The 57186-nt window shown below is 59.0% G+C and carries 51 protein-coding genes, 1 tRNA gene and 1 pseudogene (1 of these 53 only partly in view); 22 read left to right on the forward strand and 31 right to left on the reverse strand.

The features are described from left to right. Nucleotide 1: 1 nt before the first annotated feature. Complete coding sequence (locus ACN0WW_RS01875; RefSeq protein WP_417608796.1) at nucleotides 2-382, reverse strand: hypothetical protein; 381 nt, start codon at nucleotides 380-382, stop codon at nucleotides 2-4. A gap of 213 nt (nucleotides 383-595) precedes the next feature. On the opposite strand from ACN0WW_RS01875, the gene ACN0WW_RS01880 reads away from it, so the two are divergent. Further along, complete coding sequence (locus ACN0WW_RS01880) at nucleotides 596-2260, forward strand: alpha/beta fold hydrolase (RefSeq protein ID WP_417608798.1); 1665 nt, start codon at nucleotides 596-598, stop codon at nucleotides 2258-2260. A 156-nt stretch (nucleotides 2261-2416) separates the two neighbouring features. Next, nucleotides 2417-3247 (forward strand): hypothetical protein, encoded by an 831-nt coding sequence (locus tag ACN0WW_RS01885; RefSeq protein WP_417608800.1) that lies wholly within the window; start codon nucleotides 2417-2419, stop codon nucleotides 3245-3247. 400 nt (nucleotides 3248-3647) lie between these two features. Here the strand turns inward: ACN0WW_RS01885 and ACN0WW_RS01890 are convergent. From ACN0WW_RS01890 to ACN0WW_RS01900, 3 genes and pseudogenes are all read right to left on the reverse strand, one after another. After that, nucleotides 3648-3785 (reverse strand): annotated as a pseudogene (locus ACN0WW_RS01890) (nucleoside-diphosphate kinase); the annotation flags it as partial. A 3-nt stretch (nucleotides 3786-3788) separates the two neighbouring features. Continuing rightward, entirely contained in the window at nucleotides 3789-3995 is a 207-nt protein-coding gene (locus ACN0WW_RS01895) for a hypothetical protein (RefSeq protein ID WP_417608802.1), read from the reverse strand. 55 nt (nucleotides 3996-4050) lie between these two features. Beyond that, complete coding sequence (locus tag ACN0WW_RS01900) at nucleotides 4051-4722, reverse strand: HAD family hydrolase (protein ID WP_417608804.1); 672 nt, start codon at nucleotides 4720-4722, stop codon at nucleotides 4051-4053. Nucleotides 4723-4838: 116 nt separating this feature from the next. Here ACN0WW_RS01900 and ACN0WW_RS01905 point away from each other — a divergent pair, with 116 nt between their 5' ends. The 4 genes from ACN0WW_RS01905 (at nucleotide 4839) to ACN0WW_RS01920 (ending at nucleotide 8389) form a co-directional block, all read left to right on the forward strand. Then, on the forward strand, nucleotides 4839-5951 hold the full coding sequence (locus ACN0WW_RS01905) for an MlaE family lipid ABC transporter permease subunit (RefSeq protein WP_417608806.1): 1113 nt from the start codon (nucleotides 4839-4841) through the stop codon (nucleotides 5949-5951). Beyond that, entirely contained in the window at nucleotides 5951-6766 is an 816-nt protein-coding gene (locus ACN0WW_RS01910; protein WP_417608808.1) for an ABC transporter ATP-binding protein, read from the forward strand. The genes ACN0WW_RS01905 and ACN0WW_RS01910 overlap by 1 nt, the downstream gene beginning before the upstream one ends. Before the next feature lie 65 nt (nucleotides 6767-6831). Next, nucleotides 6832-7779: an MlaD family protein gene (locus ACN0WW_RS01915; protein ID WP_417608810.1), complete on the forward strand. Its 948-nt coding sequence runs from the start codon at nucleotides 6832-6834 to the stop codon at nucleotides 7777-7779. A 10-nt stretch (nucleotides 7780-7789) separates the two neighbouring features. After that, nucleotides 7790-8389 carry an ABC-type transport auxiliary lipoprotein family protein gene (locus ACN0WW_RS01920; RefSeq protein ID WP_417608812.1) on the forward strand — a complete coding sequence of 200 codons (600 nt, stop codon included), beginning with the start codon at nucleotides 7790-7792 and terminating at the stop codon, nucleotides 8387-8389. A gap of 15 nt (nucleotides 8390-8404) precedes the next feature. Here ACN0WW_RS01920 and ACN0WW_RS01925 read toward each other — a convergent pair whose 3' ends face one another. Continuing rightward, nucleotides 8405-9484 carry a class I SAM-dependent methyltransferase gene (locus ACN0WW_RS01925; RefSeq protein ID WP_417608814.1) on the reverse strand — a complete coding sequence of 360 codons (1080 nt, stop codon included), beginning with the start codon at nucleotides 9482-9484 and terminating at the stop codon, nucleotides 8405-8407. Then, on the reverse strand, nucleotides 9477-10343 hold the full coding sequence (gene lgt / locus ACN0WW_RS01930; RefSeq protein WP_417608816.1) for a prolipoprotein diacylglyceryl transferase: 867 nt from the start codon (nucleotides 10341-10343) through the stop codon (nucleotides 9477-9479). The genes ACN0WW_RS01925 and lgt overlap by 8 nt, the downstream gene beginning before the upstream one ends. A gap of 100 nt (nucleotides 10344-10443) precedes the next feature. On the opposite strand from lgt, the gene ACN0WW_RS01935 reads away from it, so the two are divergent. Both ACN0WW_RS01935 and ACN0WW_RS01940 read left to right on the forward strand, forming a co-directional pair. Beyond that, entirely contained in the window at nucleotides 10444-12132 is a 1689-nt protein-coding gene (locus tag ACN0WW_RS01935) for a class I adenylate-forming enzyme family protein (protein ID WP_417608818.1), read from the forward strand. Then, nucleotides 12129-14909, forward strand: coding sequence for a [protein-PII] uridylyltransferase (locus ACN0WW_RS01940; protein ID WP_417608820.1), 2781 nt, complete (start codon nucleotides 12129-12131; stop codon nucleotides 14907-14909). The genes ACN0WW_RS01935 and ACN0WW_RS01940 overlap by 4 nt, the downstream gene beginning before the upstream one ends. Here ACN0WW_RS01940 and ACN0WW_RS01945 read toward each other — a convergent pair. Both ACN0WW_RS01945 and ACN0WW_RS01950 read right to left on the reverse strand, forming a co-directional pair. Beyond that, the gene (locus ACN0WW_RS01945; RefSeq protein ID WP_417608822.1) at nucleotides 14906-15427 is read right to left on the reverse strand and encodes a YceD family protein; all 522 of its coding nucleotides are present in this window, start codon (nucleotides 15425-15427) and stop codon (nucleotides 14906-14908) included. The two genes, ACN0WW_RS01940 and ACN0WW_RS01945, sit on opposite strands and share 4 nt — an antisense overlap. After that, the gene (locus tag ACN0WW_RS01950) at nucleotides 15427-15960 is read right to left on the reverse strand and encodes a ubiquinol-cytochrome C chaperone family protein (RefSeq protein ID WP_417608824.1); all 534 of its coding nucleotides are present in this window, start codon (nucleotides 15958-15960) and stop codon (nucleotides 15427-15429) included. The genes ACN0WW_RS01945 and ACN0WW_RS01950 overlap by 1 nt, the downstream gene beginning before the upstream one ends. Nucleotides 15961-16115: 155 nt before the next feature. Between ACN0WW_RS01950 and ACN0WW_RS01955 the strand changes: the two genes are divergently transcribed. Beyond that, the gene (locus ACN0WW_RS01955) at nucleotides 16116-16598 is read left to right on the forward strand and encodes an outer membrane protein assembly factor BamE (RefSeq protein WP_417608979.1); all 483 of its coding nucleotides are present in this window, start codon (nucleotides 16116-16118) and stop codon (nucleotides 16596-16598) included. Nucleotides 16599-16607: 9 nt separating this feature from the next. Here ACN0WW_RS01955 and ACN0WW_RS01960 read toward each other — a convergent pair whose 3' ends face one another. After that, nucleotides 16608-18878, reverse strand: a complete 2271-nt coding sequence (locus ACN0WW_RS01960) for an NADP-dependent malic enzyme (RefSeq protein WP_417608826.1) — start codon at nucleotides 18876-18878, stop codon at nucleotides 16608-16610. Nucleotides 18879-19118: 240 nt separating this feature from the next. Here ACN0WW_RS01960 and mutS point away from each other — a divergent pair, with 240 nt between their 5' ends. From mutS to ACN0WW_RS01990, 6 genes are all read left to right on the forward strand, one after another. Next, complete coding sequence (gene mutS / locus ACN0WW_RS01965; RefSeq protein ID WP_417608981.1) at nucleotides 19119-21698, forward strand: DNA mismatch repair protein MutS; 2580 nt, start codon at nucleotides 19119-19121, stop codon at nucleotides 21696-21698. A gap of 121 nt (nucleotides 21699-21819) precedes the next feature. Beyond that, nucleotides 21820-22737, forward strand: a complete 918-nt coding sequence (argB, locus tag ACN0WW_RS01970) for an acetylglutamate kinase (protein WP_417608828.1) — start codon at nucleotides 21820-21822, stop codon at nucleotides 22735-22737. Nucleotides 22738-22834: 97 nt separating this feature from the next. Beyond that, the gene (locus ACN0WW_RS01975) at nucleotides 22835-23131 is read left to right on the forward strand and encodes a YggT family protein (RefSeq protein WP_417608830.1); all 297 of its coding nucleotides are present in this window, start codon (nucleotides 22835-22837) and stop codon (nucleotides 23129-23131) included. After that, complete coding sequence (gene folD / locus ACN0WW_RS01980; RefSeq protein WP_417608832.1) at nucleotides 23128-24024, forward strand: bifunctional methylenetetrahydrofolate dehydrogenase/methenyltetrahydrofolate cyclohydrolase FolD; 897 nt, start codon at nucleotides 23128-23130, stop codon at nucleotides 24022-24024. Before ACN0WW_RS01975 ends, folD begins: the two co-directional genes overlap by 4 nt. Beyond that, nucleotides 24024-24743, forward strand: a complete 720-nt coding sequence (locus ACN0WW_RS01985) for a hypothetical protein (RefSeq protein ID WP_417608834.1) — start codon at nucleotides 24024-24026, stop codon at nucleotides 24741-24743. The genes folD and ACN0WW_RS01985 overlap by 1 nt, the downstream gene beginning before the upstream one ends. Continuing rightward, a complete protein-coding gene (locus ACN0WW_RS01990; protein ID WP_417608836.1) occupies nucleotides 24740-25357 on the forward strand; it encodes a MarC family protein in 618 nt (205 codons plus the stop codon). The genes ACN0WW_RS01985 and ACN0WW_RS01990 overlap by 4 nt, the downstream gene beginning before the upstream one ends. A gap of 41 nt (nucleotides 25358-25398) precedes the next feature. On the opposite strand, the gene ACN0WW_RS01995 is transcribed toward ACN0WW_RS01990, so the two are convergent. The 8 genes from ACN0WW_RS01995 to ACN0WW_RS02030 form a co-directional block, all read right to left on the reverse strand. Next, nucleotides 25399-27096 (reverse strand): tetratricopeptide repeat protein, encoded by a 1698-nt coding sequence (locus ACN0WW_RS01995; protein ID WP_417608838.1) that lies wholly within the window; start codon nucleotides 27094-27096, stop codon nucleotides 25399-25401. Between the two features lie 70 nt (nucleotides 27097-27166). Further along, the gene (locus tag ACN0WW_RS02000) at nucleotides 27167-27682 is read right to left on the reverse strand and encodes a JAB domain-containing protein (RefSeq protein ID WP_417608840.1); all 516 of its coding nucleotides are present in this window, start codon (nucleotides 27680-27682) and stop codon (nucleotides 27167-27169) included. A 26-nt stretch (nucleotides 27683-27708) separates the two neighbouring features. Next, the gene (locus ACN0WW_RS02005) at nucleotides 27709-28167 is read right to left on the reverse strand and encodes a hypothetical protein (RefSeq protein WP_417608842.1); all 459 of its coding nucleotides are present in this window, start codon (nucleotides 28165-28167) and stop codon (nucleotides 27709-27711) included. Nucleotides 28168-28217: 50 nt separating this feature from the next. Next, nucleotides 28218-28586: a hypothetical protein gene (locus ACN0WW_RS02010; RefSeq protein ID WP_417608844.1), complete on the reverse strand. Its 369-nt coding sequence runs from the start codon at nucleotides 28584-28586 to the stop codon at nucleotides 28218-28220. A 57-nt stretch (nucleotides 28587-28643) separates the two neighbouring features. Then, the gene (locus ACN0WW_RS02015) at nucleotides 28644-29168 is read right to left on the reverse strand and encodes a helix-turn-helix transcriptional regulator (protein ID WP_417608846.1); all 525 of its coding nucleotides are present in this window, start codon (nucleotides 29166-29168) and stop codon (nucleotides 28644-28646) included. Nucleotides 29169-29917: 749 nt separating this feature from the next. Continuing rightward, complete coding sequence (locus ACN0WW_RS02020) at nucleotides 29918-30115, reverse strand: Trm112 family protein (protein ID WP_417608848.1); 198 nt, start codon at nucleotides 30113-30115, stop codon at nucleotides 29918-29920. Continuing rightward, the gene (locus tag ACN0WW_RS02025) at nucleotides 30112-30732 is read right to left on the reverse strand and encodes an LON peptidase substrate-binding domain-containing protein (RefSeq protein ID WP_417608850.1); all 621 of its coding nucleotides are present in this window, start codon (nucleotides 30730-30732) and stop codon (nucleotides 30112-30114) included. Before ACN0WW_RS02025 ends, ACN0WW_RS02020 begins: the two co-directional genes overlap by 4 nt. Beyond that, nucleotides 30729-31637, reverse strand: coding sequence for a tetratricopeptide repeat protein (locus tag ACN0WW_RS02030; RefSeq protein ID WP_417608852.1), 909 nt, complete (start codon nucleotides 31635-31637; stop codon nucleotides 30729-30731). The genes ACN0WW_RS02025 and ACN0WW_RS02030 overlap by 4 nt, the downstream gene beginning before the upstream one ends. Nucleotides 31638-31848: 211 nt before the next feature. On the opposite strand from ACN0WW_RS02030, the gene ACN0WW_RS02035 reads away from it, so the two are divergent. Both ACN0WW_RS02035 and ACN0WW_RS02040 read left to right on the forward strand, forming a co-directional pair. Next, nucleotides 31849-31923 (forward strand) — tRNA-Gly (locus ACN0WW_RS02035). 233 nt (nucleotides 31924-32156) lie between these two features. Continuing rightward, on the forward strand, nucleotides 32157-33065 hold the full coding sequence (locus tag ACN0WW_RS02040; protein ID WP_417608854.1) for a LysR family transcriptional regulator: 909 nt from the start codon (nucleotides 32157-32159) through the stop codon (nucleotides 33063-33065). Here ACN0WW_RS02040 and ACN0WW_RS02045 read toward each other — a convergent pair. The 12 genes from ACN0WW_RS02045 to ACN0WW_RS02100 form a co-directional block, all read right to left on the reverse strand. Beyond that, nucleotides 33041-33280: a DUF2274 domain-containing protein gene (locus ACN0WW_RS02045; RefSeq protein WP_417608856.1), complete on the reverse strand. Its 240-nt coding sequence runs from the start codon at nucleotides 33278-33280 to the stop codon at nucleotides 33041-33043. The two genes, ACN0WW_RS02040 and ACN0WW_RS02045, sit on opposite strands and share 25 nt — an antisense overlap. After that, nucleotides 33277-34449 carry a TrbI/VirB10 family protein gene (locus ACN0WW_RS02050; RefSeq protein ID WP_417608858.1) on the reverse strand — a complete coding sequence of 391 codons (1173 nt, stop codon included), beginning with the start codon at nucleotides 34447-34449 and terminating at the stop codon, nucleotides 33277-33279. The genes ACN0WW_RS02045 and ACN0WW_RS02050 overlap by 4 nt, the downstream gene beginning before the upstream one ends. Beyond that, nucleotides 34449-35441, reverse strand: a complete 993-nt coding sequence (gene trbG / locus ACN0WW_RS02055; protein WP_417608860.1) for a P-type conjugative transfer protein TrbG — start codon at nucleotides 35439-35441, stop codon at nucleotides 34449-34451. Before trbG ends, ACN0WW_RS02050 begins: the two co-directional genes overlap by 1 nt. Continuing rightward, nucleotides 35441-36121, reverse strand: a complete 681-nt coding sequence (gene trbF, locus ACN0WW_RS02060; protein ID WP_417608862.1) for a conjugal transfer protein TrbF — start codon at nucleotides 36119-36121, stop codon at nucleotides 35441-35443. Before trbF ends, trbG begins: the two co-directional genes overlap by 1 nt. A gap of 6 nt (nucleotides 36122-36127) precedes the next feature. Next, nucleotides 36128-37441 carry a P-type conjugative transfer protein TrbL gene (trbL, locus tag ACN0WW_RS02065; RefSeq protein WP_417608864.1) on the reverse strand — a complete coding sequence of 438 codons (1314 nt, stop codon included), beginning with the start codon at nucleotides 37439-37441 and terminating at the stop codon, nucleotides 36128-36130. Nucleotide 37442: 1 nt separating this feature from the next. Further along, on the reverse strand, nucleotides 37443-37790 hold the full coding sequence (gene trbK-alt, locus ACN0WW_RS02070; protein ID WP_417608866.1) for a putative entry exclusion protein TrbK-alt: 348 nt from the start codon (nucleotides 37788-37790) through the stop codon (nucleotides 37443-37445). A 6-nt stretch (nucleotides 37791-37796) separates the two neighbouring features. After that, nucleotides 37797-38543, reverse strand: coding sequence for a P-type conjugative transfer protein TrbJ (gene trbJ, locus ACN0WW_RS02075; protein ID WP_417608868.1), 747 nt, complete (start codon nucleotides 38541-38543; stop codon nucleotides 37797-37799). Continuing rightward, on the reverse strand, nucleotides 38540-41002 hold the full coding sequence (gene trbE, locus ACN0WW_RS02080; protein WP_417608870.1) for a conjugal transfer protein TrbE: 2463 nt from the start codon (nucleotides 41000-41002) through the stop codon (nucleotides 38540-38542). The genes trbJ and trbE overlap by 4 nt, the downstream gene beginning before the upstream one ends. 3 nt (nucleotides 41003-41005) lie before the next feature. After that, nucleotides 41006-41281 (reverse strand): VirB3 family type IV secretion system protein, encoded by a 276-nt coding sequence (locus tag ACN0WW_RS02085; RefSeq protein WP_417608872.1) that lies wholly within the window; start codon nucleotides 41279-41281, stop codon nucleotides 41006-41008. Continuing rightward, complete coding sequence (locus tag ACN0WW_RS02090; protein ID WP_417608874.1) at nucleotides 41281-41613, reverse strand: TrbC/VirB2 family protein; 333 nt, start codon at nucleotides 41611-41613, stop codon at nucleotides 41281-41283. Before ACN0WW_RS02090 ends, ACN0WW_RS02085 begins: the two co-directional genes overlap by 1 nt. Beyond that, nucleotides 41610-42590 carry a P-type conjugative transfer ATPase TrbB gene (gene trbB, locus ACN0WW_RS02095; RefSeq protein WP_417608876.1) on the reverse strand — a complete coding sequence of 327 codons (981 nt, stop codon included), beginning with the start codon at nucleotides 42588-42590 and terminating at the stop codon, nucleotides 41610-41612. The genes ACN0WW_RS02090 and trbB overlap by 4 nt, the downstream gene beginning before the upstream one ends. 303 nt (nucleotides 42591-42893) lie before the next feature. After that, complete coding sequence (locus tag ACN0WW_RS02100; RefSeq protein WP_417608878.1) at nucleotides 42894-43889, reverse strand: hypothetical protein; 996 nt, start codon at nucleotides 43887-43889, stop codon at nucleotides 42894-42896. Nucleotides 43890-44067: 178 nt separating this feature from the next. Here ACN0WW_RS02100 and ACN0WW_RS02105 point away from each other — a divergent pair, with 178 nt between their 5' ends. The 5 genes from ACN0WW_RS02105 (at nucleotide 44068) to ACN0WW_RS02125 (ending at nucleotide 54625) form a co-directional block, all read left to right on the forward strand. Beyond that, nucleotides 44068-45093, forward strand: coding sequence for a DUF4238 domain-containing protein (locus tag ACN0WW_RS02105; protein ID WP_417608880.1), 1026 nt, complete (start codon nucleotides 44068-44070; stop codon nucleotides 45091-45093). Nucleotides 45094-45313: 220 nt separating this feature from the next. Next, on the forward strand, nucleotides 45314-49474 hold the full coding sequence (locus ACN0WW_RS02110; protein WP_417608882.1) for a hypothetical protein: 4161 nt from the start codon (nucleotides 45314-45316) through the stop codon (nucleotides 49472-49474). A gap of 452 nt (nucleotides 49475-49926) precedes the next feature. After that, a complete protein-coding gene (locus ACN0WW_RS02115) occupies nucleotides 49927-51612 on the forward strand; it encodes an SIR2 family protein (protein WP_417608884.1) in 1686 nt (561 codons plus the stop codon). After that, nucleotides 51609-52190, forward strand: a complete 582-nt coding sequence (locus tag ACN0WW_RS02120; protein ID WP_417608886.1) for a hypothetical protein — start codon at nucleotides 51609-51611, stop codon at nucleotides 52188-52190. Before ACN0WW_RS02115 ends, ACN0WW_RS02120 begins: the two co-directional genes overlap by 4 nt. Continuing rightward, complete coding sequence (locus tag ACN0WW_RS02125) at nucleotides 52187-54625, forward strand: AAA family ATPase (protein ID WP_417608888.1); 2439 nt, start codon at nucleotides 52187-52189, stop codon at nucleotides 54623-54625. The genes ACN0WW_RS02120 and ACN0WW_RS02125 overlap by 4 nt, the downstream gene beginning before the upstream one ends. A 175-nt stretch (nucleotides 54626-54800) precedes the next feature. Here the strand turns inward: ACN0WW_RS02125 and ACN0WW_RS02130 are convergent, their stop codons facing one another. Next, a complete protein-coding gene (locus tag ACN0WW_RS02130) occupies nucleotides 54801-55214 on the reverse strand; it encodes a CopG family transcriptional regulator (protein ID WP_417608890.1) in 414 nt (137 codons plus the stop codon). After that, a protein-coding gene (locus tag ACN0WW_RS02135; RefSeq protein ID WP_417608892.1) for a conjugal transfer protein TraG crosses the window boundary here: on the reverse strand, nucleotides 55211-57186 show its 3' portion. It continues 10 nt past the right edge of the window; 1976 of the gene's 1986 nt are visible here — the last part of the coding sequence; the start codon falls outside the window, past its right edge; the stop codon is at nucleotides 55211-55213. Before ACN0WW_RS02135 ends, ACN0WW_RS02130 begins: the two co-directional genes overlap by 4 nt.

Consider the following 57186-nt stretch of genomic DNA (forward strand, 5'->3'; position numbering starts at 1 on the left):
CTTATTGCTCGTGCGTCTGAGCCAGCAGGTCGGCCCTCATCAGCGGTAGACAGGCCGCCATTCGTTTGTCGACATACGCTTTTGGATCGGCAAGGTCGCGAACCGCTTCCTGTTCCGCCATCACCGCGTCCCAGATCGCCGTACGGACCGTTTCGGTCGACTGCTTCGTTTCCTTGGCAATGCGATCCATGACAAGAGTGGTCCAGCGGGCGGCTGTTTGCCGGACGTCAGGATAGTCGGTCGCTCCCGGCGCATTGCGTCGTTGTTCTTCTGCGATGATCGACAGGACAGCTGCACAGCCAATGTCTTGCGACTGCTGTGCGGTAAAGGCTTGGGGCGTTTGTCCAGCCGCCAGGATCGCAAGGGCGAAAGAAAGGATCATCCCATCACTTTATGACCGGAGTGGCTGATCGTAAATAGCGAAGTGTGCCGGCTTTGGCGGTGCATTGCCGGCAGGAATCAACACGGATCGTCACCACATAAGCTTGGGCGCCAAAAGCGCCTAGCGGGCTCGTGTCGTACAACCAATTGAGAGACGGATAAAAATATCGCGAGTTACTTTCCGCGCACTGGATCCTTATATAGTCATCACTCCATGAAGTCTGATTCTCTAGATCCCATGATCCGCGATGCCTATGCGATTGCAGCGCAACCGGAACGGGTAATGAAATTGCTGACGCTGCTGCAGAATCCGGCTGCGGAAGACGAGGGCGCTCTTCAGCCGCATTTCGCCAACGCTACCGAGTTGCTCGCCGAAATAGATCCCAGTGTCGGCGATGATTTTTCGACCTATGCCCGCGACCTCAAAGGGAAGAGTGACCGCTTGGGCCCGCCAGACCTTTTGCTCAGCATTTCAATGACGGTGCTGAGCGTCGACCAGCAGCTGTTCAAAAGCACGGAAGTGAAAGTCGGCGAACCGATACCCGACTGGTTATTTGGCATGGATGGTGAAGCCTATGGCCAGGTGGAAAAGCTTGTCCAGGGGCAGGGCAAGGCCAACCCCGCGATCGTTCGCCTCTATATGGATCCGCAGGACGACAGGGGTGTGCTGTTCGCCGCGCAGGTCGCCGGCACCGGCGGTCGGGAACTGGCATTTCGCGTGATGCGGCTGCGCTGGAATGCAGTCATCGGCAGCGCGTTTGCGCGGTCACTCGAGCTCACCGCAACGGAACAGCAGCTCGCGAAACATCTGATCAACGGACAGTCGGTCCTTGAATTTGCCGAGCAACGAAAGCGCGCGTTGGGGACCGCACGAAATCAGCTCAAGGCGCTGCTTCGCAAGCTCGGTATCGGTTCGCAAACCGAGCTCATCGCGCTGTATGCCGGGTTCAGCAATGCCTTTGCGACGGCGGAGTTGAAGGACAAACAACTCGTTCCCGCAGGATCCAGTGAGAAACTGAGGTTGCAGGATGGCAGCGATCTGCCGTTTGAAGTCTATGGTGATCCGGCAGCGAAGCCGGTGCTGTATCTTCATGCAACGATAGATGGCGCTTACCTGACCGCGCGGCAACAGGACGCGGCGGCAAAGCAAAACTTGCGCGTCATTGCGCCGTGGCTGCCGTTTTACGCGGGCAGCAAGATGGCCAGCAGCGGTCTGGCGGTGGTCGATGAATTTGTCGAGCGGCTGGTCTGTTTGCTCGATCATCTGGGCATCGAGAATTGTGCCATCGTTTCGGCCAGAGTCGCCGCTCCCTATGGCATGGCGGCGGTTCGGTCGCATCCCGATCGGTTTCGCGGGCTGGTGATGGCCGGTACGGTTTTGCCCGCGGATGATGCCAATGATTTCTCGCATCTGGCGCTCGGCTATCGCGCGCCGCTGCGGCTGGCGCGCATTGCACCGTCCTTCGTGCGGCTGTATTTTGCGGCGGTATCGACCATGGTCCGGCGCGGCAAAAGCATGGCCTATTTCCAGAGCATTTATGGCGACAGCGCAGCAGATATGAAAACGCTGAACCGGCCCGACGTTGCGGAACTGATGCAGCGATCGATGAAACGGACCTTTCAGGATGGTTATGAATCCACCGCGCAGCAGGCGATCCTGACCGCCAGCGACTGGTCGAAATGGTGCCGTGATCTGCAAGTGCCCGTGACGCTGATCGGTGGCGCGGAAGACCGGCTGGCCCCTCCGCACCTGGTTGAGCAATTTTGTGACCGATATGATTTCAATTTGATTGGGCCGTTACCGGATGTCGGAAGCCTGGCGATTCAGCAGGTGCCGGAACAGATATTCAAAGAGGCCGCCAATATCGGGACAGCTTGAGTCAGTCGCCAGCCCGCGCCGTTTGTAACCCAACTTGATTTGCCGCCTCGGCTAGCGCATATTTTTTCCATATAATCCGCCAAATTGTACCATATGGTATATTCTAAACCCGTCGCCGCTCCATTAGTCGCCCGCTGACTGAAATGGAGATCAACGATGAAATTTTCGAAACCGGCTGTTGCGGCCCTATTTGCTGTTTCGCTGATCAGCAGCGGTGCCGCACAGGCCCAGTTTGGCGGCTTGGGCAACGCGCTCAAGAAAGAGGCAAAGAAAACCAAGCGCAAGGCCGAGAAACGGGCTGTGGAAGAAGCGGAGCAGGCGATTGACAACGCGCTCCGCGGGCAAAAAGGCAAGAGAATAAAGATCGGCAGCAACAGTGGCGGCAGCAGCGGCTCTGCGACGCTCGGGACGCCGTCGGCAAACCTCACATCGCAAACGCAATGCACCGGCCTCGCCCTCTCCAACGTTACCGTTGGCAATTTGGGAGAATATACATTCCAGCAGGGCTTCAGCAAAGAGAAGCGCACCGGCTTCATCAACCGGCGGTCGGGCAAGGTGACCGGATCCTGTATCGCACCATCATTGCAGCCACAGGAAATTCTCTATTTCGAAGTCGATGAGAAAAAATACAAGGCTCTCGACAGGGGCGGTGACTGGACGTGGCAATGCGTCCAGTCGGATAATCCCGGTGCCGGTACGACCGACTACTGGACGTGGAATAGCGATCAATATCTGAGCGATTCCCATATGAAACTGCATTGCGGCAACGATCAGGGAGTCAGCGATTGCGCCACCGGCAGCAATGGTGCCCGCGCGTCAGCCTATTCGGCGGATCGCAAAAAGCGCGGCAAATATGGCATCAGTTTTCTGGCACGCCTCAACGAGCGCAGCGATGCAAGGACGGAAAAGCTGTACTGCCAATATTATAACAAGAGATCGGGCAAAAGTCTGGTCGCATTCGAATATCTGAGCGCACCCGCCCGATAGGCACGGGCCCGGTTCTATTTTTCCAATTTTTGAGAAGGAGACGCACTATGCGTACCGCCATTGCTTTATCATCTCTTATCCTCTCCAGCCTTGCCGTCCCGGCGGCATTTGCCCAGTCCAGCAGCACGACAGTCGCCAAGGATGGCAGCTGTCCAACCGGTTTCAAATCCTCGGGCAGTTCCTGTCAATCGAGTTCAGGAGCGGTTGCGATCAAAAAAATCGGATCCTGCCCTGCGGGTTTCAAATCGTCATCCAACTACTGTGTGGGTGACAAGGGCGATTATGCTGAAGTCAAAAGCGGCAGCTGTGCAAACGGCTTGAAATCGTCGGGCAAATATTGCGTAAAATAGTCGGTCGCAGCGATTGCTTGCGGTCGACCGCACGCAGTCGCTGCCACCTCGGCCTGCAGCGCCGCGACCCGCTCCTTGATCAATCGCAAGCCGCGCGCTGTCACCAGGTTGGGGCCGACCGGGATAGGACGCTCAAATTTGGGCTCGAGATGTTCGTCGTCGCCCTCTCTGCGGAACGCCGCGCTCATCGCTCAGGCGCCGGTTTTGGGGGTTACCCAGATTGATACCGGTGCCACGAACTTGCCGTGCGCAGGGGTGCCCACATCGACGCGTTCCGCGGTCACCCGTTCACCGCTTTCCAGGGTGAAGGCTGACCACGGCTTCGGCATCCGGCCAAAGGTCATTTTCTGGATCGGCTGCCCGGTGGCGCTGTTCATGATGGTGGCGATGATTGACATGGCATGCCGCTAGCGACGAAACCGCTGCATTGTCAACGACCCGCTGCCGGACGGATCAGCGCCAGTCGACGATCGGCCAGCCCCGCTCTCCGGCCAGCAGGCGCATTTTCGGGGTTGGTGTGGTAGCAATGGCCTCGTCGGCAAATTCCAGCATCGCCTGATCGCTGACATGATCGGAATAAGCGCGAACATGGCTTTCCGCGCGCAACCACCCCTCTTTGGCGAACAGCGCCTCAATCCGCTCGATCTTGGCGATATCATAGCAATTTTCGCCGACGATCCGCGGTCGTACTCGGCCTTCGTCATCGATTTCCAGGCGCGTCCCGATCACATGGTCAAAACGAAGGCGGCGGCCGATCGCCTCGGCATAGAGTTCATAAGAGGCGGTTACCAGCACCAGAGTGCGCCCGGCGACGCGATCCGTTTCGATCTGGTCAATCGCTTTCTGGTGACGGTTGGAGCGCAGCACATGGTCGGCAAACTGCTCAATCTCCGGTTGCAAGTCGGCCAGCTTCGGTCCGCTGCCCAGCAACATCCGCTGGTTGAAGGTTTTCAGCTGCCCCCGGCTGATCAGCCTGAGACCATAAGCGATAAAGCCGAATGGCAAGAGCGGGAGCAAGATCAGACGCCAGGGCTCGCGCGCCAAAAACATGTGAAACAGGAAGGGTGTGTAGGTCCCGCGCACCGTAATCGTGCGGTCCATGTCGTAAAGTGATATCTTCTGCATGCTGTCCCGCAGTCCCCGTTTGCGCATGTACTTAACAGTATGCCAGCAAAAGCGCCAAATATTTGCGCCGTTTAATCGCTTGAGCTTTGCTGCGATTTCGGTCACTTAGTCAGGTGATGTCGATGCCCAGCGATTTTGTCGAAGAGACAGCCGAAGATGGAGCGGTTACGCTGCGCTTTTCCGGCGACTTGTCGATTGCCAGCGTCGGCGAACTGCCCGAGCGATTAAGAGAATATGACGGCAACGTGGACCGGCTGGATATTTCCGAAACGGGTTATATCGATACGGTTGGCGCTTGGCTGATCCATCGCACCGCGCGCGATACCGAGGCCGAAATTATCGGTGCGAATGACGATGCGGAACGCCTGATCGCCGCCGTTGCCGGAGCGGATCAGCCGACCGAAATCCGGCCACAGGCGCTTAACCCCGTCATCCGGGTGGTCAGCGAAGTGGGCGAAGCAACCACCATAGCCTTCAAGACCATGTCGGGGCTGGTCGGCTTTTTCGGCGCGATCATGGTCGCCTTTTTCCGCTTGCTGCGGCATCCTGGGCAGATCCGGTGGAACGCGGTGATCCAGCGTTTCGACGTTGTTGGTGTGCGAGCGCTGGGCATTGTCGGACTGATGAGCTTTCTGATCGGACTGGTGATTGCACAGCAGGGCGCAGTCCAGTTGCGGCAATTCGGTGCGGAAGTGTTCACGGTCAATCTCGTTGGCCGGCTGACGTTGCGCGAACTGGGCGTGTTGATGACCGCGATCATGGTGGCCGGGCGGTCCGGATCGGCCTTTGCCGCGCAGATCGGTACGATGAAACTCACCGAGGAAATTGATGCGATGCGCACGATTGGCGTCTCGCCGGTCGAAGCGCTGGTGCTGCCCCGGTTTATCGCTGCCGTATTCATGCTGCCTTTGCTGGGTTTCTATGCATCAATCGTCGCGATCATCGGCGGGGGTCTGCTGAGCTGGGCTCAGCTTGATATTCCGCCAGCCACCTTTTTCTCGCGCATCCGAGAGGTTGTACCGCTGACCGATGTCTACGTCGGACTGGTCAAGGCGCCGGTATTCGGCGCGATCATCGCCATTACTGGCTGTTATCAGGGGATGCAGGTCAAGGGCAATGCCGAGGATGTCGGCCAGCGGACAACTGCCGCCGTGGTTCAGGCCATATTTCTCGTAATCGTGCTCGACGCCTTTTTTGCCGTCTTCTTCACCTGGATTGGATGGAACTGATGGCCGATTCGCAAACGATCGATTATCAACCCGACTATGAGGGCCCAATTGTCAGTGTGGAGGGCCTGCGGAACAGCTTCGGTGAGCAGGTGGTTCACGAGGGTCTCGATCTCGATGTGCGCCGCGGCGAAATCATCGGCGTGGTCGGCGGTTCCGGCACCGGAAAATCGGTGCTGATGCGCTCGATCATCGGGCTGCAGACGCCGGATGAGGGCGAGATTAGGGTCTTTGGCCAGCCGCTGTTGGGCAAGTCGGAATCCGAGACGATAGAAATTCGCAAGCGCTGGGGTGTGTTGTTTCAGGGCGGAGCGCTGTTTTCGACGCTGACCGTCGCCGAAAATGTGATGGTGCCGATTCGTGAGTTCTATCCGGATATGGACCGGGAGTTCCGGCGCGAGGTTGCCAAATATAAGGTGTGTCTGTCCGGCTTGCCGCCGGATGCGGCACCAAAATATCCGTCCGAACTGTCCGGCGGGATGCGCAAGCGAGCCGGTATCGCCCGTGCCCTGGCACTTGATCCGGAATTGCTGTTTCTCGATGAACCGACAGCCGGACTGGATCCGATCGGTGCCGCGGCGTTCGACAATCTGACCAAGGAATTGCAGCAGACCCTGGGCCTGACGGTGTTCCTGATCACCCATGACCTCGACACGCTGCACGCGATTTGTGACCGGGTCGCGGTGCTGGCGGATCAGCGCGTGATCGCCGTGGGCACGATCGACGAACTGCTCGCGCTGGATCATCCCTGGATACAGGAATATTTTAACGGACCGCGCGGCCGGATGGCATCCGCCGGCAAAAAGTCGCTGGGATGAGAAGAGTGAAACAAGCCAGAGAATTGTTGCAGGTGACGGCACGGCCCGTCATAGAGGTGAAATAGATGGAAACCCGCTCTAATCATATCCTTGTCGGTGCCGTGACTTTGGCGATGCTGGCCCTCGTCGCTGCCTTTCTGGTCTGGATCGTCCGCTTTGGCGATGGCGAGACCAAACAATATGATATTTTCTTTTCCCAATCGGTTGGCGGATTGGCCGCGGGAACCGGAGTTACTTTTGCCGGTGTGCCTTCTGGACAGGTATTGAAGGTAGAGCTCTGGAAGAAAGATCCGAATTTTGTACGGGTCCGGATTGCGGTCAGTGAAGACACCCCGATTTTGGAGGGCACCACCGCGACCATCCAGAGCGTCAGCTTTACCGCGCCACCCAATATTCAACTCGACGGTGCCAAAAAGGGAGCTCCGCCGATCACCGATCGCGGTCCCGAAGGGGTGCCAGTGATTCCAACCAAGCCGGGTGCGCTGGGAGAATTGCTCAATAGCGCGCCATTGGTGGTTGAACGGCTGGCGACTCTGACCGATCGGCTGACCCAGCTATTGTCGGACGAAAACCAGAAATCGATCAGCGGAATTCTGGCCAATACCAGCGAGTTGACCGGCACTCTGGCGAAACAGGCGCCCGAGCTAGAGGCGCTCATGACAGAAGCACGGATCGCCATCCGCAATGCGGGACAGACGGCAGAGAAGCTCTCTCTGGTGGCTGACAGCACCAACGAGCTTATCACCAACAATGGCCAGCCGCTGGCCAAAAATCTGGCGAGCACCCTGGACGCCGCCGACAAGAGCCTTCGGGCTCTGGAAGGTGTCTTGAAGAACGCACAACCGGCCACCGAGCATCTGGCCACCAAGACGCTGCCGGAAGTGGATCAGCTGGTCGAAGACATGCAGGCGCTTACAAAATCCATGACCAACGTGACCGAACGGCTGGACCAGGGCGGCGCCGGCTCGTTACTGTCGGCACCTTCGTTGCCCGACTATGAGCCAGGACAATGAAGGGGCAGATATGATGCGCATATTTCCACTGTTGAAAGCCGTCAGCGTGCTGGCCGCGACGGGCGCGCTTGCTGCCTGCGTCAGCTTCGGCGGCGCAGAACCGCCACCGTCGCTGCTGTCGCTGTCTCCCGATCAAAAACTTTCTGCGGGAGCGATGCAGACCGGGCCGCAATCCGGTTCGCTGGTCGTCGGCCTGCCGGCTGCGCCGCAAAAGCTGAACACCATCCGGGTCCCTGTGCAGACGAGTGGTACGGGCATCGCCTATCTGAAGGACGCCGTATGGGTCGACAAACCGGCACGCCTGTTTCAGGATTTGCTGAGCGAAACGATCGCCGCAAAAAATGGCCGTCTGGTGCTGACCGGAACGCAGGCTGGCGGGCTTGCACAAACCTATCTTACCGGTGAGCTGGTAAACTTCGGTCTCGACGGTCCCAGCCTGACCGTGACCGTGACCTATGATGCGGTCAAGATGAGCGGTGACCAGCCGGTCGAGAAGAAACGCTTCGAGGCCAGTGAATCCGTCTATGCTGCCGAAGCCGGCCCTGTCGGAACAGCACTGAACAAGGCCGCCAACAAGGTCGCGGCCGACGTCGCTGAATGGGTCGGTTAGCCCTGTTGCGAAACGCTATTCTTCTTTGTCGCTGAACCCTTCCGGTTCTGGCCAGTCGATCGCGGTCGTCGCCATCACCTGAAACAAAGAGCCCATTTCGTCCGGATGGGTCAGCCGGTGATGCGCTGCCTGGATCATCTCGGCCTGCTCCGAACTCGCTCGCGTCAGCGCCGTGGCGCGCTGGTCAATCCCCAATGCCTTGAGCCACTGTCCCTGTCCCACCGGGCCGTTCACATTCAGCATCCGCGTGCGGGCAATGTTGGCCAGCGTATGGAAATCGACATGCGCGGTGAGGTCCGATGTACCCGGACTGTCAAACGGGCTGACCGGCACATGATTCTTCACTGCCTGCAGGGTGCTACCCGTCCCCGGCCTCGTATAGCCATAATCGATAATCAGCAGGGTGCCGCCCTGTTTCGCCAAGCGATTGGCGAGGTTTCCGGCCCATTCCACGCTCACGGGTGAGCGCTCCAATATCGTGCCGTCCGGAAATCCACTGGCGCTGCCGCTGATCTGATCCGCCGCACGATGCGCGCTGGGAACCGGTGCGAACGTGCTGCGATCCCGTACGACCATCTGTTGTCGCCAGCCGCCGGATGTTGCAACAAATTGCTCAATCGGCAGAGCGTCGAAAAATTCATTGGCGACGATCAACAGCGGCCCGTCTTGCGGCAACTCGGCGATGTCCTGATGCCATGTTGCGTCGGGGTGGAGTTGTTTCTGCCTACCCCTCAATATTGGGCTATTTTCGACGAAATGGACCTTAGGAATGCAGCCAAATTTGCGCATCGAGCGCAGTGCGTCGCGCGCCAGGGTCCCACGCCCGGGACCCAGTTCAACATAGTGGCAATGGTCGGGAGAGCCCTTGCGCAGCCACAAGTCAGCCAGCCAGATACCAACAATCTCACCGAACATCTGGCTGATTTCCGGGGCCGTGATAAAATCACCGGCTTCGCCCAGTGGATCCTTGCTGGCATAATAATGGTGATTGGCGATCGCCATATAATCGCCGAGCGGAATGGGGCCTTCGCGATCAATCTTGTCGGCAATTATCTGGGCTGCGCTGGACAGGTCTGCTTTGCCGCCGTCAGGCAACGCTCTTGTCTCCAGCCACCGGCTCCACTCGTTGCCGTCGGCCTTTGGCCGTGACGACCAGATAGAGACCGAGAAGGATCATCGGTACGGTCAGCCACTGACCCATGCTGAAGCCCGATTGTTCAACCAGCCAGGTGAGTTGGGCGTCGGGCTGGCGGAAAAATTCGACGGTGAATCGGCTGAAACCGTACACCAGCAATCCGGTACCGAGGAGTTTGCCGGGCTGATAGCGGGCATCGGTCTTCCAGAACAGCAGCGACAATATGGTGAAATAGAGAATGCCTTCCAGGCCCGCTTCATAAAGCTGACTGGGATGGCGGGCGACTTCGCCGCCCATCGGAAACACGATTGCCCACGGCACATCGGTGGCCCGACCCCACAGCTCGCCATTGACGAAATTGGCCAGTCGACCGAAAAACAGCCCAAAGGGAATGACGCAGGCGATATAGTCGCACATCCGAAGAAAACTGAGCTTTTCCCGGCGCGCCGTCCACCACAAGGCCAGCACCACACCGATTGTCCCTCCGTGCAGGGACATGCCGCCTTTCCACACTTGGAATATCCTGATCGGATCCTGCAATATCTCGGGGCTGTAGAAAAACACATAGCCGAGCCGGCCACCGACGATGATGCCGAGCGTGGCCCAGAAGATCATGTCATCCGCGTGGCGGCGGGCCATGGGCGCTCCGGGTTGCGCAATCAGCTTGGTCAAATACCAGTAGCCAATCAAAATGCCCGCAAGATAGGCCAGCGAATACCATTTGAGCTGGAAAAACCCCAGATCGAGCGCATTCGGAGAGAGGCCAAGCTCCTCAAACCGCGTGAATTGCGCCGCGTTTGCCAAGATAATATCAATCAACTCTTTTCCCCGTGTGGTTTCCTGTCCATATATAGGGAAATTCCCCTATACCAAGAGGGAACAACGGGAGACTTCAATAATGGCGACCTCTGAATTGGATATGGTAATTGATCAAACGCTGGAGGCGCTGACCCAGCCTGGTCAATTGCTGGAACTCGACACGATCAACAAATACGGCGTCGATATGCCAATCTTCAAAAATGCGCCGCAGAATGTTTCCGATTATTTTGCGTATTTCTGCCATCAGAACGCCGACAAGGAGTTTCTGGTCGACGGCGACATTCGGCTGACCTTTGGCGAAGCCTATGCCGCGGCGCGGGCCTTGGCGGGCGGATTGGTTGAGGGCTACGGGGTTCAGAAAGGTGACCGGATCGGGATCGCTGCGCGCAATTCGGCGAACTGGATCATTCTCGATATGGCGATTACGATGGCTGGAGGCGTTTCGACCAAATTGAACGGCTGGTGGCGCGGTGATGAACTGGCGGACGGGATCGAGGATGTCGGCTGCTCTTATGTGTTCGCCGACTATCAGCGGGCTCAGCGGCTGGTCGAATCCAAGCGCAATCATGGTGCCAAGCTGTTGATCTTTGAACATGACAAATTGCCGCTCGAAGGACTCAAGGTCATGCTGGAAAAGGGTGGTGGCGCAGAAACGCCGCTGCCGCAAATGGCACCGGAGGACAATGCGACGATCCTGTTTACCTCGGGTTCAACTGGTCGATCGAAAGGCGCCTATGCCGAGCATCGCGCGGTGGTGCAGGGGGCGATGAGCTTCGTCGGCACGGTGCTGGTGCTGGTCAATATCATGACCAAAGCCGGTACGATGCCGGAAGGGCAGCCCACGGCGATGGTCTGCGTTCCTCTTTTCCACGTCACGGCATCGGTACCGCTGGTGCTGGTGAGCTATGCCATCGGCCGCAAGCTGGTGATGCTGAACAAATGGGATGCGGAAGAGGCGATGCGCCTGATCGAGAAGGAGCGCGTAACCTATTTTGTCGGTGTGCCGCTGATGAGCATGGAAATCTATTCTCATCCCCATTTTGACAAATATGACCTCAGCAGCTGTGTCACCATGGCCGCCGGCGGTGCCCCGCGTCCGGTCGAACATGTCCGGCGCATCAAGGAAAAGATGGGCGATGGCTATCCGGTGATCGGCTATGGCCTGACCGAAACCAATGGCGTCGGCTGTTCCAACCAGAATGAGAATTATCTCGAAAAACCGGACAGCACCGGCCGCGCCACGCCGCCGATTGTCGATGTGGCAATTCTCGATGATGACGGGAACAAACTGCCCCAGGGCGAGCGCGGCGAAGTCTGTATTCGCACCGCTGCCAATTTCACCGGCTACTGGAACAATGAAGAGGCGACCAAAGACGCCTTTACGGACGACGGCTATTTTCGCACTGGGGACATCGGTTATCTCGATCCGGAAGACTATCTCTATATTGTCGATCGCAAGAAGGAGATCATTATCCGCGGCGGCGAGAATATCAGCTGCCAGGAAGTCGAGGCTGCGGTCTATGCCAATCCTGCGGTAGCGGAAGCCTGCATTTTCGGCGTTCCGGACGAACGCTTCGGGGAAGTCCCGGCTCTGGTCTATCATACCAAGGAGGGGCATAGCCTGACCGACGAGGAACTGCTCGAAACGCTCAAGCATCAACTCGCCCCCTTCAAGATGCCGGTGCACATCTGGCAATATGACAAACCATTGCCGAAGCTCGGTACCGCAAAAATTGCAAAGATCGTGCTGGCGAAAAAGCATCGGGACGAGCTGGCCGCAACCGGATGAACGCTCGTGCCAATATCCCCACTGCGCCGGCTGATCCAGCAACCCGGATCAGCCGCCAGCGCGATATCATCAATCGCCGGGTTCTGGCTGGAGAAATCGACAGCCTGATTGCCGAACATGGCATGCCGAAAGCGCGGACGAAAATCCTGCCGCTGCTACAAGACGCTCTCGATACGGGGCGTGCGGAAATCAGCGCGCGGTTGCTGAAACGGCCATCGGCCGGGCATGAAATGGCTGCCGCCCAATCCTTTCTCGTCGATCAACTGGTTCGCCTGATTCACGACATCGCGGTCTATCACCAATATCCGGTGAGCAACCCGTCTTCGGGCGAACGGATCACGGTCATGGCAGTTGGTGGCTATGGTCGGGGGGAAATGGCACCGCATAGCGACGTCGATATTGCTTTTCTGACGCCCCATAAAACCAATAGCTGGACCGAGCAGGCGATTGAGGCGATGCTCTACTGGCTATGGGATCTCGGTTTCAAGGTCGGCCAGAGCAGCCGGTCAATCGATGAGATGGTCCGCATGGCCAAGGCCGACCTGTCGATCCGGACGGCCTTGCTGGAAGGGCGCTATATCTGGGGCGACACGGACGTTTACGAAGAGGCGAAGCAGCGGTTCTACGCTGACGTGGTTGCCGGCACCGACAGCAGCTTCGTTGCTGAAAAGCTTGCCGAACGCGATGCGCGGCATAAAAAAATGGGCGACAGCCGTTATGTTGTCGAACCCAATGTCAAGGAAGGCAAGGGCGGGCTGCGGGATCTGCAGACCCTTTACTGGATCGGGAAATATATCCACCGGGTGGCTTCCGCCGGGGAACTGGTCGATGTCGGTCTGCTTACAGCCGACGAATTCAAGCGCTTTCGCAAGGCGGCGAATTTTCTCTGGGCTGTGAGATGCCACATGCACGATATCACCGGTCGCGCCGAAGACCGGCTGACCTTCGATCTCCAGCCCGAAGTGGCCAGGCGGATGCGGTTTGCAGACCGGCCCGGCAAGTCGTCGGTCGAGCGTTTCATGCATTTTTACTTCCTTAACGCGAAAGTGGTCGGCAACCTCACTGGTGTGTTTCTCGCCCATCTCGATGAGACGCATAACGCCGGGGTCCGCCGGTTCCTGCCGTCGCTGACCCGCAAGCCGAAGAAACTCAAGGGCTTCGTACTGGATCGCGGACGGCTGGCGCTGCCAGATGAATCCTTTTTTGAGGATGATCCGGTCCGGCTGCTCGAAATTTTTTGGTTGGCAGACAAGCATGAACTCGAAGTTCACCCGCTGGCGATGCGTTCCGCCCGGCGGGATGCCAAGCTGGTGGATAACAAGGTCCGCAAGGATCGGCGTGCGAACAAGCTGTTTCTCGATATCCTCTGTTCGCCGCGCGATCCCGAACTGGTGCTGCGCTGGATGAACGAGGCCGCAATTTTCGGTCGCTTCATCCCCGATTTTGGCCGGGTGGTCGGGCAGATGCAGTTCGACATGTATCATCATTACACCGTCGATGAACACAGCATACGGGCCATCGGTCTGCTGGCGAAGATCGGTCGGGGTGATCTCGAAGCCGACCATCCCAACAGCACGGCGACGATGGAGAAACTGCAGAACCGGCGCGTGTTGTTTGTCGCCACGCTGCTGCACGACATTGCCAAGGGACGCGGCGGCGACCACAGTATATTGGGAGCAGAGGTGGCGATGAAACTTTGTCCCCGCCTCGGTCTCAAGCCGCACGAAACCGAGCTGGTCGCCTGGCTGGTCCGCAATCATCTGCTGATGTCGGCGGTGGCGTTCAAGCGCGATCTGTCGGATTTCAAGACGATCCAGGATTTTGCCAGCAGGGTGAAAAGCGTCGAGCGCCTTCGTCAACTGACCGTGCTGACGGTCGTCGACATACGCGCGGTCGGGCCGGGCGTGTGGAACAGCTGGAAAAGGCAGTTGTTGACCGACCTGTTTGAAGCCGCTCAGGAAATGCTGTTGCTCGGTCACAAGCAGCGTGGCCGCAAGGAGCGGATTGACCAGAAGAAAGCGGCTTTGGCCGCAACATTGAAACTGCCAGAAGCGGAATTCAAGAAGCTGACAAAACGGCTCACCGATCCCTATTGGATCGCAGAGCCGGACGATATCATTGCGCAAAATGCCAAGCTCGTTCTGGATGCCGGTGACACAGACCTTGCGATTTTCGCGGACGTCTATCCAGAACGCGGTGCTACGTTGATCACGGTCTTCGCGGCAGATCACCCTGGATTATTCTATCGAATCGCAGGCGGCATCCATGTTTCGGGCGGCAATATCATTGATGCGCGGATTCACACGACCCGTGATGGTATGGCCTTGGACAATTTTCTCGTCCAGGATCCTCATGGCAAGCCGTTCACCGAGAAGGGCCAGTTGGACCGGCTTAAAAAGGCCGTTGAAGATGCTTTGGCCAACCGGACCAAATTGTCGACCAAGCTGGAAGCCCGCCCCTTGTCGCATTCCCGCGCCGATGCATTTGCAATCACACCCTTTGCCTTGGTCGACAATGACGCGTCCAATCGGTTTACCGTGATCGAAGTCAATGCGCAGGACCGTCCGGCTCTGCTCAACGAGCTGTCGCACGCGCTATTCGAATCAAAGGTGACTGTGCACAGTGCCCACATCGCGACCTATGGTGAGCGTGCGGTCGACACATTCTATATCACCGACCTGTTGGGCGGCAAGATCACCAGCAAGCAGCGGCTGAACGGTCTCCAGAAGCGCCTGATCAATGCTGCGGAACGCAAGACGGACAAGGAAGCCGCCTAGCGGAGCTTGTCTTTCAGGGCGGCTAGCGCGCCAAACGGCCCGGCCTCTTCTTCCGATTGCAGCTTTTCCCGTGCCACTGCATCGGCATTGGGGCCACGCGGAAATTGCGGGAGCGCAAGATAGAGGGTCTGGGCAATCGCTTCGCCCAGGTCGATTTTGCCATTCTCATATTCGATGACGTCGCAATCTTCTTCGGTAAGCTCGATTTCTTCTTCGGTCTCGTCGATTGCGAGCTGCGAGACAAAGCCAATGTCAAATTCCTCACGCAGCCGGACCGGAAAGCTTTCTCCGGTCACCGAGCAAATCTGCTGCAAATCGGCTTCCAGCACGCCCGTGAACGCGATCTTGTCGTCGCTCGCGACCAAATTATAATCAGCCTTCAGTGCGCTGATTTTCGGCAGGTCAAATCGCTCTGCCAGCTTTCGCCGTTCTTCTTCGGTTGCCGACAATTTGCCGGTACGCGGACTCGATCCGATTTCGGATGCCTTGACGATATAGGAGAATTCCGGGGAGTCCATTATGCAACCGTCCGGCTGGTCGGCAGCTGACCGGCGACAATAGCGTCCGTCGGATAGTCTCGCAGCGCATCATGATAGGCGGTCAGCCGCTTGGCAAGGAAGTCCAGCGCGGCGTCGTCCGGTTTGTTACCGCGAAAAATATTCCGCACGATCGCCTCACGCAGGTCCGCTCCTTGCTCAAGGGCGCTGCGATAGGCGCCAACCCGTCCACCGAGCGCGCCCATCATGCGCCCGACATGCTTGCCTACGATCATGTCGCCAATACCGATCTGGCGCAATTGTCCGTCCATGTCCTTGATGAAGATTTCGGTCAACCATGCCAGGTCCTGACCCCGCTCCTCGTCCTTCTCCAGACGGATCAGCACCAGCGAGAATATCGCTGCGATCATGTCAAAACGGCCATCAAGACTGTCTGGCACCTGACCTTCCTCGTACCAGCCCAACTGGCGACCTTCGCTGACAATCGCGTTGTACAAAGACTGCATCTTTGCATTGGGATTGTCGCGGGAAAAAATCTTGCTGAAAAAGGACATTGCTGGTTCCGCTGGTTAATCGTAAGTTTATCGGTGATCTGATCGTTTGTTAAGTCTGGATACAGGGCATATTGATATTTATCGCGCGAGATGCAATGGGCGATGGCTGGTCAGACACTGATAGGGTGTCGGCGGCATAGTGGAGAATGAGTTCGATGGTCGGCAATATCAAGAAACACGGTCTTTGGCTCGGGCTAATGGCTGGCACCATGATGATGGCAGGCTGCACCCAGGTGCGCGGCCATCAGGGCTATATCGCTGATGAAGTGCTGATGTCGGCGATCCAGCCAGGTGTAGACAATCGCCAGTCGGTCGAGGCCTCACTCGGCCGGCCTACCTTCACTGCCCAGTTCGACGACCAGACGTGGTATTATCTGTCGCGTGACACGCGCCAATATGGCTTTAACAACCCGCGTCCCCGGGATCAGCAAGTGATGCGCGTTCAGTTTGATGCCGACGGCAACGTCACTGCGGTGGACCGTACCGGCCTCGAGCTGGTTGCGAACATCAGCCCGGACGGCGACAAAACGCCTACGCTGGGCCGCAATCGCTCCTTTTTTGAAGAGCTGTTCGGCAATATCGGCGCCGTTGGTGCTCCCGGCGCGCAAGGTCCCAGCAACGACCGTACCCGGCCCTAGGCGTTCCGCTTATTTGGCAATGCCGCTTGCGGCAAGCACGGCCAGGGTAACCAGCTCTGACGCCGTGGACGCCATCGTCGCAATCTGCACCGATTTTTCCAGTCCGACCAGCATCGGGCCGATCACTGAATCGCCGCCCAGTTCGCGCAGCAATTTTGCTGACAGATTTGCCGACTGCAGGCCTGGCATGACCAGCACATTCGCCGGCTGGGACAGGCGACTGAACGGATAGTTTGTCATGAGCTTCGGATTCAGCGCCACATCGGGTGCCATTTCGCCTTCATATTCGAAATTGACCCGTCGTTCATCGAGCAGAGCCACTGCTTCGCGCAGATTGTCGAGCCAGCGGCCTTCCGGATTGCCAAAAGTCGAATAGCTCAGAAACGCAACGCGCGGCTCATGGCCCATCTGCCGGGCTACGGCAGCGGTCTGCTCTGCAATGTCCGCCAGTTCGTGAGCGGTAGGCCGTTCATTCACCGTGGTGTCGGCCATGAACACCGTGTGATGCTGCCCGACCATGACGTGAATGCCGAAAGCGGTGCGCCCCTGTTCGACATCGATAACCTTGGCGACGTCGCGGAACGACTGTGAATATGGGCGAGTGACACCGGTAATCATCGCTTCGCCCTGGTCCATGGCAAGCAAAGCCGACCCGAAGATATTGCGATCCTGATTGACCATGCGCTTGATATCGCGCTCCATATAGCCCTTACGGTGCAGCCGGTCATAGAGCATCTTGACCATATCAGGCACCAGCGGACTGTTGCGGCTGTTATGAACTTCAAACCGGTCTGGATCGCTCACGCCAAGCTCCTTGAGCTTTTCCCGGACCCGTTCGTCGCGGCCGACCAGAACCGGTGTACCATAGCCACCATCCTGGAACTGGATCGCCGCGCGCAGCACGACATCTTCTTCTGCTTCGGCAAATATGATCCGTTTCGGTGCCACACGGCAGGCCTGATAGGCCTGTGTCAGCACAGAGGTTGTCGGGTTGAGGCGGGCTTTCAAATTTTGTCGATAAGCGTCGATATCTTCGATTGGCTTCTGGGCAACACCGCTGTCCATGGCCGCTTTTGCAACTGCGGCCGAGACGACATCCATCAAACGCGGATCGAATGGCGCGGGAATGATATAGTCCACGCCAAAGCTCGGCGCCAGGCCGCCATAGGCAACGGCGACTTCTTCTGGCACTTGCTCACGCGCGAGCTCTGCAATCGCTTGCGCAGCGGCGACTTTCATTTCTTCATTGATCCGGGTTGCGCGCACGTCAAGTGCACCGCGGAAGATGAACGGAAAGCCCAGAACATTGTTGACCTGATTGGGGTAATCGGAGCGTCCCGTGGCGATGATCGCATCCGGCCGCGCCGCCTTGGCATCCGGCGGAGTGATTTCGGGATCGGGATTGGCCATCGCGAAAATGATCGGTTGCGGTGCCATGTCCTTGACCATCTCGGGTTTCAGCGCACCTGCGGCCGACAGGCCGAGGAACACATCTGCGCCGCTGAGTGCGTCGGTGAGCGTCCGCGCATCGGTATCGATGGCATGAGCGGATTTCCACTGGTCAACATCGTCGCGGCCGCGATAGATCACTCCCGTGCGATCGCACATCGTCAGATTATCGTGCGGAACACCAAGGCTCTTGATCAGCGAGGCACAGGCGATGGCAGCGGCGCCTGCGCCATTGACCACAACCTTGATATCCTCAATCTTTCGATTGGTCAGCAGGCAGGCGTTGATCAGGCCGGCAGCCGCGATGATCGCGGTTCCGTGCTGGTCGTCGTGGAATACCGGGATATTCATCCGGTCGCGCAAGGTCTGTTCAATGATGAAACAATCCGGCGCAGCAATATCTTCCAGATTTATCCCGCCAAAGCTCGGTTCCATGATTTGAACCGCATTGATAAAGGCATCCGTATCTTCGGTGTCGAGTTCCAGGTCGATGGAATCGACGTCGGCGAAGCGCTTGAACAGCACCGCCTTGCCCTCCATCACCGGTTTTGCGGCGAGCGCGCCCAGATTGCCGAGACCAAGAATCGCGGTGCCGTTGGAGATCACCGCAACCAGATTGCCCTTGGCGGTATAGTCATAGGCCTTTGACGGATCTTCAGCGATCGCGCGAACCGGGACGGCAACGCCGGGAGAATAGGCGAGGCTGAGATCGCGCTGCGTCGCCATCGGCTTGGACGCGATAATCTCGATTTTTCCGGGCCGACCGTGGGAGTGAAAAAGCAGGGCTTCCCGTTCGGAAAACTCCGGATTGTTGTCTTTCTTGTCGGCCAAATTATGTCTCCGCATATAGGTGGTTGGCTTTTGAGCGCTACTCGGATGATTATGTCCCTGCGGGACGGCTTACCCGCTTTGAAGCATAGCCGCAATATCAAGTAAATTGCCTAGGATAGCTTCGCTGCTCTTTTATGTCAGGCTGCACTCGGCTATCGCGGAGCCATGGCAACCCAGACTCAGAATAGGGCCGGAAAACCGGCCAAATCGTCCAGCGCGGCAGTGGGCAAGGCGACGCCGATGATGGAGCAATATTTCGGTCTCAAGGAAAAGGCGGGCGACTGTCTTCTGTTTTACCGGATGGGCGATTTTTTCGAGCTGTTCTACGAGGATGCCAAACTGGCTGCAGCTGCTCTGGACATCGCTCTGACCTCGCGCGGCAAGAATGCGGGAGATGCAATCCCGATGTGCGGGGTTCCGGTTCATTCTGCGGAAGGTTATCTGGCAAAGCTGATTCGTGCGGGTTTCAAGGTGGCGATTGCCGAGCAGACCGAAACGCCAGCCGAAGCCAAGGCGCGGGGCGGTTACAAGGCCTTGGTCGCGCGCGACATCATCCGGTACGTCACCGCTGGCACGCTTACTGAAGACACGCTGCTCGATGCCCGCAGCGACAATATGCTGATCGCGCTCGCTGAAGTGCAGGGCGAGATCGGGCTGGCGGCAGCGGATATTTCAACCGGCAGCTTTGAACTGGCCACGATTGCTGACGATGCTCTTGATGCCGAACTGGCCCGGCTCGCCCCCTCTGAAATCATCTGTCCACCGTCCCTGCTGCTCCGGCTGCCAAAGGCTACAGCGTGGCCGAAGGAGAATTTCGACAGCAGCCGTGCGGACAAAAGATTGCGCGACCATTTCGGTGTGGCGACGCTCGACGGTATGGGCGAATTTTCGCGCGCCGAACTGGCAACAGCTGGGGGCCTTGTGGCCTATGTCGACCACGTCTCACAAGGCCAGACACCATATCTGCATCCACCAAGAAAGCGGGAAGCGCGGGAGTTTCTCTCCATCGACGGACCGACGCGAGCGAGTCTCGAGATTGACCGCACGCTGGCTGGAGGGCGCGAGGGCAGCCTGCTTCATGCGATCGACCGCACGGTCACGCCGGCCGGCGCGCGCTTGCTGGCCCGCGACCTGTCCGCTCCCCTGTTCGCCGAGCAGCCGATCAATCAGCGGCTGGGTCTGGTCCAATGGTTCCACGACGGCTCGGCGATCCGCGACGACGTCCGCACCGAACTGAAGGCGCTGCCGGATATCGGTCGTGCGCTCGGCCGGGTCTCTGCGGGACGGGGTAGCCCGCGCGACCTTGGGCAGATCCGCGACGGGCTGGCCGGCGCGCGTATCTTGCGCGAACGGCTGGCGCTGGCGATTGGTCTTCCGGAGCTGCTGCAAAATCTGCTGCCCGCGCTCGACGGTCATGGCGCTTTGGTCGATCTTCTGCAGCGCGCGCTGATCGAAACGCCGCCAACCGAAATGGCCAATGGTGGCTATATCGCGGCGGGTTACGATGCGGCTCTCGACGAACTGCGCAGCGCTGGCTCCGACGGCCGTCAGGCGATCGCGACGCTAGAAGCGCGCTATCGCGAGACGACCGGGATCAATGCGCTCAAGATCAAGCATAACGCCGTTCTCGGCTATTTCATCGAAGTGCCCGCTCGGCATGGCGACAGTCTGATGGCTGAAAATTCCGGCTTTACCCACCGCCAGACTCTCGCTGGCGTGGTCCGGTTTAATTCGACCGATTTGCACGAAGAAGCGGTGCGCGTATCGCAGGCGGGCGCTCACGCACTGGCAGCGGAAGCAGGGCATTTCGAGGACCTGGTAAACAAGGTCTTGGACCGCAAGCAGGCGATCAGCGAAAGTGCTGATGCGCTGGCCCGGATCGATGTTTCAGCCGCGCTCGCCGAACGCGCTGCCGAGGGGCAGTGGTGCCGCCCCGAATTTGTCGATGGCAATATTCTCGATATCCAGGCCGGTCGTCACCCGGTGGTCGAAGCATCATTGGCAGCCAAGGGCGAGACCTTCGTCGCCAATGATTGCACGCTGGCGGATCACGAGCGGCTATGGCTGGTGTCAGGTCCCAATATGGGCGGTAAATCGACCTTTCTGCGCCAAAATGCATTAATCGTTATTCTGGCTCAAGCGGGTGGTTTCGTGCCCGCTTCAACCGCGAAGCTCAGTCTCGTTGACCGCTTGTTCAGCCGTGTCGGCGCTTCGGACAATCTTGCACAAGGGCGCTCAACCTTCATGGTGGAGATGGTGGAGACCGCAGCCATTCTTTCGCAGGCCACCGAGAAAAGCTTTGTCATTCTCGATGAGGTGGGTCGGGGGACCTCAACCTATGACGGTCTGGCACTGGCCTGGGCCGTGGTCGAGGCGGTGCATGAGACCAATCGCTGCCGATGCCTCTTCGCCACTCACTATCATGAGCTGACCCGGCTGGCGGATCGGCTTGATGCGCTTTCGCTGCACCATGTCCGCGCCCGGGAATGGAAGGGCGAATTGGTGTTGCTCCACGAACTTGCAAAAGGCCCGGCTGACCGCAGCTATGGTCTCGCCGTGGCCAAGCTCGCCGGTATTCCCAAGCCCGTGCTGAACCGCGCCAAGACGGTGCTCGACAAGCTGGAAGCGGGAAAAGCCGAAACCGGCGGACTGGCTGCTGGTCTGGGCGATCTGCCGCTGTTCGCCGCCAGTCTTGCCGAAGTCGAGGAGAAAACGGATGGCTTGCGGGACGCCCTGGAAGCTCTGGACGTGGATGCTCTGTCACCACGCGAAGCACTGGATCAGCTATACGCGCTGAAAGCGCAACTCGAGCAGGAATGAAGCTATGGAAAGTGGATATTGTTCTTGCTGGCCGTACCGGTGCCTTCGAAAAAAGGGACAGAGCGCTTCAAAAACTGATTAAAGGCTTGCTTTTGCCATCCGGCTAGACTGAAAGACGCCCATGATAGACCACTCACCCGATCCCGCCATGCTCGCGAAAGCGGAAACACTCACCGATGCTCTGCCGTACATGCAGCGCTACGCCGGCAAGACATTTGTCGTCAAATATGGCGGTCATGCGATGGGCGATCCGGCGCTGGCGCGCAATTTTGCCGAAGATATCGTGCTGTTGAAGGCGGTAGGCATCAATCCCGTTGTTGTTCACGGCGGCGGCCCGCAAATCGGCGCGATGCTGCAGCGCATTGGCGTGGAAAGCAAATTTGTCGACGGCTTGCGCGTGACCACCAAGGAAACCGCCGAGATCGCCGAAATGGTGCTGTCTGGCGCGATCAACAAGGAACTGGTCAGCTGGATCGAAAAGGCGGGCGGCCACGCCATCGGAATCTCCGGCAAGGATGGTGGCTTCGTCAAGGCGGCTAAGCTGCGCCGCACCGAACGCGACCCTGACAGCAATATCGAGCGGATCATCGACCTCGGCTATGTCGGTGAACCGAAAAATGTGAACCGCCGTGTGGTGGACATGATCTCGTCTTCCGGCATGATTCCGGTAATCGCCCCGATCGGCGTGGGCGATGATGGCCATACCTATAATATCAACGCCGACACGATGGCCGGGGCAGTGGCCTCAGCGTTACGCGCGGCGCGCCTGTTTCTGCTTACGGACGTTGCCGGCGTACTCGACAAGCAGGGCGATCTGCTGACCGATCTTGCACCGCGGGCAATTGTTGAACTCGTCAAGGACGGTACGATTTCCGGCGGCATGATCCCGAAGCTCGAAACCTGCGTCAAGGCGGTACAGGAAGGGGTTGATGCTGCGGTCATCCTGGATGGCCGGATACCGCACGCGATGCTGCTTGAAATCTTCACCAGCAAGGGCGCGGGTACATTGGTCCGGGATGATCTTGAGTCGGTTGATTAAACTGCCAGCTGTCTTATATAGGTGATACAGCAAATTATTGGTGGAACCGGAGACAAATCTCTGGCCGGTCTGCCAGAACATCGATAAAGGGTCCGCCATGGCATTCGCAATTCTTCAGATTATCTCCATCCTGCTTAACGTGGCGATTACGGTCATCATCGTGCAGGCGATCATGAGCTGGTTGCTGGCGTTCAATGTGATCAATCTGCAAAATGATATTGTCCGCGCGATCTGGACCACATTGGACGCGCTGACTGCGCCGATTTACAATCCGATCCGCAAGATCATGCCCGATTTCGGCGCCATTGATCTGACGCCGATGGTTGTCATCATCGGCATTATCATCCTCCAGGACGCGATCCTGCCACCTCTGGCGCAGGCCTTGTTGAGTTGACGACAGCGCAGATCATTGATGGCAAGGCTTTTGCTGCGGGTCTGCGCGAGCGGATCCGGGAATCGGTTCCCGCCTTTGTGAAGCAAACCGGTCGTGCGCCCGGTCTGGCCGTGGTGCTGGTTGGTGAAGATCCGGCGAGTCAGGTCTATGTCGCATCCAAGCACAAGGCGACGATCGCTGCCGGCATGGAAAGCTTCGAACACCGCTTGCCTGCCGATACATCGCAGGAAGAGCTGGTCGCGCTGGTCGAGCAGTTGAACGCAGATGATGCGGTAGATGGCATATTGGTGCAGCTTCCGCTACCCAAGGGCCTCGACGAAAAGGCAGTGGTCATGGCGATCGATCCGGACAAGGATGTCGATGGCCTTCATGTGATCAACGCCGGTCGTCTGGCCAATGGCGAGGAGGCGCTGACTCCGTGCACCCCGCTGGGCAGCCTGATGCTTCTGAAAGACACGCTGGGCGATCTGACCGGGCTCGATGCTGTGGTGGTTGGTCGCTCGATCCTTGTCGGCAAGCCAATGGCGCAGTTGCTGCTCGCTGAAAATTGTACGGTTACGATGGCGCATAGCCGCACGCGGGACCTGCCCGCAGTGGTGCGCCGCGCGGACATTGTGGTCGCTGCGGTTGGCCGTGCCGAAATGGTCAAGGGCGACTGGCTGAAACCCGGAGCCGTAGTGATCGATGTCGGGATTAACCGGCTGGATCCGGAACCGGGCAGCGACAAAGGCCGTCTGGTGGGCGACGTCGCCACCGCAGAAGCGCTGGATCACGTCCGGGCGATCACGCCGGTCCCGGGAGGGGTTGGCCCGATGACCATTGCGGTGCTATTGCGCAACACGCTGGTCGCCGCATCTGCGCGCGCCGGATTGGATAAACCAGAGGGTCTCTAATGCGACTATTTGCTGCTATCGGAATCGCGCTGCTTTTGGCCAGTTGCGCCGCAGGCAGCGGTCGCCCCAGTGACCGCGAACGTTATGACCGGGTGATGGGCAAGCCGGTTGCCAACCCAAGCGCGGTTGTCCAGGCGGAACTGGCCTTTGCCCGTTTGGCGCAGGAAGAGGGGCAATGGACCGCTTTTCGCGAAACGGCGGCGGATGATGCGATTATGTTCACGCCCGATCTCGTCAATGCGCAGCAATGGCTGAAAGACAAGGCTGACCCGGCTCAGGCGGTTACGTGGCAACCGCACCATATTTATATGTCCTGTGACGGCAGCACGGCCGTTTCCACCGGTGCATGGCAGAACGCCAAGGGAGACTCCGGCCATTTCACGACCGTTTGGCGGCAGCAGGATTTTGGCAAGCGACGGCTGGACAGGGAAGTCGAATGGACATGGGTGTTTGACGACGGCCAGTCGCTGGACACACCGCTTGCGGAACCCGATTATGTCGAGACCGATGTGGCGTCCTGCAAGGCAAAGATTGTCCGAGGCACCTTGCCAACCGGCCTGACCGCAAAGGGCATGACGGCGACCTCGCCTGATGGAAGCCTGGTGTGGAGCGCCGCATTCAATGCAGATGGTTCGCGTGTTGTCTTCGTTGATCTGGCGCAAGACGATGGCAGCTTCAAGCGGGTGCACGAATATACCGTTCCCGTGCCAACTCCATGATCGAGCTCTTCATCTCCTCTTTCATCACCTTTTTCGTGGTGATTGACCCGCCGGGCTGCGCGCCGATCTACGCCAGCCTGACGAGTAATGCTCCTCCGCGCGACCGACGGATCATGGCGATCCGCGCGATTTTCGTCGCCGCGATTATTTTGCTGGTGTTCGCCCTGTTTGGCGAACAAATGCTGGCTGCGCTGGGCATCAGCCTCGACAGCTTTCGCATCGCCGGTGGTATCATGCTGTTCCTGATCGCGCTTGAAATGGTATTTGAAAAACGCACCGAGCGGCGCGAGGATCGGGCGCAGGAGATTATCGAACATCCCGAAATCGAAGATGTGTCGATCTTTCCCATGGCAATGCCAATGATCGCCGGACCGGGATCGATCGCAGCGGTCATGCTGCTGACATCGCAGAATGATGGCATAGACAATGCGCTGGTCATTCTTGGCGCGCTGGGATCGGTGCTGTTGCTGACCCTGATCGGACTGATGGCTGCCGGACCACTGATGCGGATATTGGGTCACAAGGTCGAGGCGGTGATTACCCGGGTCCTCGGCGTGCTACTGGGTGCACTTGCCGTGCAATTTGTGGTCGACGGGTTGATCGCCAGTTTTTGACAGGATTTGTAGCAGCGAGAGCAGCGGGCAAGCCCGATCAGTCATCCCTTGATCACGCCTTTGCCTTTGAGCAGATCAATGGCGCGATCAGCCAGCAAGGGATTGGTTATCAGCCGCCGAAGCATTTGTTCGTGGCTTTCGTCGGTGTCCTTTCCATAGTCAGCGACTAGACGGTCCCATGAAGCGCGCGATTTCTCAATTTCCCCATTTTTGGCGTAGACCATGGCCATGGTCATCTCGTAATAGGGGCCTACGACGGTACTCGACGGCACGATTTTCTCGGCGAATTCCAGTGCTTCCCGGTCCTTGCCTTCCGCCAACAGGGTCAGCGCCAGAGCCGTTTCGGCGACAATCGACCCACGTGGGTCCAGGCTGATAGCGCGTCTCAGATATTTGATCGCAACCGGATCGTTACAGCCATACAGATATGCACCTGTTTCGGCCTGAATGGTTGCTTCATAAGGGGCAAGCTCAGCCGCTTTTTCGGCAAACTCCTTGCCACGACCGCAATTGCCATTGAAAAAACTCGCTCTGGCGAGAGCGAAGTTCGCCGAAGCATCTTCCCGGCCACGAATCATCGCGTTGCGGGCATATTCCAACCCGGCTTCCGGATCGGGCTGCTTGCCAGTGGCTTCCTCCCGCAAAAAAGACAAATATGAGGCGGCCGCAAGTATGCTGCTATCCAGTGGATCGGCCACGAGCGATTTTTGTACGCAGGACTTCACGGTCGGCAACTGTTGCGGATCACGGTTGGCGCGGTAGCTTTCAAAGCGCAGCAGGCAGGCATAGCCAATCATCGCATCATCTGGCAGACGCTTGCGCTGGTCGGTCGGAATTACGCCATAGACACCGGCGACTCGGCTAGCTATCGGCCCAAGCTTTTCGGGATATTCGGAAACGGACTCGGGTAACGGCATCATCGTCGACCAGATCTTCTCGTTCTTCAGCAAAGAAGTCAGCGAAAAACTTATTACAGGTCCACTGGGTCCCGTCACCAATTGGCTATCAAACAGATAGCCGTTTTGACTCTCTTGCGGATTCAGATCTGCCCCGTCTGCGGCTACAAGGCGCACTTGTGAAGAGCTCGCGAACGCATCTTCAAAGAACAGTTCGAGGGAAGCGGCGTTCGTGCCGTTTGGTGTGGACGGTTGGCTTTGATCGGTAGCAATATAGACTTTCGGCGGCAAAGTGTAATTGTACGCTGCCGCCACGTCCTCTGCGGCCGGCGGATTGGCGGTGTTGAACCACCATATTAGCCCAATTGTGCCGAACAGCAGGAGGGCAGCCAGTCCGATCAGGGCTTCGCGGTTGGTAAACCATTGAGCGGAGTCGACAGCGGCCGGACTGGCAATTTCGGGCCGGCCTGACCCAATCGGTCGCCTGTCCAGTTTGCTGTCATGCTCTTCGACTTCGACCGCATAATGGCCGATAGGAATATGCAGACGGGTTGCGCCGCCATGAGCCGCATAATGGGCAGCCAGCATTTTGCGCAGTCGACCTACCTGCACGCGGGGGTAGCTGTCAGCCTGAACGTCAAAATCTTCGGTGCGGCCCAGCCCGTCGACGGCAACCTGATAGGCCTTGGGCGGGTTGCCCGGATGGGAAATGGCTTCTTCTACCAGATAGCTCAACAGTTGTGACATGACCGGTGAGCGAACGAAGTCAGGCGACTGCAAAAGCGCATCGGTTTCCGAGCGGAGCAGCTTTACTCTTAGCTCATCCGAAATCGATGAGGACATTATCGATGGTTCCCCTTGGCGATAGAACGGTTGGTTCCGTTAGCATGCAGGCGCGGGAGCAGGAGCAAGGTCACGCGAAAGTCACCCAGTCACGCAGGCTGACCCAGCCTTCTCTGCCGATAATGATATGATCGTGAACGGTCAGGCCAAGCTCTTCCGATGCGGTGAGCAGCCTGCGCGTTGCTTCTATATCTCCCTCGCTGGGGCTAGGATCACCGGAAGGATGATTGTGAGCCAGAATCAATGCTGACGCGTCGAGTGCGAGCGACCGTTTCAATATTTCACGAGGATAGATGGGGGCCTCCGACACCGTCCCCCTGCTAACGACCTCGTCGCTGATTAGCCGGTTTTTGCTGTCGAGAAACAATACCCGCACTTCTTCGAGCGGCAATCGCGCCATTGCGACGATCAGATATTCGATCACGTCGGTGGCCTTGGACAGGCAGATGCGTTCCAGCATCTTGTCCCTTGACGACAGCAGCATCGCTTCACGCACCAACGACAAGATGGCTCGTGCAGGATGGTCGCCGGTTTTGCGCGGATCAGCGTGCAGGGCGGCACCAATGGAACCAAATTCAGCGATCAATGCGGCTGCGACTTCGGAGGCATTGTCTATCTTGGCAAGGATGAAAAGTCGCTCCAGGATCTGTCGGCCCCGAATAGCCGAAGACGCTTCTGGTGACGATATGTGCCGATGGCCAGCACGATGAGCATCGGATAAGCCCAGAACGCCACTATCATGTAATAGGCTTGAGGGAGCAGTTCGGGGATTATCATTTTGGGGATATGAGACATAACCTGAATCACTTGCATAGAGCACATCCATATAGTCCAATACCTTTCTGCGCTCAGCGCCAGAATCGCAAATCCGAACAGCATTGCCAGGTCTACGATAAAGACGCCGATTTCGGGGCGCATATACATTTCATCCGAAGGCGTCGTCGCAATGATCGACATCACGAATCCACCGATCAAGATCAGTACAACTCTTCTTTCGGGTTCGCCGCCCCTGATCATTGAGTAAAGGCAAACAATGGTCAGGAGCGACAGAAAGAAATCGATGCGAGACATTGGTTGACCGGACCAAATAACAACAGTCCCGTCAAGTCTCGGCAGTCGGGCTAAGCGGTTTCAACCACCCGCAGCGTGTTCACAGGCTCTTCGTCGCCTTTCGCTTCCAGTGGTGGGCATTCGGCATAATCACCCCAGCTCACGGCCTGCAGCCCGGCATTTTGCCGGTCTTCAGCAAGATGCCCATGGGCTTCGACCACTTCCCGATAGCTGCGCGCTGTTTGCGCAACGGCGGAGATCAGTTTTTCCGACGCGTCCATTCCTGCGGTCAAGGAAAAGCGGGTACCGGGAGCAAGGCGCGCAGCCGCGATGCTGCTCATCAATTCGCCCATCTGTACCATAGTCAAGTTCAGGGATTTTTCGACCTCATTGATTTTATGCGCAATGGGGCGTGCGGCTTCAATACGTTGGTTCAACATGCTACTCTCCAGACGCCAAACACTTGGGGCGTCGATTAGTGACCAAAAGGGCAGGGATCAATTTGGGCTGATCAACCGGCTCACCAGCATCGCGGCGAGACAGACAAAGGCAAATGCACAGGCGAGTTTGACCGAAAGGTCGACGATCGCCCATATTCGCGCCTCCTTGCTCAGATCGTTGCCCGCTTCTCCCTGTTTGCGAAGCGGTACCGAAAGGAGCGGGTTCGATGCAGATGCGTATGATTGATACGCGGACTGTGCTTCCCTGACCCTTTCTGGCGCCGCTGCCTGTTGTCCAGGCAAGGGGTAAACTGCATCCGATCTGCGCTTTTGAGCAATCCCAATATTCTTGGGCACAAAAAATTTGGGTTCAAATCCTTCGTGCTCTGCCAGCATGCGAGCTGCAGCCTTACTGCTTGTGACTTGCAGTTTTTGCCGGACTGACCGCAGCCGTTCGTTGATCACATTGGGAGTCACTCCGATTTCCTGCGCTGCGGTTTTGGCGTCATGGCCGAGCAAGAGCAGGTGAAGCACCTCTTTCTCTTTGTCGTTCAAATCGTCGCAGGAAGCTCTGGTCATCATATCATCATAAATCAGGGACGATCATTTGGCAAAAAAGAACCGACGTCATGGCGGATCGATTGTCTGTTCCGGACACGCGAAACATGAATTTTCCTTTTGTTACAATGGAGTTAAATCCTATGTTACCGCTACAATTTGTAAATAAAAATCGATAATAACTCCCTAAATTTTACCGGCGTAAGCCGTTTTTCAGCCGATATCGTTAACTTTTGACGTCTGCAGAGCGGGTGACACGGTTTGAAACTATAAAAGGATGACCCTTTTCCCGATATCCAAAATGGTTCGGCGGTTGCCCCAAGCGATGGTTCGTTCGGAGCGGCAGTAAAATGGTTCTGGTCTACCTGAATGCAAGAGCGCCGAACCGAACGCGGTCGCGACTTGGCGCAATTGAGATACCCTGGTCAGTATCTCACGCGGCAAGGAACGGCCGGACTGGTCAACGGAAGCTGTAAAACCCGCTAAGCTTCTTTGGACATTCAGATCCGGGCCGATCCCTCTTCTCCCACAATTGGATCGGCCCGGAGCTGATCTCCTGCACCTTGGTAGACCGAGTTGACGAGAGTATTTTGTCGTTGCGTAGCGTAAAGATTGTAAAATTATGATTGATTCAGAAAATAAGACATCCTCACCGAGAGACAGGGAATTGTTTCTGGGGCACCTGTTGACATGGGGTTCCCTCGTCGTGGCCATCGGCGCGGTAATATTTCTGGCTTGATCCTGGCCGGAGAGCGTCGTCCCTGGAAAGGCTGCTATAATTTACGGGCCTCTTCGACCAGCATGATCGGGATGCCATCGCGAATCGGATAAGCAAGGCCGGCGGCCGTGCTGATCAGCTCATGGGACTGCGCATCATGGACTAGTGCTGTCCGGGTCATTGGACAAACCAATATCGACAGCAATTCAGGATCTATGCTTCGGCTGTCGTCGCGCCCACTGCGATCGGTCATTGCAGGGTGACCCGATCGTCATCACCATCCTGCCGGCCAAAGAATTGCAACAGCTGGATGATGAGCTCGGCCCGATTGGCGAGCCCGTCGATTTCGAGCAGCGCCTGCTTCGATGCTGCATCGAAAGGCGCAATTTGGGCGATGCCGTTGACAAAGGCCATGTCGTCAAGCCGACCTATGCTTTCCCAGTCCACCTGATAGCCCTGCAGATCCGCAAACCGGCGGGATTCAATCTCCAGCGCGGCGCGCTCGGCGCTGGCCAGGACCTCGTCTATCTCCAGATCGTCTTCGATTTCAGCCCGGACCTGTCGAAACGCTGTGGAGGCGTCAATCTCCTCGACCACCCGGAACCGGGCCACACCTTCAAGGATGACGTTGAACCGGCCATCATCAAGCGCTTCGATATCGATGATTTTGCCAAGGCAGCCGATGTCGAACAGGGCAGGGTGATTACCCCCTTCTTTCGGCTGGATCATGCCAATCTGGCGGTCCCGGGCCATCGCGTCATTGATCAGCGCACGGTAGCGTTCCTCGAAGATATGCAAGGGCAAATGCATGCCTGGGAATAGCAACGCGCCGGACAGCGGGAAAATGGAAAGGCGTTTGGTTTCGCTCATCCGAACAACAGCGCGCTGAGCTTGCGACGCGTAGCGGCGACCCATTCATCTTCCAGGCCGACCATCTCAAACAGCGACAGCAGCTTCTGCCGCGCCGCGCCATCATTCCAGTCCTTGTCCGCGGCGATGATCGTCAACAGATGCTCTGCCGCTTTGTCATGTTCGCCGGTCGCGATCAGCGCCCCGGCCAGATCGAATCGCGCCTGATAATCCTTGTCATCCTTGGCTACCGCTTCTTCCAGAGCAGCCAGTTCGGCATCATCGGGCTTGTCTTTGGCCAACTGCAAGCTGGTCTGTGCCCGCTCGATCGCTGGGTCCTCGCGCAATTCTTCCGGTAATCCGGCGAGTGCCGCTTCCGCTTGCTCCAGATGATCCGCAGCAACCATCGAACGAATCAGTCCGCCAACCGCTTCTGCATTATCGGGCGCCATTTCCGCGATTTGCGCGAAAATTCCGGCGGCGCGCTCGGCGTCGCCGCCGCCCAGCGCTTCTTCGCCCATTGCCAGCAACGGTGCGATATCCTGCTTTGGTTCTTCCCCGCCGCCGACCGGCAACTGGGCCAGCAACTGGTCGAGTGCGCCGGTCAACTGGCTCTCGCTGCGCGCGCTGGTCAGGTCGGCGACCGGCTTGCCCTGAAAAATCGCGTAAACGGTAGGAATCGACTGCACCTGAAACTGCGCAGCGATAAATTTATTCTCGTCGACGTTGATCTTGGCCAGCACGACTCCTTTATCGGCATAGGCTGCGGCAACCTTCTCAAGCACTGGTGTCAGCGCCTTGCATGGTCCGCACCATTCGGCCCAGAAATCGAGGATAACGAGCTTGTCCATGCTCGGTGCCACGACCTCCCGCTGGAAAACCTCTACCGCTTTCTGTTCTTCGACTGTCAGTCCTGCTGTTGCCACATCATGCTCCTGTAGTGACGCGGGCCTGTTGCCCGGACCAGCGCCCAAATCGTTCATCTAGAGGGCATTATGTGGGGTCCGCGCCGTCAATGCCAAGCATATTTTTGCATTTGCTGCGAACTTAGGGATGATTGGGGCTTGCGGGGTATAAAAACCCATGCTAACCGCGCGCCTCAACTGCTGATGACGATACCCATGTCACAGCCGCCGAGCGGGCGTAGCTCAGGGGTAGAGCACAACCTTGCCAAGGTTGGGGTCGGGCGTTCGAATCGCCTCGCCCGCTCCATTATTTCTTCATATATTCAAGTGTGTATAGCCTGTAGGCGCCAATCAAGGGCGCTTACACGGCTCATTACGCTTGTTGTTGTAAGCAGAATGTAAGCGCGACGGCTTGTGCTGGGCGTGCGGTGAATTGACTCAGCCCCGGTAAATGGCATGACGTATGCAGCACCGAAAACGGAGCATTCGTTCAAATTATGGGGCCACAACAATGACTAAGGGCAAGGTGGGGCGAAGTCTTTGACCATCGACCTTCGCCAGCTTCGCTTCGCTGTTACTGCAGCAGATACGGCCAGCTTCCTGCGCGCGGCCAAGCAGCTCAATGTGAAACAGTCCACGTTGAGCAAGAAGGTATCGGCGCTCGAACAACGCCTCGGGATCACTCTGTTTGAGCGCTCCACCCGAGGGGTTGTGCCGACAGAGACCGGCAAGGCCTTCCTCGAGGTCGCGCGGCGGATCGTCACCGATGCCGACAATCTGCTGACGACGGCGAAGGCCGTGAGATACGGAGAGGTCGGGCGCCTGATGGTCGGCTTTTCCGGCTCGCTCAGCACCGGCAATCTGCGCCTCCTGCTCGGCGATTTGCTAGAACGCTTTCCCGATGTACAACTCGATGCGCTCGAAGCCAGTCCGGAACGCATGCTATCTGGGCTGCAAACCCGCATCGTCGACATCGCCATCCATGCCAGCCAGATCGAGGAACCCGGAGTCACCAAGCGCTGGCTGTGGTCCGAACGACTGATGGTCGTCTTGCCCAAGGAAGATCGCCTGGCCAAGAGCGAAAGCCTGTTCTGGACCGATTTGCGCAAGTCGGTCTTTGTGATGCCGCGGGAACGAAGCGGGCCGAGGATTGCCGAAGTGATCCGCCAGCGGCTTGGCAGCAATGGCTTAAAGGCCAATATCATCACCCAGGAAACGAGCGCAGAGACCATCGCCGCTATGGTGCCGTTCGGCAAGTTCATCACCGTGGTCCCCGAAAGCGCGACCGGCGCTACCCGGCCCGATGTCGTGTTCCGCGAGATAACCGACCCAAGCGGTGCTGCGCATCTCGATTTTGCAGCCTGGTGGCGCGAGGACAACGACAATCCCGCACTCGCCCGCTTCTTCAAGCTGCTCGATGAACGCTATCCGCTAACCGGCACTGGCTGAATGTTCCGCCGCGCTTTCGCGAACTCGCGATCGGTCGCCATAAACCGCTCCAGCATCGGGGCGACCAACTGCTCGGGTGTTGGTGCACCCAGCTCCTCTCCGCCATTCAGGACGGTGCCATAGGTAACCAGATCGCAGTGCAACCGGGCGGGGATCTCGATGGTGAGCTTGACCGGCTTCTCGTCGGTGATGTCGGAAAGCTTGAGCCTGGTCACGATCCACTTTCCAGTACGATATCACGGGTGACCAGCACCCGCACTGGATAGCCCGGCCGTATAGTCAGCGTCGGGCGGATATTGAGCTCGCGCGAGACGATCTGCTCGCCTGCGCGGTTGACGCTGTCCTGACTGCCGCGCCGCAGCGCTCGTGCCAAATCACTGTCACTACCGGAACCAAATTCGCTGCCCACGCCCAGCAAGGTCGAGACCAGCGCGGCCTTGAGCACGCCGCCCCAGTGATAGTCGACCCCGTCTTCGAGGCCGGCATAGCCGGAAGGGTCGGCTGCAGGCTGGCGTTCGAGCACAATTGAACGGCCATCGGGCAGGATAAGCCGGTTCCAGGCGAGCAGCACGCGCCGCTGGCCAAAGCCGACATCGGATTCGTACTCGCCTATAAGGCGCGCGCCCTGCGGGATCAGCAAGCGGCGTCCGGTCAGGCTGTCATAGACGTTTTGAGTCACTTGCGCGGTTACAAGCCCGGGCTGGTCGGAGCGGATACCGGTAATGAGTGCGGCGGGGATGACTGAACCGGCTTGCAACAGCGCCCCCAATGGTGCGGCATCGAGCCGCTGCAATGAAACCGTGCGGCGCTCGGCGGGTCGATCGAGAAAGGCAGGCTGTGCGGCAGAAACCGAAGTCTGAGCTGATGAAGGCACTGGATCGGAGGGCGGGAGCCCCTGCGCTAGACTGGCAGCGGGCGTTCCGCCGCCAAAAAACAGGCGGCTACCGCGTGCGGCTTCGCGTTCCTGTTCGATCCGCTGACGCGCCGCTTCCTCTGGGCTGATGCCCTGCGGCGGCGGCGGGGGCGGTTGCGCGCCGACAGGCGGCAAGGCTGCGACAGCCCCGCGCTCCTGCGCATCGAGGATCGGTTTTCCGAGATCGCCGGGAAGCGGCGGCCCGAGCTGTGGCACCTGCGAATAATCGCTCGGGGCCGATGTCAGACCATCGGCGACCGCGACACCATCGGTGTTGAACAGCTCCTCCTCGCCCCCTTGCGAGGCAGGCTGCAGCGCATAGAGCAAAGCTCCGCCCACAAGCGATAGTCCGACGGCGCTGGCGATACCGATGGCTTTGCGCGACAGTCGCACAACGCGCGGGCCCTCGCCGCGCAGGCTGGTGATGGATTCGGCGTCGCCGGGGCGTTCGGGAGCAGGCTCGCTGTTCATCACTCGCTCCGCGCGCGGTTGGTGATCTTGACGCGAACCTGCCTGCGTCCTGCGCCGAGCCGCAATTCGGCCTTATGGAACAGCCGGTCGACGATCAGGTAGCGCCCGTTCACCCGGTAATTGACCAGTTCGGCCTCGCCCTCCTCGCCCATGACGAAGAAGGGCGGCATTTCGCCTTGGGCAATGTCGGGCGGGAACTCCACGAGCGTGCGCTGGCCGTCATCGAACACGCGCAGCGGCCGCCAATCGGGTTTGTCGCCCGATACCCTGTAATCAAAATTGAGGTTTTCGATCGTGAACCCATCCGCAATCGGCGCCGTGCGCACGGCTTCGGCTACTGCCTGGCGCAATGCGATCAGCTCGTCTTCGGGATAGGACCAGCTGACCGACGCCATGTAGACGCGGGCGTTGGCGCGCAGTTCGACGTGATAGGTGCGCCGGTCGGTGTTGATGACAAGGTTGGTGGTGATGTCAGGCCGGGTCGGCTTGACGAGGATATGCACCCGCTGTGTGGCGCCCGATCCGCTTAGCGTATCGCCGATCATCCAGCGTACCGTATCGCCTGCAGCAACCGGGCCGGGACCGACCAGCTGCTCGCCTTCCTGCAAGGCGATATCGGTCACCTGACCTGGCTTGGCATAAATCTGGAACAGCGCCCCTTCGCTATAGGCATAGCGCTGAATCGCGTTCTGAAAGCCTGCATCCTCGGGCTGGATACGGGCAGCATCATTTGCCGCTCCCACTTGCGTCTCGGGGTCAGGCGGGCGGGAGCGGCGCGCGGCAGTGGGGGAGGCCTGCCGCGATAGGAGATAGATATCATCGGGTGTCTGGATCGCCGTGAGCGGGCGCATTTTCACCAGCGCTGCCAAGGCTGACTGCATGGCCGCAGCCGAGGGGGCCGGGGTCGCCGAGGCCGGAACGGCCAGCGCCAGCGACGCCGCACCAAACAGGCTGACATAGATTTTGCGAGACAGAATATGTGAGCGGGACATCAGCCGAGCTCCTTTGACCAGTTGATGGATGTGACAAAGATGCCGAGCGGGTTCTTGCTGAGCGCATCGGGATTATTGGGCGGCTGCACGGTGATGCCGAGGATCGCGGTCCAGCGGCTCGTCTCGGCGAGCGCGCCGTCGCGGTAGCGGCGCTCGACCCAGGCCACCCGGAAACTCCTCGGCGAAGCACGGATCACGCTGGTGACATCGACCGCCACCTGCTCGCGTCCAATCACGGAAAACGGATCATTGGCGCGCGCATAGTCATTGAGCGCCAGCGCGCCCTTGTCGCTCGCGAAGTCATAGGCTCTGAGCCAGTTTTCCCGCACGACGATGGCATCGTCGGGAATGGCGCGGACATGCTCGATGAAGCGGGCAAGGTGGAAGGCGACCTGCGGATCGGTCGGTGCGAACTCGGCATTGGCAGGCGCGACGCTGCGCGCTTCGCCAAGCTTGTCGACCTCGACCACCCAGGGGACGATGGTGCCGCGCGCATTCTGCCAGATGAGACCGCCGGTCAGCGCTGCCGACAAGCCGAGCGCGCCGAAGAAGGCATAGCGCCAGCTCTTCGCCTGGATGCGGGCCGAGCCAATGCGCTCGTCCCAGACTTGTGCCGCGCGCTGATAGGGCGTCTCGGGTTGCGGTGTCTTGCCATACCGGATCGAGGGGCGTTTGAACATGAGAGGTCAGTCCTTCTCTTTCGTGTCGATGGAGAAGCCTGCGCCGTGGCCGTCGCCGGAGCGCACAGTGTGCGCGGCGAGCGATGCCGAGTGGCCGAGGCTCTGGCGCTGCTTCATGGATTTGGCCCAGGCGGGCGGGCCGTTTTCGGGCTGTGGGCCGGACGGCGTGCTGCCTGGTGCAGGCACAATGCGCCCGCCCATATTGCCGACCGACGCCCGTGCACCCTCGCGGAAATTGCTTTTGGCGCTTTCTGCCGCTTTGCGCAGCGGCGACATGGCGGCACCTCCTGCTGCGCGGCCGACACCGGCCATGCCGCCTGCAACCGCTGCACCGCCGCTCTTGCCTGCGGAGCCTGTGGCGTAGGCCATGGTTGCTCCGCCCGCGGCGCGCGATGTGCCTTGCGCGACCGACGAGGCAGCGCTGGCGACAGCCCCGCCGGCAAGCTTGGCTCCGGCGACAGCTCCCACCGCCGCGCCGCCCGCTAGCAAGGCGGTGCCTGCTGCTGCGCCCGCTCCCAGTTGCGGTCCGCCTGCGACGATGCCGTTGGCAATGCCGGGGCCGAAGATGCCCAGACCGAGCAGCGTGAGGCTTGCAAGCACGATGGCGAGCGCATCCTCGATCGTTGGCTCGCCAGGGATTGCGCTGGTAAATTCAGCAAAGAGCGTCGAGCCGATGCCGATGATCACGGCCAGCACCAGCACCTTGATGCCCGAAGATACGACATTGCCGAGCACGCGCTCAGCCATGAAGGCGGTTTTGCCGAACAGACCGAAAGGGATAAGGATAAAGCCAGCCAGCGTTGTCAGCTTGAACTCGATCAGGGTGACGAACAGCTGGATCGAGAGGATAAAGAAGGCGATGATCACCACCGCCCAGGCAAGCAGCAGAATGATGATCTGCAGGAAATTCTCGAAGAAGCCGACATAGCCCATCAGATCGGCGATGGATTCGATCAGCGGCCAGGCGGCATCAATCCCGACCTGGGCCACACGCCCGGGCTGTAACAGGTCGGCGGCACCCAGCCCTGACCCGCTGGCCTTGAGGCCGAGACCGGCAAAGCTGTTGAAGATGATGTTGGCGAGCGCGCTCCAGTTACCGATGATATAGGCGAAGATGCCGACGAAGAGCGTCTTCTTGACGAGCCGCGCGATGATGTCGTCATTCTCGCCCCAGCTCCAGAACAGGGCGGCTAGCGTCACATCGATCACGATTAGCGTGGTCGCGATGAAAGCGACCTCGCCCGAAAGCAGGCCGAAGCCGCTGTCGATATATTGGGAGAAGATCGCCAGAAAGCGATCGACGACGCCCGTGCCGCCCATGTCAGTCCTCCCCTCGTTGGTCGCCAACCGGGGTTGACGTTGGGATGTCCGCTATGAGCGGCGGCGCAGGATCAGCGAGCTCAGAATAGGCCTCTGGATGATCCACGCCCAGGAAGCGGCGGCGCTTTTCGGCCCAGGCCGCGCGGCAATCGGGTGAGGACAGCGCCAACTCGCCCAACTCTGCACAGGCCTTGATCTGTAAGGGCAGCGGGTCGCCGTCGGGCACCCAAGCGATTGGCACGGAGTCGGGCCGTGTGGCAGGCTCCTCGCGCATCTGCACAAGCGTCATGGCGAAGGCGAGGCCGACGAAGACGGCGGCACCTACGCGCGCGAGGAGCTTGCTATCCATGGCGGGTCACTTTTGCCCGCTGGGCAGATAGCGCGGACGATTGGCCAAAAAGCGCCGCAGCTGTTCGCGCGCCTGAGCCTTGGCTGCCGCGCTTTCGGCAGCATCAAGCGCCTGCGCCCGGCTCATCGCTGCCAGCGTGGCAGTGAGATCGGCCAATTGGCCTGCTTGCACCGCCAAGAGCTGGTTGCCTGCCTGCGCGGCCTGCAAGGCACCACTGGCCGACTGGCTGGCGCTGACCAGATTGCCCACCGCTTCGCGTGAGCCTTCGATATTGGCCACCGCGCCCGCCTGGACCTTCAGCGCGTCCTCGAACCCGGCGACGCTGTTTTGCCAGCGCGCCTCAGCGCCATTGACCATCGCCTGCTGCGAGGCACCCAGCGGGATATTCTTGTACTGCGCATCAAAGGCCGTTTCGATAGCGCGCACATCATAGGCGATGCGCTGGGCTTGCTGCAGCAATTGCTGCGTCTGGCGGATCTGGTCTTGCAAGGGCTGGAGCACGGTAAGCGGCAGGCTCTGCAAATTGCGCGCCTCGTTGACGAGCGAGTTCGCCTGGTTCTGCAGCATGCGGATCTGGTTGTTGATCTGCTCAAGCGTGCGCGCAGCGGTCAGCACGTTCTGCGCATAGTTCGTCGGATCATAGACCACCCCGCCGAACTGCGCGTGGGCAGGCGCGGACACGAGAGCGCCGGAGCCTGCGCAGGCAAGCGCGACACCGGTCAAAAGGCTGCGAAAGTATTTCCGAGGAATCATGGGAGGTCTCCTTGTTGGGGGCTGGGGGTAAGGGATGTGCGCTCGGGGGCTCCGAGCAGGTCGGCAGCCCAGTCGAGGCCGCGATGTCTGAGCCAGGCGGCGGCAAAACCTGCGCGGCCGGAATTCTCGATGATCCTCGCGATAGCGAGCTGGTCACTCTTTGAAGAGGCTGCGGTGAAGGCGAGCGCGACCTCTCCCAGACCCAGTTCGAACAGACGGTTGCCGCGCGCTGACTGACAGTAATAATCGCGCTTGGGCGTTGCCCGGCTGAGGATTTCGATCTGGCGATCGTTGAGCCCGAAGCGGCGATAGATGCTCAGGATTTGCGGTTCGACCGCGCGCTCATTGGGCAGGAAGATACGGGTTGGGCAGCTTTCGATGATCGCGGGCGCAATCGCTGAACTCTCGATATCGGCAAGGCTCTGCGTTGCGAAGACGACGCTCGCATTCTTCTTGCGCAGGGTTTTGAGCCATTCGCGCAATTGCGCGGCGAAGGCCGGGCTGTCGAGCACCAGCCAGCCCTCATCGATGATGATCATCGTAGGCGATCCGTCGAGCCGCCCTTCGATCCGGTGGAAGAGATAGGAGAGGACTGCGGGGGCCGCTGCCGATCCGGTCAGCCCCTCGGTTTCGAAAGCCTGAAAACTCGCTTCGCCTAGCCGCTCGCTTTCAGCATCGAGCAACCGACCAAAAGGACCGCCGATGCAATAGGGCGCGAGTGCCTGCTTCAAGCCCTGCGATTGGAGCAGGACGGCGAGGCCAGTGAGGGTGCGTTCGGAAATTGGCGCGGTCGACAGCGAGGTCAGTGCCGACCAGAGATGGTCCTTGGTAACCGGATCGATGGTGACGCCTTCGGAAGCAAGGATTGCCTGCAGCCATTCGGATGCCCAGCCTCGCTGCGCCGGCTCGTCGATCCGCGCGAGCGGTTGCAGCATCACGGCTTCATCGCTGTCATCTGAAAGGCTTGATCCCAAGTCCTGCCAGTCACCGCCGCAAGCGAGCGCTGCCGCGCGGATCGAGCCGCCAAAATCGAAGGCGAAGATTTGCGAGCCAGCATAGCGGCGGAATTGCATCGCCATCATGGCGAGCAGCACTGATTTGCCCGCTCCGGTTGGGCCAACCACCAGACCGTGTCCGACATCGCCGACATGCAGCGAAAAGCGGAACGGGGTCGAGCCTTCGGTCTTCGCATAAATGAGTGGCGGCGCAGCGAAATGCGCATCGCTTTCCGGCCCAGCCCAGACCGCCGAGAGCGGCATCATATGCGCCAGATTGAGCGTCGAGATCGGAGGCTGGCGGACATTGGCGTAGACATGACCCGGCAGCGATCCGAGCCACGCCTCGATGGCGTTCATGCCTTCGGTCACACAGGTGAAATCGCGCCCCTGGATGACCTTCTCGACCAGACGCAGCTTTTCGGCTGCGAGCGCGGCATCCTCGTCCCAGACGGTGACGGTCGCTGTGACCAGCGCCAGACCGACATGGTCGGCGCCGAGTTCTTGCAGCGCCGTATCGGCATCCTCGGCCTTGTTGGCCGCGTCGCTGTCGACCAGCACCGAGGCCTCGTTGGTCATCACCTCTTTGAGGATCGCGGCGACCGATTTGCGCTTGGCAAACCATTGGCGGCGGATTTTGGAGAGCAGCCGTGTCGCGTCGCTCTTGTCGAGCATGATTGCCCGCGTCGACCAGCGATAGGCGAAGCCTTGTGCGTTCAATTCATCGAGCAGGCCGGGAAAGGTCGCGCTCGGAAACCCGATCACGGTGAGCGTGCGCAGATGCGCCGTGCCAAGACGCGGTTCGAGCCCGCCAGTGAGCGGCTCGTCGGCGAGCAGCGCATCCAAATGCATCGGGGTTTCATGAACGCGGACGGACTGTGCCCGCGTCGAGATGCAGCTGTGGAGATAGGTAAGCGTTTCGCCGTCATCGAGCCAATGGGCTTCCGGAAAGAAGCCCTCGAACAGGCGCAGCAGACGGTCAGTCCGATCGACGAAGCCGTCCAGCAATTCGTGCGGATTGACGCCTTTCTCGGCCTTGCCCTCGTAGAGCCAGCTTTCCGCACGCGCGGCGTCCTCGGCGGGCGACATCCACAGGAAAGTGAGAAAATACCGGCTCTCGAAATGCGCGCCTTCCTCGGCAAACTGCGCAGCGCGTTCGCGCTCGACTAGGGCGGACGCGCGATCGGGAAAGTCACAGACTGGATAGTCGAGCGCTGGACGGCGCACCGCTTCGACGAAGATCGCCCAGCCTGACCCCAGTCGCCGCAGCGCGCTGTTGAGCCGCGCAGTAGTGGCGATCAGTTCGGAAGGCGTTGCGCTGTCGAGGTCTGGCCCACGAAAGCGCGCCGTCCGCTGAAAGCTGCCGTCCTTATTGAGCACCACTCCGGGCGCAACGAGTGCTGCCCAGGGAAGGAAGTCCGCGAGCCGGTCGGCCTTATTTCGGTATTCGCGCAGCGAGAACATTCGTCACACCCCGCAATGGGCAGGAAAGCGCAGATGCCGCCGGGCGACGTCCACGAATTGCGGATCGCGCCGCGCTGCCCAGACCGCCACCATGTGACCGAGCGCGAAGAAAACGAGCCCAGCGATCCACAACTGCAGGCCCAGACCAATGGCTCCGGCCAGCGTTGCATTGGCGATCGCGAGCCCGCGCGGTGCGCCGCCCAGCAAGATATGCTCGGTCAGCGCGCGGTGGACCGGGACCACGAAGCCATTGGGCAAACTGGATGCGCCGCTCTCCATCAGACGAGCGCCCCGCCGCCGAAGGAAAAGAAGGAGAGGAAGAAGGACGATGCGGCAAAGGCGATCGACAGGCCAAAGACGATCTGGATCAGCCGCCGGAACCCGCCCGATGTGTCACCAAAAGCCAGCGCCAGGCCGGTGGCGATGATGATGATCACCGCGACAATCTTGGCAACTGGCCCTTGGATCGATTCAAGGATGGCCTGCAGCGGCGCTTCCCATGGCATGGACGAGCCTGCTGCATGGGCGGGCGTGGCAACGACGAGTGCCACGCAGGTAGTGAGTATTGTAGCGTGCAGGCGCGAGCGCGCACGCGATAGAACGTGAATCACGAAGGGTCTCCTTGAGTGGGGGAAAGGGGTGCAAGGACATATTCGCCGGTTGCATCGAGCCCGCGGACCTCGGCCAGTTCAGCGAGCCGCCGTCCGGTGCCATCGCGCACCAGCACAGCGATAACGTTGATGGTTTCGGCGATCAGCGCACGCGGCACGGTGACCACGCTTTCCTGAATCAGCTGTTCGAGCCGCCGCAGCGTGCCGAGCGCTGTCCCGGCATGGATCGTGCCGATCCCGCCCGGATGGCCGGTGCCCCAGGCCTTGAGCAGGTCGAGGGCCTCTGCACCGCGCACCTCGCCAATCGGAATTCGGTCAGGCCGCAGCCGGAGGGCGGAGCGGACCAAGTCGGACAGAGTGGCAACGCCATCTTTGGTCCGCAGCGAGACGAGATTGGGAGCAGCGCATTGCAGTTCGCGCGTATCTTCGATCAGGACGACGCGGTCAGAGCTGGAAGCAACTTCGGCCAGCAGCGCATTGGTAAGCGTCGTCTTGCCGGTGGAAGTGCCGCCAGCGACCAGAATGTTCTTCCGCGACACAACGGCATCGGCCAGCAGATCGGCCTGCCAGTCTGCCATGATGCCCGCCGCCACATAGTCGGATAGCGTGAACACGGCGACGGCGGGCTTGCGAATGGCAAAGCTGGGTGCGGCAACCACAGGCGGAAGCAGCCCTTCGAAACGTTCACCGCCTTCGGGCAGCTCCGCCGAAATGCGCGGCGCCCCGCCATGAACCTCGGCACCGACATGATGCGCGACCAGACGGATGATGCGCTCGCCATCGGCGGCACCCATCAAGCAGTCGGTTGCGGCGAGGCCCTCACCCAGACGGTCGACCCAGAGGCGGCCGTCTGGATTGAGCATGACCTCGATCACTGCGGGTTCTTCGAGCCAGCGAGCAATCTCTACGCCCAAAGCCGTGCGCAACATGCGCGCGCCGCGCGATGATGCTTCGGACCGGATTGGAATGACACTCATGTGCTGCCCCGGATTGTGGCAACCGACCATCGGCTGCGCTTGCGAGGCAAATCAAAGAGGCATTATATTGCCGTTAGGCAACAGGGATTTGTTATGAGCGTAGCGTAGCGAAAAGAGAGAAAGGATTAGCGCAACTTGGGCCGTGAGCTGACTGTCCGGTTTGAGCAAGTGTAAACGTATAGCTGACATTTGCTCGAAGAATTTGTGTGCCAAGGCGAGGCAGCGAATTGCGGAGAACGACCTTTATTGAGGCGTTATGCCGCGCCGCGTTCGAGGCAAGCGTCCACAAGGATAAAAAGCGACCTAGCTGTCTCGGCCTGCTAAACGGTCGAGCCAGCGATTACCTTCGAGCGACTCGCTATAGGGACGACGACTGGAAATGTCGGCCGCGCCGCCCTTTCCCCAGCGATTGTACTGCGACAGATCGTCAAGCAGCGGATCGAGCCATTCATGGCCATGATATTGGAATTGCCGATGTTCGCCATGCCGAAATGCATCAGTGAGTTGTGGCTTATCGTCACGATAGAATAGGAAGTTGCTGGCGTAGACCTGCGTGATCGCGTTAAACTGTTGGACTTCGTCTGCGCCGAGCCGAAGGGTCACGAGCCGCGGTTCGGTCGGATATTGCATCGGCGACATGTAGATGATTGTCGCCGTCGGCAGGATCGGCAGCACCAGCTTGAGCCCGGAGTTGAGGGCGTCCTGCGATGCGGGGAAATTGTGCAGGAAGCCATCGCCGGCGATGAACTCAAGCTCGTCGCTGAAGAGGATTGCCCAGCGGCCGTGCATCATGCGCTTGCGATAAGCATCATACAGCCCACGCTGGTTAGCGGCTATCAGGCTCTTGTCGGCGGTCGGATTGGCTAGGCCGAAGCTATGGCGATAGTATTCAGTGGTGCGCTTGATCGACGCGCGAATGCTCGGGCTTCGCGCTAGCAATGAGGCAGCGATGCGAGCTACCTGCATCGCGCTCTCCTCAGGTAGCGGGTGCGGCGCAATTCGTTCAACCATCGGCCGATTAGGTGCCCCGAGCGCAGTCTCGAGTGTCGCCAGCCACTGCACGAACTCAGCCATTTCATTGTCAGGTTCGTTAAAGATCGGTTCGAATGTCGAGTCCCATGGACCACCGATCTTTATATGGTGGGCGTTTGTAATCGCACCGAATGCTCCCGGCGGCGCGCGGTGGACGGTTCCGTCTGGCCGGATTACTGAGACCATCCCATCACCTGCCGTCCAATGGTTGGCGAGCGTTCGCGGCCACCAATGATGTAGTTCTGTCTTCAGCGGCTTCTGATTCATGGTCGCGCCCTGGGGGGGATGTAGATCAATGTCGAGACTTCGTGAACGCGGCGCAGCTTGAGAATAATGCGGTGCTTCATCAGCTAGATGTAGGTACCTTGTATGAAGAGTTCGAGTTCCGGTTCTCATTTTTGACGAAACTATTGCGCCGTCGATAACGCCGCACCATTTCAAACACATGGCTTCTTTACCGACAACGGATCAGAATGCAGAGCGCAAACGCCACCATTTCGTGTCTGTGACATATCTCGAAAGCTGGGCTGCCGCATCGGGCAAGCTGCATGCCTATCGCAGCGAAAACCCAACCGAACCGCTTCACGTCCTTCCCAAAAATACCGGCTTCGAAAAATACTATTACAGCCAGCTTCGCGAGGATGGCTCTCGCGACAATGACAGCTTCGAAAACGTTTTCGGCAATGTCGAAACGCAATGGCCGACGGTGCTGGAAGCGGTAGATGCCGGGACGCTAGATCCCAATTCCCTTCACGGACTGTTCGCCATGCTCACGATGATGCGGACGAGGGTTCCGGCGGCACGCGACTATAATGAGGCGCTGATGGCGCTGGAAACAAGGACCGGCATCAAGGTACTCGCCGAAATGGGCAAGCTGCCGGATAAGCTGAAGCGGTATCAAGATGAGCTCGATACGGTTGAAGTGACCGTCAACCGTCCACGCACTCTTGGAACTATGAGCGAGGACATGCGCCGGTTCGCCGATATGACCCGGCGGCTGGGATTTGAAATTCTCAGCGACGATACCGGAACTGACTTCATCACTTCGGACAATCCGGTCGCCTATTTCGATCCCGACGATCGCGGCATCCGCCAGCCATATATCGAGAACACAAAGGTTGAGCTCTATTTTCCGCTATCGCCGAGGTATGTCCTGCGTGGTGCAAACCGGCTCAAGCGCTTCGGGCCGACCCCTCGATTTCGCAAGATATCGGACAAGAAGAAGATTCACGCAATCAACCGCATTACTTCGCGTTTTGCGTATCGCCTCGCGTTTGCCGGCGACAGATCGAATGATGACCTTATTCAGCGCCACGCGGCAACATCGCCAGTGCTCGATGCGGATGTTGTGCGTAAACCCGGCAAGATAGAATACTACATCGGTCACAAGTTCGCCGCCCGGCCCGTTCTACCCAAATTCAGGCCCGAGGCGTGCGAAGATGATCTCTGTCAGGAAGATTTTAGGTCATAAGCGCTAAACAATGAACTCGAACAACCCAATGTCACCTTTGCCAATCTCGCGATCATTCCGCGATTTGAACGCGGACGAAATCAAAGATCCCGAAATGTTGATGACTCTTGCCGAATTCGGATGGAGCGGCACATTCGATTGGCAAAAACTTCTTGAATCTGAACGCATACTCATCCTCTCCGAGGCCGGAGCCGGAAAGACACACGAATGCAAAGTGCAAGTGAGAGAATTGAGCGCGCGCGGTGAGGCAGCATTCTTTTTCGCGCTCGAAGCACTCTCGAAGCAGGAAATCGAATATCTTCAATCCCCCGACGAACATGCGCGTTTTCAGGGATGGCAGCAGGATGGAAGCTCTACTGCTTATTTCTTCCTCGATTCCGTCGACGAACTGAAGCTCTCGCACGGCGACTTCCGGATTGCCCTGCGCCGCTTGCGCAAGGCAATCGACGGCCACCTTCATCGGGCAAAAGTCGTCGTCACAAGCCGCCCGCTCCCGGTCGAACTGGAGGCCTTTGCCGCAGAGCTACCGATCGTCGATCCGCCAACGGTCAGCGATGTTGTAGTCGAATCCCGCGAGAGGTTCAGGGAGTTGATCAGCGGGGAAAAGCGGCGCGCAAAGCGCGACGCAGAGCAGCACGAAAGGCTGGGAAAGCCCCGCAAACGCAAGCGCACGGTCGCATTGATGCCGTTATCAAACGAACAGATCTCGCAACTGATATCCGGGCAACACATCGCCGATGCAGAACAGCTGTTGGCAGCAATCGAGGCAAAACGCGCCTGGGATCTCGCCCGCCGTCCGCAAGAACTGATCGAGATATGCTCCTATTGGCGCCAACACGGAGAACTGGGTAATCGTACTCAACAAGTTGCCGAGGATATCCGAAGCAAGCTGAACGAAAGGGGCGACAGAAAAAGACACACCAAGCTGTCGGTCGAGCGTGTCCAGGAGGGCGCGGAAAGACTGGCGCTAGGAATCATCCTGACCCGCAAGAAAACCATTCGCGTTTCTGACTTGTCACTCGATGATATCGAACACGAAGCGGCGCTGGACCCGGCAGTGGTCTTGCCCGATTGGTCCGAGCCCGATCGCGAAGAACTCCTGATGCGTCCTCTTTTCGGTTTCGCAAGCTACGGGCGCGTGCGCTTCCACCATCGTTCCGCTACCGAATTTCTTGCCGCGCAAAGGCTCAACAAGCTGGTTAGCGAAGGCCTGATGTCGATCCGCGCCTTGTACCGGCTGATCTTTGGCGAGCTCTATGACGAGAAAGTGGTTTTTCCGTCCATGCGGGCCGTGGCCGCCTGGCTGTCGCTGTGGAATGATGGTGTCCGATCCGAAATGATCGCCCGCGAACCGGAAGCCCTGATGGATGACGGTGATCCGGAGAGCTTTTCGATCGAAGCGCGAAATGCAATCCTTTCCGCTTTCGCTGTTCGATACCAGCAAAGCGACTGGCGAGGCGTTCGGATACCATATCCGCAGGTCATGCGGTTTGCGGCACCGGAACTGTCACCCACCGTGCGCAAGTTATGGCAAGCCGGCACCGAAAGTCCTGAAGTGAGGGAACTGCTGGTCGATCTGATTCAGACCGGACGGATGAACGATTGCCGGGATATCGCTCTCGCCGTCGCGAATGATTCCGACGCCTATATCGCGGATCGCTGCACGGCGATCCGGGCAATCGCGGACATGAGCGAACCTGGTTCGATCGGAGAACTAGTTGGTTCGCTCATTGATCCAGATACCAATTGGCCCTCATCGGTCAAAAGCGGCGTGATCGATGCGATGTTTCCCAAACACATGTCGAATGAACAATTCTGCACTCTGATGAGCCAGATAGATGTCGAGAAACGCCAAGTAGGCGGTCTCGAGTGGCAATTGCCGAATCTATTCCATGAGGTCAGTTTGGACGATGGCGCACTGTCGGAGCTGCGGCGTTCCATTGCGAGCCTGATCCAATCCGGGATAGAGCAAACCGAGCATTGGCCGCACTACACCAGCAAGTTTCAGCACCTGTCGTCGGGTCTGGCGGTCCTGTGCAAGCAGGAGCTGGAAACCGGAAAACTGCCAACCGCCGATCTGATGCGCTCGATAGTGCTCTCGGCGCGATTCAAACAATCAGAATATGGCGATGAAAAACCCACCGAAGAGCTGATGCACAAGATCCGCACCAGTGGATCGGAGGTTCGGAAACTGGTTTTCATAGCCGAGAGCGCGCTTTGCTTGGTGGTTCTCCCGACCGATGATCCGGAAAAACACGCTATGCACATATGGCGAGACCGCTTGCTCGGAAATCTCCAAACCGACGATTTCTCGTGGCTGGTCGAGCTTGCCAGCGACGAGGCGCTTCCTTCCTTAACTGCCGATGCGGCGTTTTGGGATGCCCTCAAGTTCTGTTGGGACAAAGGGATTCCGGTCGAGGACCATGTCGAGAAGCTACGCGAGCTGGTGGCCGACAATGGGTGGCGGCAGCAAGCGCTGGAAAGGAGGATTACTCCTCCAAAACGCGACCGAGAAGAGGAAGCGCGAGAGGCGAAATGGGCGCAAGAGGATGCCGAGCGCGAAGCGAAACGGCAGAGGGACATTGCGAGCTGGGAAGACTGGCGCGAAGAAGTATTGCGCGATCCCGAGCCGACCTTTCCGCCGGATAAGCTCAAGCAGACGGTATGGGATTTTTGGTATGTCCTGGAACGCGACGATCACGAACTCACCCAGCGTACGCACTGGAACAAAACCACAATCGCCGATATTTTCAGCGCGGAAATAGCTGATCGCGTCGAACAAGCGTTTCGCGACTATTGGCGTACACTCACGATCCCGCTGCGTAGCGAGCGTAAAGAGGATGAGCGTAACACCATTTGGTCGCACTGGATCATGGGCCTTGCCGGCGTTTACGCCGAGGCTACAACCGGAGAAGACTGGACCGAGCGGCTGACCAGCAAAGAAGCCAAGATCGCTGCCCGTTATGCCCCACTTCAACTCAACGGCGTGCCGCCTTGGACTACCGACCTCGTCAAAAGGTGGCCGGATGAGGTCGATCGCATCTTGGGCACCGAACTGACCGATCAACTCAACGACGCCGCTAGCTTCACCTTCCCCGATCTGCTCTCTGATTTTGCGAATGCAGACGAAGTCGTGCAGCAATTTTTTGCACCGCGCGTCTGGGATTGGCTTTCAACAACCGACTGTTCCTTTTCCGATGAAAGCGAGCAGAACAGCATATATGAGCACCTCAACCGGGCGATCGACCTGCGGCTTCGACATGGGCAAGGGCACGCAGATGACGAATTGGCAGGACTGGTAATTCGTCATCTGCACGCCGGTCTGGATCAGCCGTTCGCGCTACTTTGGGTAAATGCGCTGCTCCGTATAGCGCCGGAATCAGGCATAGACGCAATCGAAGTGGGTCTGGCGAAGATGGACGGCGAAAAGCGGTATGAGTTTTGCGAAAACCTGTTCGCCGGAATCGGAGAACAGCGCAACGTGCGATTTGCTCCGAATCTGGACAGCGATGCCTATTCACCGGAGCTACTGCATAAACTCCTTCGGCTCGCCTATACCGAAATCGATCGTAAGAATGACATAGATCGTGTTGGCGGTGGCACTTACAGCCCGACCGCCCGCGACGATGCACAGCGTGGGCGCGATGCGGTCTTACTCTCGCTGCTGAATCAGGACGGGCCTACAGCCTGGAAGATCAAGCTCGCCATGCGCGATGATACGCTGTTCACCCATTTTCGAGACCGCATCCATCAACTGGCGCGCGAAACGGCGGCAGCGGAAGCGGAGGGGCCACCGCTGCTCGATAGCGAACTGACCAATCTGGATAAGTATGGCGAGGCGCCGCCTGCTGACCTCGACGGGATGTTCGCATTGATGATGGATCGCCTGAGCGATCTTGAGCACGATATGACTGCGCATGAGTTCTCCGACCGCCCGGTGTTGGCTGGCATCGATCAGGAGGCGGGAATGCAGGTCTACCTTGCAAAGCGTTTGCAGGAACGCGCCAACAACGCCTATCGGATCGATCGTGAGGCAATGGTTGTCGATGCCAAGGAAACCGATATTCGGTTATTGTCCGTCCGCAGCGAACAGCAGGCTGTCATTGAGGTGAAGCTCGGAAACAACGGATATTCTGTGAAGGATTTGATCTCGGCGCTCGAAGACCAGCTGGTCGGAAAATATATGCAGCATGACAATTGCCGCGCAGGATGCCTGCTCATCACCTTGGCACAGGACCGGCAATGGAAACACCCGGACACTGGAAAAATGTTGTCGTTCGAAGAGCTGCTCACTTTCTTAAGCCAAAAAGCCGACGAACTGTCCGACCGAATGGGTCATGCGATCAGGGTCGCGGTTTTTGGCTTGGATTTTCGTCATTAGACCTACCTGGGAGGGAAAATGGACTTACTACGCTTGCGCAGAGACGCCATCGTGCAGTTCAGGTGAAACGTCGGCTCTTGGAGATTTGGTGACGACTCGCCGATGGCTGCAGTGGGGCGCATTCCGGACCGGCGGGAATTGGGCCGGTTTCGGACGGCCCGATCTCGTTCGCCTGATCGAGCGAAGCTGCCATTCGACTGTGGCAATGTCCGTGTCCGTTTCCGACCACCTGAGCTTGTCCGACTGGTCCACTGCCAGATCTAACTCGCGGCCCGGACAAATATCGACCTCCGATCGTTTGTCTCCATTGTGCAGTCAACCAAGCTAATTCCTTGGCGCTATACTCGTTGCATTGACTAACCGCCTAAGAATGTTCGCAACTCGAGTATTCTTCAAAATGTCGGTGGAAACAATCACTCGGTCACGCTAGGCGTTGTGTAAAGGGGTGGGCTTTGCCGACAGCGTCAACTATTGAGATCGCGGAAACGCTCGACTTGCTCGACGGTCCACAGAAGAGTTTTGCCGCGGGCTTCGAGGTCGGGCAGTATGCCCTCTGGCTGGGATCTGGTATTTCGCGGGACCGCGTGGTCGGGCTGGACGGCGTGCTTTCCAAGCTTCTCGAGAACCTGCGATTGCGCATCACCGGCTCCGACTGCGAGCACCACCGCGCGTTCGACTCTATCCTCGATCTCGCCGATCTTTCTGATGCCGAAAGAGCCCAAGTCGACCTTGCCAAGCCGGTTGGGTCATGGCCGATCCACGATTCACTCATTGACCGGCTCTGGAACAAGTACTCGAAAGTGCTGGGCACCGAGGTACATGGCCGACCCTTCGACTACCTGCTGTGGGACGTCCTCGAATTCGCTACGACATTTGCCGCGCAGAAGGCCGACGCCGAGCACCTAGCGATCGCCATGCTTGTTCTCGAAGGTGTGGTGTCAGATCTTGCGACGGCCAACTGGGATGGCCTGCTGGAAGCAGCAATGGTTGAACTTGGACGGCCGAATGAGACATTCCGCGTCGCCGTCACTGGGGACGACCTGCACGGACCCCCGGGCATCGGGACATTGTACAAGTTCCATGGCTGCGCGAACCGGGCAATTGCGAGCGAAGTCGAGTACCGGCCGCTGCTTGTGGCGAGAGAGGCAGCCATCACGCATTGGGCGCAGAACCAGAGCTTCTCACAAATGCGTGAACAGCTCAGGGCACTGATTGCCCGTTCAAGAACGCTGATGATCGGCCTCTCTGGGCAGGACACCAATATCCAGCAACTTTTCGGTGCGAATGGTTGGGTCTGGAATTCCGTCCCGGCGCCGATTGTGATTGCGGCCCAGGAGCTCTCCGAGGGACAGAAATCTATCCTCGAGGGTGCATATCCGGGCGACTATGAGGACAACCGAGACCAGATCCGTGCGGATGCCACCTTGCCTGCCTTCGGAAAGCCACTGTTGCTGGCGCTGCTACTGAGAACGATGTTCGGCAAGCTTGCCGCCCTAGCTGGACTGCTGACGCCGCCAGTCCTTGGGACGGCGGGCAAGCAGAGCCTCGTCGAGGGTCTGAAAGCGCTCGAACATGCGGCAGCGCAGGCCGGCAATGCTAATCGGTACGAGTGCGCCCGGACGATTGCTGCGTTGATGGGCCGGGTCACAGAGCAGTTTCTCGGAGGGCCGGGTAGCGCCGGCCGACGGCCCTACATGCCGCTGAGTCCGCGCCCGGCGCATCTGATGCAGCAAGATCCAGCGGAAGGGTTCTCCGGCAGGCCGGAAGCTGCTGCTGCACTGGGACTGATTGGCCAGGGTCTTAAGAGCAAACAATGGTCGGTTGCAGTAGACAATCCGGAACATTCGACGAGCGGGGCGCTGCGGCTTGTCGCTTCGGCGGCCGAAGCCCGCGTGTTTTTCGCCGCCAATGACGACAACATCAATCAGCTCATCGCATCCGGGGCGTTCAAAGAGGTGGACGCCGACGTCGTCGTAATCTGCTCTCGCAAGGTCACGCCCCGGCAGCAGCGAAGCCCTTCCAAGTCCTGGAGGACAGGCAAGGCCGCGCCGCGCTATATTAGCGTGAGCGACGTGCTAGAGGGCTCGGCATCGTTTGATGAGGTCCAGGACAGGTTCAGCTCTGAGGCCGGGCTATGACGACAGTGGAAACAGTCTTTGAAATCCTGACGAAGGAAGGCGGCTACCAACCCCTAGGCAAACCGACCAAGATCGGTTCGCAGGCTTTCGATTTCACTCATGTGCTGGTGGCCGGCGAAAAGGCCAACGATCTTGTCATAGTGATCGAACTCACCGGCGCTACCGAAGAGGCGCAGGTTACGCGGTCTGTCCTCGCTTTTACCCGCGCGCTCGATGTGCTGGGTTCGAAGCGGTCAGTAACCGCCGTTCTAACCGCGGGTCAGGCGGACAACGACCTAGTGAACTCGATCAGTCGCGTCTGCCGCGTGCTGCCGGTCGGCTCACCGACCGGCCCGTTGGCCGAAGAAATGGTGCGGGACTGGTTGGCCGTGCTTCTGCCACTGAGGAGCCCTCCGCCGGTCGAGCACTTGGCCGACTGGAAGGCCAATCTCGAAAAGCAGCTGGCCGATGACAAACCGGCTGTCGTCCGGTTGCTGCAGCTGGCCGAGGCCGGCAAGGAAGCGGTGGAGGAGGCGCTCGCCCTCGAAATCTCGACGCTTGCCGACAAGGTGCTCGACGGTGGAGCGGCGCAGTCATGAACCCGCGTTTGAAGTCGCTTTCGATCAAGAACTTCCGTTCTATGCGCGGATCCGTGATCATTCCGCTCGATGCGCAGGTGGTGCTGGTTCACGGCACGAACGGAATGGGCAAAACCACCGTGATGTCGGCCATCGAACTTGGCCTTACCGGTTCCATCGACCATCTCGAAGACCAGTCGAAGTACCACGACTTCCTCACCCATATCGACACGGCGGGTGGTTCGATCCAGCTTGCCATCGAAGGGATGAATGGTCGTTCGACCGGGGCTGGCCAGGTAACGTTCGCTTCAGGTTCGTTCGACGCGACACCGGCGCTAAACGCGGCAGATGCCGGCTTCTTTGCTGAGCGGTGCTACCTGCCGCAGGCAGTGCTGGGTCGTCTGCTGGACATCTACGACCAAAAGAAGACCACAAACTCGCGGTTGACGGAGTTCGTGAAGGAATTGCTGCGGCTCGATGCGCTCGACGCGTTGGTGGACGGCCTAGACCATGCGTTCAACGTCACCCGAATTAGAAAGCTCGCTCCGGTCTACAAGCAGCTCGAAGAGGCTGGGGGTCTCCTCACCAAGCAACTTGAGCGTGAACGTTTGAGTGTTGAGGCCGCTCGGCAGGCGACAACCCAGCGCATCGCTCGTCTCAACGAACTGCTGGCTGTTCTGGACCCTACCGCGGCGCCGGTCGATGCGGGTTTCGATGTAGCGGCAATGCGAGCCCGGGTGGGGAATCGGGCCAGTGACGAGGCCGAACTCGCTCGCGTCACCCAGCAGGGCTCGGAGGTAAGCTCGTTGTTGAGCCGTCTCGAGCTAACGTCGGCAGAAAGTCCCGACGCAGAGATCGCAGCGCTGGAGCGGAATGCTGCCACCATCTCGTCCGAGTACGAGACGTGGCTGAACGGCTCTGGAGCGCAGATCACCCAAGTCCTGGACGTTCTCAGAGAGTTTCATTCCGAGCTTTCGGCAATTGATGGCTCCAGCGTCGAGGATCAGGTCAGGGATGCTTTGAAATGGAGCGATGCTGAGGTCGATCGCTGCCAGCGATTGCTGGACCAGCACGGCACCGCGAGCCAGCAGCTGACCACGGCGAGAACGATAATCCAGAGGGCGACGACGCGAATTGGTGAGATCAACCAAGCGCTCGAAGCGGGTGGCAAGGAAGCCCGAACCCTTGCCGATGCACTTGTGGGCATTGCGCCGCATGTCGAAGGGGACATGTGCCCGGTCTGCAACCGCGACTACGCAGAGCTAAACAATGGCTCCCTGACCGCGCACATCTCAGCCACGATCGCGAACCTCACGTCGCAGGCAGGGCGCCTGCAAGCGCTCTCGACTGAGCGAGCATCGGAGAGCGAGCGCTTGACGACGGCGCGGCGGGATGAAGCGACAGCCGAGCGGCTAGTGCTGCAGCCTGAGGCGCTCATCAATCTGCGCCAGCGCCAGTCGTCGATCGCGTTGATCAACTCTAAGCTTAAACATTTGCAGGGGGATGCCGCTAACGGGCAGAGCCTCTTCGTGCGCTTGGATGGTGCTCGCAGGAGCATCGCCGCCACGAGACGGACGGGGCTGCAGTCGGCGTCCTTGCTTCCTGAAATAAACGATGCGGTGGAACGGGCAACCGGCCAGCAGACGACGAACTTCTCGAGCCTGCGAGAGGCTCTCGATGCGGCTGCCGGAGCGCTTTCGGCCGATCTCAGAGTCGTCCAGACTACACTTTCGTCGCGTGTCTCGGTCGACACCGAACTCGACCAGTATGTTCGCGAGGCACAGCTGCTGTCGGACCGCGAGGCGCGGGTCGCTGAGCTGGAAAGGCGTGTTGCGACGATGACGGGGGCCTTTTCGTCGATTGGCGAGGTGCGGGAGCAGGCGAAGACCATCGCATCAGCAGCGACTCATGTCCGATCGGGGATCGTTCGTGACGTTTTCAGCGGGTCGCTCAACAAGGTCTGGCGCGACCTGTTCGTCCGGCTTGCTCCAAACGAGCAGTTCGTTCCACAATTCCGGCTTCCAGATCAGGGTGATGGCAAAGTGGAGGCTGTGCTGGAAACGATTGACAGGTCAGGGCAATCGTTCGGTCCTCCCGGCGCCATGCTAAGCCAGGGCAATTTGAACACCGCAGCCCTGACCCTGTTTCTTGCGCTTAATCTGTCGGTACCGTCGCAGCTGCCATGGTTGGTGCTCGACGACCCCGTGCAGTCGATGGATGACGTTCACATCTCCCAGTTTGCCGCTCTGTTAAGAACGTTGTCGAAGGGGCTCAGCAAGCAAGTGGTGATTGCGGTGCACGAGCGCGCGCTGTTCGAATATCTAACGCTTGAACTAAGCCCAGCCTTTGCTGGCGACAGTTTGATTACCGTTGAGATCAGTCGCAATTTCGCCGGCGACACCATTGCGGATCCTCACTTCTATACGTTTGAAGACGATAAGGCTGTCGCTGCCTGAGAAAACCAGGCCTATCCGCTCAGGTCCACGGATGACGGGTTTCGGCGTAGCCGGACCTTCCCACAAGCGACGATGATCGCCTGCTTTGTCCCAGACCAGGCCTTTGAAACCTATCGGCAAGCATGTCCGCTTTCAGGCGATCGTCAAGCGATCCGCTATGACTGAGATGGGGCGCTTAGCGGACTTTCTCATCGACTAAGCTCGAGAGTCGTTGACCTTGCTCAACGCGCCGAGCCAACGCTTCAACGTAATTTCCGAATCGTTGCTCGCCTGCAGCTTTAGCCGAACTTGGTTCATCGTCCGGCAACGAGGGGGTTACGCCGAGCCAGAATCGGACAAAGAGGGCCACAGCTTCATTCCCCACTTCGACATGATAGTCGAGCTTGTCCAACTGCCGCGAAATCCGGTCCAGACGCCGACTGAACGCAGCTTCCATTCGTTCCGATCCGTCCGGTGATAGGAACGATGCAATCGCTGCCTCGACCACCGAAGCCTGCGACACGCGCCTGCGCCCTGCGTAGTCCGCAAGTTGCCGCGATAGGTCTGGAGGCAACCGAAAGGTATGCTTGATACGATTGCCCTTGCTCACAGTTCGATGCCGTCATTTGGATCAAGCGCCGCGCGCCTGGCGTTGGCGCGCATCTGATCGGTCAATCCGCGAGTGGTGCTCGCGATGTCAGCATCGCTCCTCTCCTCAAAATCGAATTCATTGCGCACGGGTACAGGTGCTGGCGCGATGTCTTCGTGCTCAGGCAATTCCGGCTCACGCCGAATTCCGCCTTCGGCTTCATCCTCCTGCCACTCGGGCTTGCTGACAGGGCTGTCCTTCCGATGCACAGCTTTCGCAATTCTGCCTTCCCAGTCACCGGCAGCGCCCTTGTCCTCGCTCTGCTGCGGCGTAGGTGGCGCTTCGATCCGCTTTTTGAGCCGGGGATCGGCATAGTAGCGCGCCTTCTTCGCGCGTATGGGATGCGCTCCAGCTAGCATGACGATTTCATCAGTATCGGGCAGTTGCATGATCTCACCCTGGGTCAGCAAGGCGCGAGCGGTTTCGGAGCGCGAGACCATCAGATGTCCGAGCCATGGCGACAGCCGATGTCCGGCATAGTTCTTCATCGCCCGCATTTCCGTGGCGGTGCCAAGCGAATCCGAAACGCGCTTGGCTGTGCGTTCGTCGTTGGTGGCGAAGCATACCCGTACATGGCAGTTGTCGAGGATTGCGTTGTTCTGGCCGTAGGCCTTCTCGATCTGGTTCAAGGATTGCGCGATCAGGAAGGATTTGATCCCGTATCCGGCCATGAAGGCGAGCGCGCTTTCGAAGAAGTCGAGGCGGCCAAGTGCGGGGAACTCGTCGAGCATCAGGAGCAGGCGCTGCCGCTGAGCGCCGTCAGAAAGATCCTCAGTCAGTCGCCGCCCGAGCTGATTGAGGATCAGACGAATGAGCGGCTTGGTCCGGCTGATGTCGGATGGCGGCACGACAAGGTACAGCGTGACCGGGCGTCTGACGTCGACAAGATCGGCGATGCGCCAGTCGCATTGCCTTGTGACTTTGGCGATGACTGGGTCGCGGTAGAGGCCAAGGAAGGACATGGCAGTTGAGAGAACCCCCGAGCGTTCGTTTTCGGACTTGTTGAGGAGTTCGCGGGCTGCGCTCGCAACGACAGGGTGAACGCCTTGATCACCCAAATGCGGGGTCATCATCATGGCGGCAAGCGTTGCTTCAATCGAACGCTTGGGATCGGACAGGAAAGCTGCGACCCCTGCCAAGGTCTTCTCGACTTCGGCATAGAGCACGTGCAGGATGGCCCCGACCAGCAGGGCATGGCTGGTCTTTTCCCAATGGTTGCGGCGCTCGAGCGAGCCTTCGGGATCGACCAGCACATCGGCGATATTCTGGACATCGCGCACCTCATTGATTCCGCGGCGCACTTCCATCAGTGGGTTGTAGGCAGCAGAGGCCTCATTGGTCGGATCGAACAGCAGCACGCGGCTGAAATGCGAGCGAAAGCCGGCGGTCAGGTCCCAGTTCTCGCCCTTGATATCGTGCACGATGGCCGAGTGCGGCCAGGTCAGCAGTGTCGGGATGACCAGCCCCACGCCCTTGCCGCTGCGGGTTGGCGCAAAGCACAGCACATGTTCAGGACCGTCATGGCGCAGGTAGAGATTGGAGTGCTGTCCAATGACGACGCCCTTGCCAGCGAGAAGGCCTGCCTTCGAAATCTCGGACCGGGTTGCCCAGCGCGCCGAGCCATAGGTGGCGCTATTCCTGATCTCGCGGGCGCGCCAGACCGACATGGCGATCGCCACCACTACCGAGGCGAGGCCGCCGGAGGCTGCGATCATGCCGCCGGTTTCGAAGATGCGCGGCGCATAGGCTTCAAAGCTGAACCACCACCAGAAGATCGCATAGGGCGGATAGACGGGCACACCGAAGGCCTCGAACCAGGCCGGCCCCAATTGTGGCTGAAAGCCAAGCGCTGTCGCTGTCCATTGCGTGCTGGCCCAGATGCCTGCCAGCGTCAGGGCGAAGACCGCGAGGATCTGGCCCCACAGGATTTTGG

The sequence above is a fragment of the Parasphingorhabdus sp. genome (assembly GCF_048269865.1).
In the GTDB taxonomy this organism is placed as follows: Bacteria; Pseudomonadota; Alphaproteobacteria; order Sphingomonadales; family Sphingomonadaceae; genus Parasphingorhabdus.

Excerpts from the sequence above, each read along its gene's own strand:
- ACN0WW_RS01875 (WP_417608796.1), bottom strand. The coding sequence starts at position 382 with ATGATCCTTTCTTTCGCCCTTGCGATCCTGGCGGCTGGACAAACGCCC.
- ACN0WW_RS01880 (WP_417608798.1), top strand. The coding sequence starts at position 596 with ATGAAGTCTGATTCTCTAGATCCCATGATCCGCGATGCCTATGCGATT.
- ACN0WW_RS01885 (WP_417608800.1), top strand. The coding sequence starts at position 2,417 with ATGAAATTTTCGAAACCGGCTGTTGCGGCCCTATTTGCTGTTTCGCTG.
- ACN0WW_RS01895 (WP_417608802.1), bottom strand. The coding sequence starts at position 3,995 with ATGTCAATCATCGCCACCATCATGAACAGCGCCACCGGGCAGCCGATC.
- ACN0WW_RS01900 (WP_417608804.1), bottom strand. The coding sequence starts at position 4,722 with ATGCAGAAGATATCACTTTACGACATGGACCGCACGATTACGGTGCGC.
- ACN0WW_RS01905 (WP_417608806.1), top strand. The coding sequence starts at position 4,839 with ATGTCGATGCCCAGCGATTTTGTCGAAGAGACAGCCGAAGATGGAGCG.
- ACN0WW_RS01910 (WP_417608808.1), top strand. The coding sequence starts at position 5,951 with ATGGCCGATTCGCAAACGATCGATTATCAACCCGACTATGAGGGCCCA.
- ACN0WW_RS01915 (WP_417608810.1), top strand. The coding sequence starts at position 6,832 with ATGGAAACCCGCTCTAATCATATCCTTGTCGGTGCCGTGACTTTGGCG.
- ACN0WW_RS01920 (WP_417608812.1), top strand. The coding sequence starts at position 7,790 with ATGATGCGCATATTTCCACTGTTGAAAGCCGTCAGCGTGCTGGCCGCG.
- ACN0WW_RS01935 (WP_417608818.1), top strand. The coding sequence starts at position 10,444 with ATGGTAATTGATCAAACGCTGGAGGCGCTGACCCAGCCTGGTCAATTG.
- ACN0WW_RS01940 (WP_417608820.1), top strand. The coding sequence starts at position 12,129 with ATGAACGCTCGTGCCAATATCCCCACTGCGCCGGCTGATCCAGCAACC.
- ACN0WW_RS01945 (WP_417608822.1), bottom strand. The coding sequence starts at position 15,427 with ATGGACTCCCCGGAATTCTCCTATATCGTCAAGGCATCCGAAATCGGA.
- ACN0WW_RS01950 (WP_417608824.1), bottom strand. The coding sequence starts at position 15,960 with ATGTCCTTTTTCAGCAAGATTTTTTCCCGCGACAATCCCAATGCAAAG.
- ACN0WW_RS01955 (WP_417608979.1), top strand. The coding sequence starts at position 16,116 with ATGGTCGGCAATATCAAGAAACACGGTCTTTGGCTCGGGCTAATGGCT.
- mutS (WP_417608981.1), top strand. The coding sequence starts at position 19,119 with ATGATGGAGCAATATTTCGGTCTCAAGGAAAAGGCGGGCGACTGTCTT.
- argB (WP_417608828.1), top strand. The coding sequence starts at position 21,820 with ATGATAGACCACTCACCCGATCCCGCCATGCTCGCGAAAGCGGAAACA.
- ACN0WW_RS01975 (WP_417608830.1), top strand. The coding sequence starts at position 22,835 with ATGGCATTCGCAATTCTTCAGATTATCTCCATCCTGCTTAACGTGGCG.
- ACN0WW_RS01985 (WP_417608834.1), top strand. The coding sequence starts at position 24,024 with ATGCGACTATTTGCTGCTATCGGAATCGCGCTGCTTTTGGCCAGTTGC.
- ACN0WW_RS01990 (WP_417608836.1), top strand. The coding sequence starts at position 24,740 with ATGATCGAGCTCTTCATCTCCTCTTTCATCACCTTTTTCGTGGTGATT.
- ACN0WW_RS01995 (WP_417608838.1), bottom strand. The coding sequence starts at position 27,096 with ATGTCCTCATCGATTTCGGATGAGCTAAGAGTAAAGCTGCTCCGCTCG.
- ACN0WW_RS02005 (WP_417608842.1), bottom strand. The coding sequence starts at position 28,167 with ATGTCTCGCATCGATTTCTTTCTGTCGCTCCTGACCATTGTTTGCCTT.
- ACN0WW_RS02010 (WP_417608844.1), bottom strand. The coding sequence starts at position 28,586 with ATGTTGAACCAACGTATTGAAGCCGCACGCCCCATTGCGCATAAAATC.
- ACN0WW_RS02015 (WP_417608846.1), bottom strand. The coding sequence starts at position 29,168 with ATGATGACCAGAGCTTCCTGCGACGATTTGAACGACAAAGAGAAAGAG.
- ACN0WW_RS02020 (WP_417608848.1), bottom strand. The coding sequence starts at position 30,115 with ATGACCGATCGCAGTGGGCGCGACGACAGCCGAAGCATAGATCCTGAA.
- ACN0WW_RS02025 (WP_417608850.1), bottom strand. The coding sequence starts at position 30,732 with ATGAGCGAAACCAAACGCCTTTCCATTTTCCCGCTGTCCGGCGCGTTG.
- ACN0WW_RS02050 (WP_417608858.1), bottom strand. The coding sequence starts at position 34,449 with ATGAACAGCGAGCCTGCTCCCGAACGCCCCGGCGACGCCGAATCCATC.
- trbG (WP_417608860.1), bottom strand. The coding sequence starts at position 35,441 with ATGTCCCGCTCACATATTCTGTCTCGCAAAATCTATGTCAGCCTGTTT.
- trbF (WP_417608862.1), bottom strand. The coding sequence starts at position 36,121 with ATGTTCAAACGCCCCTCGATCCGGTATGGCAAGACACCGCAACCCGAG.
- trbL (WP_417608864.1), bottom strand. The coding sequence starts at position 37,441 with ATGGGCGGCACGGGCGTCGTCGATCGCTTTCTGGCGATCTTCTCCCAA.
- trbK-alt (WP_417608866.1), bottom strand. The coding sequence starts at position 37,790 with ATGGATAGCAAGCTCCTCGCGCGCGTAGGTGCCGCCGTCTTCGTCGGC.
- trbJ (WP_417608868.1), bottom strand. The coding sequence starts at position 38,543 with ATGATTCCTCGGAAATACTTTCGCAGCCTTTTGACCGGTGTCGCGCTT.
- trbE (WP_417608870.1), bottom strand. The coding sequence starts at position 41,002 with ATGTTCTCGCTGCGCGAATACCGAAATAAGGCCGACCGGCTCGCGGAC.
- ACN0WW_RS02085 (WP_417608872.1), bottom strand. The coding sequence starts at position 41,281 with ATGGAGAGCGGCGCATCCAGTTTGCCCAATGGCTTCGTGGTCCCGGTC.
- trbB (WP_417608876.1), bottom strand. The coding sequence starts at position 42,590 with ATGAGTGTCATTCCAATCCGGTCCGAAGCATCATCGCGCGGCGCGCGC.
- ACN0WW_RS02100 (WP_417608878.1), bottom strand. The coding sequence starts at position 43,889 with ATGAATCAGAAGCCGCTGAAGACAGAACTACATCATTGGTGGCCGCGA.
- ACN0WW_RS02105 (WP_417608880.1), top strand. The coding sequence starts at position 44,068 with ATGGCTTCTTTACCGACAACGGATCAGAATGCAGAGCGCAAACGCCAC.
- ACN0WW_RS02120 (WP_417608886.1), top strand. The coding sequence starts at position 51,609 with ATGACGACAGTGGAAACAGTCTTTGAAATCCTGACGAAGGAAGGCGGC.
- ACN0WW_RS02125 (WP_417608888.1), top strand. The coding sequence starts at position 52,187 with ATGAACCCGCGTTTGAAGTCGCTTTCGATCAAGAACTTCCGTTCTATG.